The following is a 57,671-nucleotide window of genomic DNA, read 5'->3' on the forward strand; positions in this document are numbered from 1 at the left end:
TTGTAGAGCTTGAACTTTTAGATTTTGTTAGACCTGAATTAAAGTTTAATAGTCTAGAAGAATTATTTAAACAAATTGCAAAAGATGTTTTAGTTACAAGAAATAGATAACTTTACATTTGTTGCATTTCGTGGTAATATATAAAAGGTTAAATAGCTATTCACAGTTGGTCGCTCCTCGACGCCTACTTTGATTAGCTGTATTAAAAATTTAGGAGGAAAATATGTTAGAACCAAATATTAAAAAAATTATTATTGACGAATTTAAAACTCACGAAGGTGACACAGGTTCACCAGAAGTACAAATTGCAATTCTTACTAGAAGAATTAACGATTTAAACGAACACTTAAGAATTCACAAGAAAGACCACCACTCAAGAAGAGGACTTCTTAAAATGGTTGGTAAGAGAAGAAACTTATTAAGATATTTAAAAAATAGTGATATAGAAAGATATCGTACACTTATTAAAAAACTACAAATAAGAGGATAATAGGAGCGGTAATTCCGCTCTTTCTTATTAGAAGGAGGAAATAATGGAAAAAACTTATACTATGGATCTTGCAGGTTCCCAGTTAAAAGTTACAATTGGAAAAGTTGCAGAACAAGCTAATGGAGCTTGTTTAGTACAATATGGAGATACTGTTGTCCTAGTAACAGCTACAGCTTCATCTAAACCAAGAGAGGGAATCGACTTTTTTCCTCTAAGTGTTGATTACGAAGAAAAGATGTATGCTGTTGGAAAAATTCCTGGTGGATTTATTAAAAGGGAAGGTAGACCAAGCGAAAAAGCTACACTTTCTGCTAGATTAATCGACAGACCTCTTAGACCTCTTTTCCCTGAAGGATATAGAAATGATGTGCAAATAGTTGCAACTGTTTTATGTGTTGACCAAGATCATTCACCAGAAATTGTTGCCATGATTGGTTCTTCTATTGCTCTTTCTATTTCTGATATTCCTTTTGATGGACCTACTGGTTCAGTTGAAGTAGGATTTATTGATGGAAAATATATTATAAATCCTAATGAAGAAGAGAGAAACAATTCTAGAATTAATTTATCACTTGCTGGAACTGAATCTGCCATTATGATGGTTGAAGCAGGAGCACAAGAAGTAAGTGAAAAAGAAATGCTTGAAGCAATTTTACAAGGACATGAAGTTATCAAAGAAATTTGTAAATTTATCAATGAAATAACTTCAGAAGTTGGAAAAGAAAAGGCAGCTTATGAAGTATTCAAAGCTGACGAAGAAATTGTTTCTAAAGTTAAAGAATATGGCAAAGACTTATTAGTTGATGCAATTAGACAAAAAGATAAAATTGTAAGAGTTGAAAAAACAGAAGCAGCAAAAGAAGAAATTAGAGAACATTTTAAAGACCTAATGGAAGAAAACGCAAAAGACGTTGAAGCTGCCTTAGAAGAAATAGAAGTAACTGAAGTTAGACGTGGCATTCTTGAAGATGAAAGAAGACCCGACGATAGAAAACTTACTGAAATTAGACCTCTTTCTTCTGAAGTAGGAGTTCTTCCAAGAACTCATGGTTCAGGACTATTCACTAGAGGACAAACTCAAGTACTTTCTATTGCAACTCTTGGAGCAATTTCAGAAGAACAAGTAATTGATGGACTTGGAGATGACAAGCCAAAGAGATATATTCACCACTACAATTTCCCGGGATTTTGTGTAGGAGATACTAAACCTTCAAGATCACCAGGAAGACGTGAAATAGGCCATGGTGCTTTAGCTGAAAGAGCACTTATTCCAGTAATACCTGATAGTGAAACTTTCCCATACACAATTAGAGTTGTATCTGAAGTATTATCCTCTAATGGATCATCTTCACAAGCATCTATTTGTGGATCTACTCTTGCATTAATGGATGCAGGTGTTCCAATTAAGGCACCAGTAGCTGGTATTGCTATGGGTCTTATTGAAGAAAATGGTGTTATAAAAATTTTAACTGACATTCAAGGTCTTGAAGACCACTTTGGTGATATGGACTTTAAAGTAGCTGGTACTCGTGAGGGCATCACTGCTATTCAAATGGATATTAAAGTAGAAGGAATAAAAAAAGAAATCCTTGAAGTTGCTCTTGAAAGAGCGAAGGTTGCAAGATTTGAAATACTTGACCACCTAGCAACAACTATTGAAAAACCAAGAGCAGAACTTTCTAAGTACGCTCCAATAATCCATATGATTTCTATTGACCCTGAAAGAATTGGTGAAGTAATTGGTGCTGGCGGAAAGATAATTAATAAAATTATTGAACAAACTGGCGTTAAGATCGACATCGATGATGACGGAAGAATTTCTATTCTTTCAGAAAGTGATGAAAGAGCTAAAGAAGCAATTGCTATTATCGAAGATATAGTAAAAGAAATCGAAGTTGGAGAAGTTTACACTGGTAAAGTTAAGAAAATTGTTAAATTTGGTGCCTTTGTTGAACTTAAAAAGGGAACTGAAGGACTTCTTCATATTTCAGAAATTGCTCACGAAAGAACAAATAGCGTTGATGATGTTCTAAAAGTTGGCGATGCAGTAGAAGTTAAAGTTATTGATATTTCAGATGATACTGGTAAAATTTCACTTTCAAGAAAAGCTCTATTAAAGAGAGAAGATAATAAGAAAGAACAAGATAAGTAAATAAAATTTTAGTCGCATTAAGATTTATTTTAATGCGATTTTTTAAAGGGGAATTTATGAAATTAAAAATTATTAATAAAAGCAAGCATCAACTTCCTAAATATGAAACAGAAGGATCATCAGGAATGGATCTTAGAGCTAATCTTGATGAAGATTTAGTTTTAAAATCACTTGATAGAGTGTTAGTTCCAACTGGATTATTTTTAGAATTTGACAAGGGCTATGAAGCGCAAGTTAGAGCTAGATCTGGTCTTGCATTAAAAAAAGGTCTAGGTCTACCTAATGGAATAGGAACAATTGATTCTGATTATAGGGGAGAGTTAAAAGTAATTCTTATAAACATGAGCAAGGATGAAGTTGTCATTAAAGATGGAGAAAGAATTGCGCAAATTGTTTTTATGAAAATAGAAACTCCAGAAATTGTTGAAGTTGAAGAGATTAGTGAAACTGAAAGAAGCGATGGAGGCTTTGGTCACACTGGTCTTTAAGACAACAAATTGTTATAATATTATTGAGGTGCTATCTCTTGATAAAAAATAAAAAAAACAATAAAAAAAATTCAAATAAAAAAAATGTTAGCAAAAGAAGAAGGACAAGTTCTGAAACATCTTCTGGCAAAGAAATAATTGGTCTATTTTTAATTGTAATAGGCATAGTCTTTTTTATTTCTCTTTACAGTCAGAGAATGGGAATAATTGGCACATTAATTTATAAATTATTTTCTGTTATTTCAGGCTCAGGTAACTTTATAATTCCACTTCTACTTATTTTTTGGGGAATTCTATATAATATTCAAGCTACGAAATTTCACATGAGAAGATATATAATCTGCTCTCTTGTAATATTTTTCTGTATTTTAGTTTTCCTTGATGGATCTAAGGAAATGGACATGACTTTAATCGAAAGAATTATTAAGTCAACAGAGTATATGGATATCACAAGAAGTGGTGGTATAATTGGTGCAATCTTTGGATTTTTCTCTTATAAACTTTTAGGCTCTCTTGGAACTTACTTAGTTCTTGGACTAATAATACTGGCATCAATTTATTTCATGCTTAAAGTTAATATTGACCAAATAATTATGTTTTCTGAAGATCTTGGCGAATATTTTGAAGACAAAAAGAAGACCTATGAAGTAAAGAAAGCTGAAAGAAAACTAAAGCAAGATGAGAAAGAAAAGAAGAAAATTGAAAGAGAAAATCTAAAGAAAGAAAAATTAGAGTTAAAAAGAGCTAAAGAAGAAAAGCCAGATTCAATTGAAACTGAAGATTTTGGAGAAAATTTAGTTATAAAAGATTATTCTTGTGATAATACTTTTGAAAACCTTGAAGAAGAAAAGTCTGAAGAAATTAATCTTATTGAAAACAATGATAAGGCAGTAGATAAAAACGTTGAAGATTTTGAAGTAGAAAATGATGACGATGTTCTTAATACAATAAAAGATGATATTGAAAACAAAAATAGAGAAGAATTCATCTACACTTATCCAGATATTGCTCTTTTAGATAGACTTAAATCAAAGAGAGGCTTTTCCAAAGATGAAGTAATAGAAAAGGGAAGAATCATAGAAAACACTATGAGAAACTTTGGAATTGAGTCTAAAGTTGTTGCCATAAATCGCGGACCTGTTATTACTTCCTATGAGCTAAAACCAGCTCCTGGCATAAAATTATCCAGAATTGTTGGACTTAGTGACAATATTGCCATGGCTCTAGCCAGTTCGGATCTTCGTATTGAAGCTCCGATACCTGGCAAAACTGTTGTGGGAATTGAAGTTCCAAACAGTGAAAAAGATGCAGTTGGACTTAAAGAGTTAATTGATTCCAATGAATTTAAAACTATTAATTCTGATATTCCGTTAGCTCTTGGCAAAGATGTTGAGGGAAATATTTTAATTTCTGGCATGGAGGATATGCCTCATCTACTTATAGCAGGAGCAACGGGCTCTGGTAAATCAGTTTGCATTAATTCAATAATTACTAGTGTAATTTATAAGTCCTCACCAAAGGATGTAAAGTTAATGTTAATTGATCCTAAGGTAGTTGAGCTTAGCGTTTATAATGGCATACCACACCTTTTAATTGATGTAGTAACAAATCCTAAGAAGGCAGCTTTTGCACTTAATTGGGCTGTTGATGAAATGGAAAAAAGATACCTTGCCTTTGCTGAAAATCATGTTAGAGATCTTAAGGGCTACAATAAAAAGATGGTAGAAGAGGGAAGGGAAGATGAAAAACTTCCTAAGATTTTAATTATTGTTGATGAGCTTGCAGACCTTATGATGGTTGCATCAAAGGAAATCGAAGAATATATTGCAAGACTTGCACAAAAGGCAAGAGCAGCTGGAATGCACTTAATCCTAGCAACGCAAAGGCCTTCTGTTGATGTTATTACTGGAACTATTAAGGCCAACATACCTTCAAGAATTGCTTTCGCTGTAGCATCCTCTGTGGACTCAAGGACGATTCTTGACATGGGTGGAGCGGAAAAACTTCTTGGCAAGGGCGACATGTTATTTTATCCAAGCAAATATCCAAAACCAAAGAGGATACAAGGTGCACTAATTAGTGACGGCGAAGTGGAAAGAGTAGTTGACTTTGTAAAAAATAATAACGAAATAAAAACTAGCCTTGAATCAAAAATAGAAAAGGCTATAGAAGACAAAAAAATAAAAGTTGATGACGAAAAGGATCCGCTTTTTAAAGAAGCAGTTGAACTTGTAGTTAATGATGAACAAGCTTCAATTTCTTATATTCAGAGAAAATTAAAGGTTGGTTATTCAAGAGCTGGAAGAATCGTAGATCAAATGGAAGAAATGGGCATCATTGGACCTCATGAAGGGTCTAAGCCTAGAAAACTTTTAAAGACCAAGGAAGAAATAGATATAATTTTAGGTGATGAAGATGAATAATGTGCATATAGTTACCTTGGGTTGCTCAAAAAATGAAGTCGACTCATCTATGATGTACTCACTTTTAAATAAAGATAGATACAAAATGGTTGAGGATGCAAGTGATGCCGATATTTTAATTGTAAACACTTGTGGATTTATTGATGCAGCCAAGGAAGAGTCGATTGACACAATTTTAGAGTCAGTTGAATATAAGAATGAGGGAAGATGCAAAAAAGTTCTTCTATCAGGATGCCTAGCCCAAAGATATCCTGAAGAACTTCTAAAGGAAATCCCAGAAATTGATGGGATTATTGGCACAGGAAATATAAATTATATAAACGAGCTCTTAGACAGAAGTATGGCTGGAGATTTATTTGTAAAGACTGACAATTTAAACTCAGCTTATATTGAAGGTATAAAAAAGGAAGAGGTTAAAAAAACTGAATTTGTGAAAATTTCAGAAGGCTGTAATAACAACTGCTCTTACTGCATTATTCCATCACTTCGTGGCAAAAACAGATCTAGAAAAATTGAAGATATATATTCTGAAGTCCAATACCTAGTAAGTAAAGGTGCAAGAGAAATTATTTTAATAGCACAAAATACTACTGATTATGGAATAGATTTATACTCAAAATATTCTTTGGCAAAGTTAATTAAAGAAATCTCCAAAATAGAAGATTTAAAGTGGATTCGCGTTTTATATTTATATCCTGACCATTTTACTGATGAATTAATAGAAGAATTTAGAGATAATGATAAACTAGTAAAATATGTTGATATGCCTCTTCAACACATTTCTGACAATGTTTTAAAAAGTATGAACAGAAAAACCAGCAAAGACCATATTATAAAGACTCTTAGAAATTTACGCAAAGCCATTCCAGAAATTGTAATTAGAACAACTTTTATAGTTGGTTTTCCTGGAGAAAATGATGAAGACTTTAAAGATCTTGTGGACTTTATAGAAGATATTAAATTCGACAAGCTTGGAGTTTTCGAGTACTCTAGAGAAGAGGGAACAAAGGCAAATCTTTTAGATAATCAAATAGCTGATGAAGTTAAGAAGAGACGAAAAGATGAAATTATGGAAATTCAAAGCGATATTTCTAATGAAATCCTTTCAAAAAATTTAGATAAAACTTTAGAAGTGTTAATAGAAGAAAAAATTGACGAAAATAATTATGTGGGAAGAACTTACATGGATGCTCCTGAAATTGATGGAGTGACCTATGTTGAGTCCAATAAAAATTTAGAAGTAGGAGATTTTGTTAAAGTTAAAGTCATTGATACTTTAGATTATGATTTAGTAGGTGAAGCTATATGAATACTCCAAATAAATTGACTCTTATGAGAACTTTAATGGTTCCCATCTTTGTCCTATGCATGTATTTAGATTTTAATAATTCAAGAATAATTGCAACTATTATATTTGCCATTGCTTCTTTTACAGATTTTTTAGACGGTTATCTTGCAAGAAGAGATAATTTAGTTACTAATTTTGGAAAATTTGCTGATCCTCTTGCTGATAAAATTTTAGTATGCTCAGCTATGATTATGCTAGTTAGCACTGGAGAAATGCCAGCTTGGGCTGTAATTATTATAATTGCAAGAGAATTTACTATTACTGGATTTAGAATTATTGCAGCTTCTGAAAATATCACAATTGCAGCTAGTCCTCTTGGAAAATTTAAAACTGTTACACAGTTAATATCAAATATTTTACTTTTAACAGGAATAGGAAGTCTTAGACCTATTGGCATGGGAATATTTTATTTAGCTGTAGTGTTCACTGTAATTTCAGGGGCAGATTATTTAATTAAAAATAAAAAAGTTCTTGATTTAGAAAATATTTAAGGAGAAATATGAAAGCTAGCATTTTGACAGTTGGAAAAGAAATCTTAATTGGCTCAATTACTAATACAAATTCGAAATACATTTCTGAAAAGTTAACTGACATGGGAATTGAAGTAAATAGGCAAGTTTCTGTAGACGATGACTTAGATGAAATAGTTAAGGAATTAGAATACTCTACAAAGTTCTCTGATTTAATTATTATAAGTGGTGGGCTTGGACCCACTAATGATGACATAACAAGAGATGCTGTGGCTAAGTTTTTAAACAGAAAAATTTATCTTGACCAAGCTGAAAAGGAAAAGATGATTGATAGGTTTACAAGACTTGGTAGGACCATGACTAACAATAATTTAAAGCAGGTTATGTTAATAGAAGGCTCAGAAAAGATTGAAAATAAGTGGGGAGTAGCCCTTGGCGAATCAATTGAATTTAAGGGAAAGAGAATAATTCTTCTTCCAGGGCCACCAAATGAGATGGAGCCTATGCTTGATTATTATTTTGCCAATAAATCCTTTACCGAGGAAAATATTATGGTAAAATCCATTGACATTATTGGTCTTGGAGAATCAGTAATTGAAGATAGAATTAGAAAGATGTCCTTTGACGATGATTCTGTGAGCATAAATACTTTTGCTCATGGAACTTATACTGAAGTAAAAATTATTGGTAAGAATACTAAAAAAGATGAACTACAATTTTCAATAGAAAAAGTTGTAAAGTCCTTATATGCCGAATTTAACACTCATGTCTATTCAGAAAATAATGATGATGTGGCTGAAGAAATTGTGAGAATTTTAAAAAAGAATAATTTAAAAATTTCCTTTGCCGAATCCATTACTGGTGGAATGCTTAGCTCTGCCATTACAGATATCAGTGGAGCATCAAAGGTCATGGAAACTTCCTTAGTCACTTACTCTAACGATTCAAAAAATAAAAATTTAAAGGTTTCTAAGAATACTTTAGATGAGTTTGGAGCAATTAGTGAAAATACAGCTTTTGAGATGGCAAAAGGCGTTAAGGAAAGATCTAATGCCAATATTGGAGTTTCTACAACTGGGGAAGCAGGACCTAATTCATCTGAAACTGAAGTGGGAAATGTCTTCACTTGTATTTATTTTTCAGATGAGAATTATTATAATAAGCATTATTTCTTTACAGGAGATAGAAATAAAATAAGAAGAAGCACTGTTAATAGAGTATTGTCTCAAATACTTTTTGTACTTAGAAAAAATTTTAAGGAGTAATTATGAAAGATAGTAAATTAAGCAAAGAAAAACAAGAAGCCCTTCACAATGTTTTGTCAAAAATTGAAAAACAATATGGAGAAGGCTCAGTAATGGTTTTAGGAGACGATGTTAAACTTGATATTGATTCAATTCCTACAGGCTCTCTTGCACTAGATATTGCTCTTGGAATTGGTGGAATACCTAAGGGTAGAATTATTGAAATTTATGGGCCTGAATCTTCAGGAAAGACTACATTAGCTCTTCATATGTTAGCTGAAGCTCAAAAAATTGGCGGCACAGGTGCCTTTGTAGACGCAGAACACGCTCTTGATCCGGGATATGCAAAAAATCTTGGCGTTGACATAGAAAACTTAATTATTTCTCAACCTGACACTGGTGAACAAGCTCTTGAAATAACAGAGGCTTTAGTTAGGTCTAATGCTGTGGATTTAATTATAATTGACTCAGTAGCAGCTCTTGTTCCAAAGGCAGAAATCGATGGGGAAATGGGTGCAGCTCAAATTGGTCTTCAAGCAAGACTAATGTCACAAGCTCTTAGAAAACTTACTGGTGCTATAAATAAATCTAAGTGTACCGTTGTTTTTATAAACCAACTTAGAGAAAAAGTTGGAATTATGTTTGGAAATCCTGAAACAACTACTGGCGGTAGAGCTCTTAAATTTTATTCTTCAGTAAGACTTGATATTAGAAGGTCAGAAATCATTAAAAAGGGCGACGAAATGATAGGCAATAGAGTTAGAGTTAAAGTTGTTAAAAATAAAATTGCTCCACCTTTTAAACAAGCTGAATTTGACATTATGTATGGAAAGGGAATTTCTAGCGTAGGAAATATTCTCGATGTAGCATCTGAAGCAGACATTGTAAAAAAATCAGGTGCTTGGTATTCCTATGGTGAAGAAAAACTAGGACAAGGTAGAGAAAATGCTAAGGAATTTTTAGAAGGAAATCCTGAACTTTTAAAGGAAATTGAACATAAAGTTAGACTTCACTATAATTTAATCCCAGAAGATGAAATTGAAGCTGAAAATACAGATGCTAAATCAGAAAACTTTTTAGAAGATAAATAGGTTGTGATTCTTTGAAATTACTCTATTTAACAGACACTCACATTAGAGGTACAAGCCCACAAAATAGACTTGATGATTACCAGGAGACTTTAAAGGAAAAATTAAGAGAGATAGCAAGTATTATTAAAGAAGAAAAAATTGACTATGTCCTTCACGGAGGAGACCTCTTTGATAGGCCGGATGTTTCTGTAAGCATAGTCTCTGATTTTGCAAAAATTTTCCAAAGCTTTGGAGTACCAATTTATATTATTAGTGGTAATCATGATATTTTTGGTCACAATCCTGATACTCTTGATAGAACTATGCTTGGTCTTCTTTGTAATTTAGGTGTCATGAACTTAGTCAATTACAAAAAAATCATTTTAGAAAAGGATATTAGGGTACAGCTTACTGGTTCTCCCTATGTATATTCCATGGATGAAGCTTCCAATAGGGAGAATTATATATTAGATGAAGTGGATAATACTTGCAAGTATTCAATCCACATGACTCATGGTTTTTTAATTGACAAGCCCTTTTTAAAAGAGGTTTCACATACTTTAATTGAGGACATAAGAAGTACTAAGGCTGATATAACTCTTGCAGGGCACTATCATTTTGGCTTTAAAACAGTTGAGCTTGACAATAAATACTTTGTAAATCCCGGTGCTTTAATAAGAATTTCAAATTCAAAAGCTGAAATCAATAGAAGGCCAAAGGTAAACATCATAACATTAGCTGATGAAATAAAAATTGAAGACAGATTTTTAAAATGCGCTAAGCCAGGTGAGGAAGTTTTAGATAGGTCTGAAATGGAAAGACATCAATTTAAAGGAATAAAGCTTGCTGAATTTAAGGAAAGTATTGATGCAACCACTAATTATAATAGTTTAGACATTTTTGATTTACTTTTAAAAATTTCTAAAAGTGAAAATATTTCTGAAGAAGTAAAAAAAGAAGCTTTAAAGAGAGTTGAAGAAGCTCAAATTAATGGAGCTAGTTATTTATGATTTATATAAAAAAAGTTGAACTTCATAATTTTCAATCTCATGAATACACAGAGATGGAATTTGACCGAGGACTAAATGTAATCCTTGGCAATTCTGATGTGGGAAAAACTGCAATTTTAAGGGCAATAAAGTGGGCTCTTTATAATGAACCTAAGGGAGATTATTTCATTAGACAAGGGGAGAAGGATGTCTCAGTAAAGGTAACTTTCTCCAATGGAGTTGTAGTTGAGAGAGCAAAAACTCCATCAAAAAATTCATACTTTCTTGTAGATTCTTCAGGAAATGAAATGAGATTTGAAGGCTTTGGCATAGATGTGCCAAAGGAAATCACCGATGTCACTAATATGTATAAGGTTTCCTTAGACAATTCAAACAACAAAACTATTTTAAATATAGCTGAACAATTAGATGGCCCTTTTCTATTAAATGAGCAGGCATCACTTAGGGCTTCTGCTATTGGAAGATTAATTGGCGTTAATTATGTAGATGATGCCCTTAGAAATGTAGTTAGAGATAATAAAAGAACTAACCAAGAAATTGTTGAATTGAGAAAAAATAAGGAGGATCTTAAAGAGCAATTAGATGAATTTTCTTATATCAAAGATTATAAAGAAAAGTACGAAAAAATTACAAAAATAAGAAATAAAATAAAAAATTTACAAGATAGGCTTGAATTATCTTCAAAACTAAAAGAAAATCTCGATAAAAATAAAATTGAGCTAGAAGAAACTTCTAATTTAGTTGAAAAATTTAAAAGTTTAAATAAACTAGAGATATTAATTCCAAATTTAGAAAATTTTATTCTAAAGAAAAATAATTTTGAAAATTATTTAAATAAAGTCGTAAAAACTGATAGTGAGATTGATTTAATTAATAATAATTTGAATAAACTTAAATCTTTAGATAACTTGTCTTTAAGGGTTTCAAAAATTAGTGAAAATAAAAATTCTTTATCTATTTACGAAAATTTATACGATAAATACAAGAAAAATATTAGAGAACTTTCAGAAGTCAATAATGCTTTAAAAAATTATAAAAATAATGATGAAATTCAAAAAATTTCTGAAATTTTAAAAAATAAAATGGATTTTTATTCAAAAATTTATGGATACAGAGCTGATTTAAATAATATCAATTCTAAGCTTATTTTAGGTAATAATTACATAAAAAATTTTGACAATAATGAAAAAATTGATTTTATTTCAAAAAATATTGAAGATAAATCAAATTATCTAATAAAACTAAAGGATATTAAGGAAAATTTTAAGGATTTATCTCTTAAAATTCTTGAAACAAATAATGAATTAAAAAATTTAGATGAAAATATGAGGGATTGCACGTCATCTTATGAAAGGACAATTATCGATATGGGTGTATGTCCTTTCTGTTACAGTAAAATCGACGACGAGTCAATTGAACACATTAAGTACCACTTGAGGAATGATTAAATGAATTACGAAGAAAATTTAAAAAATTTAAAGGATCAATTAGACAGATTAAAAAGTATGAAATATAAATCTGAAGCAAGACTAGAACAGTTAAACTCGCAAAAAAAAGAAATTCTTGCTGAAATTGAAAAGCTTGGCATTAAGCCAGAAGACCTTGAAAGTGAAATTTCTAATTTAAAAAATGAAATTGACAAACTTTTTGACGAAGCCAACAATTTAATGCCTAGGTTGTGATATTTTTGGATTTAAAAGAACTTGATTTCAAATTAAATCAACTTAATAACAAAATCTTAAGCGATGAGGGAAAAATAGAAATATTATCAGAGCAATTCGAAAAAACAGAAAAAGTTTTAAGGGAGAGGAAAAACTACAGCGATATTCTCACACAAGTTTCTCTCTTATTTCAAAAGACTTCTGAATTTGCTAGAGAGCAATCAAAAAGGCAAATTGAGGATACTGTGACAAAATGTCTGCAATTTATTTTTGAAACTGATATCGAATTTTTAATTGAACTTTCAGAAGCAAGATCTGTTCCTATAGCTGAATTTTTTGTGCAAAGCAATTACCCTGAAGGATATAGCGTAAAAACTAAGCCTGAAATCTCAAGAGGTGGTGGGGTAGTTGATATTATTTCCCTTGCACTTCGCATTGCCTTTTTGCAGTTAAATCAGCCAAAATTATCTGGACCACTAATACTGGATGAACCAGGAAAACATGTAAGCAACGATTATGTTTTTAATTTGGGAGAATTTCTTAAAAGATCCTCAAACTTATTTGACAGGCAGATAATTATGGTCACTCACAATCCTTATCTATCTCAAATTTGTGACAAAGCTTTCCAAGTGAAAAATAAGAGGGGAATAAGCGAAGTAAGTGTATACAATCAGTAATTTTTTCTTGACTTTAGCAAGCAAAATTGTTAATATATTAGTGAAAATATGAATTGTTCATATATTACACTACATTACTTGAAAGTCAGGAGGATAAAATGATTTACGACTCAAAAATAAAGAGCAAAGAAGTAGATGGTTTATTTGAAGCTATTTTGCTTTTGGAAAATTTAGAGGAATGTTATAGATTCTTTGAAGATATTTGCACAGTAAAGGAATTGCAAGCAATAGCTCAAAGATTACAAGTTGTTAAATTACTTGTAAAAAATAAAACTTATCATCAAATTGAAGGTGAAACTGGAGCTTCAACAGCAACTATATCAAGAATTAATAGATCTCTAAATTACGGAGCTGATGGCTATAAATTAGTTTTAACTAGATTAAATATTATAGATGAAGACGAAGAAAAAGAATAAGGGAAACCTTATTCTTTTTTAAATGTTTATATTTATTGTTTTGTAATTAGTGTAAGTCACTAGTCCTGGCTTCTTTGCAGGATGCCTCTTTACATACATTTTAAAGGTATAGTCAACTGGGATGTTTTGTGACTTTGAAAGAGAGCTATATTTAGCAGCAAGTTTTGCAGCCGTTATAAGAGAATTATTTGTAAAATCTCGGTTGTCATTTTTTAAGATTACATGAGATCCTGGTGCGTCCTTAACATGAAACCAGAGGTCATTTTTTTTCGCCTTTTTATGCGTCAAGTAGTCGTTTTGTTTATTATTTTTACCCACAAAAATATCAAAGCCATCTTCAGTTTTTACTGTAATATAATTTTCATCAGAATCTTTTTTCTTTTTATTATTTTTCTTTTTCTTCTTTAAGTATCCTTCTTTTTCCAATTCTTCATAGATTTCATCAATTTCATCTGGCCTTTCAGCAAAGTCTATATTAAGTAAAATTGATTCTAAATAAGAAATTTCTGATTTGCCAATTTCAATTTGTTCAGTCAAAAATGTTGCCGCATTTTTTAGTTTGGAGTACTTTTTATAATATTTAGCAGCATTAGATGGTCCATCTAAAGTTGAATCTAGTGGAATTTTTATTTCCTCCATATTATTATAGAAATTTTCAACAGTAACTGAATCAGCACCTTTTTCAATTATATAAAAGTTAGAAGATATTAAATCTGCATAAACCTTAAATTTCTCTCTATTTAAAGCTACATTTAATTCATTTGCTTGGTTTGAAAGTTTTCTGTTTAGTTTTTCTATATTTTTCTTTACAAGTTTTTTTAAATCTTTACTCTTTGAACCAAGACTATCTCTTAAAAATTTAGAATTATAGAACTCTTCAAGTAGGGAAGAGATGCTTTCAACCTTTATTTTTTCCTTATCATTTAAGCTTTCCAAATCAATAGAATAGAAGTCTTTAAATAAATCTTCTCTATAAATTTTTATTGGACTAAAATTATTTTCTTTAACAATTTCAAAAATTTCAAAAAATATTTTATCAAGCTCTATAATCTCTTCGTCACTTAAGGATGATAGGTTTCTCTTAAAGTCAATATTAGACCTATATTCAATTTCGCTACACATCTGCGGACTTATGCCAGTAAAATTTTTTAAGAAAAAAGATTTTATATTTAAATTTTCCTTTGAATTTTTAATCAAATCACAAATAGAATCAACTTTACAAGGATCAAATCCTTCTGAAATATCTTCAGGATTATAAGTTAAGCCTGGCAAAATTTCTCTCACGCTTGATAAATTAAAATTAATTCTCTTTAATGAGTCAATAATTTTCTTTGAATCATCGTCAATAAGTATTACATTAGAATGTTTGCCCATAAGCTCAATTATAAGAGCCTTCTTGCTATATTCGCCAAGCTCATCGCGAGATTTAACAAGAATTTTTATAATCCTATCCATTTTGTATTGACTTACTTCAAGAATCTGATTGTTCTCAAGATGTTTTCTTAAAAGCATGCAAAATGCTGGAGGATTTTGCGGGCTGTCGAAGATTTCATCACTAAAATACATTCTAGGGCTTCCAGAAATGGATATAAAGAGTCTTTCTCTTTGACCTTTAGCTCTTATATTAATCAAAAGATCATTGTTATTTTGGTAAATTTTGTCTATTCTACCATCAATAACGCGATTATTTATTTCATAAACTAAGTTTTTTACTACTGTTCCGTCTAATGACATTTTATCACCTGAAAATAATTATAACATATTTTATGATATTATATGAGGGAGGATAATTGTAGATTTTTTATGTTAAGTAAATATTTGTTCAGAACATTTGTATGGTTTAATTTGATGTGAATTTTAAAAAATTAATTAAAAATTTGAAAGAAATAAGAATTATTGGAAATATTGGACAGTATATAGAACTAAAAAAACAATTAAATATAAAAATTAAAATTATTAATATAAGTTAAGATTTTAGCTTGAAGTAATTAATTAGTCTAATAAGGATAATATAAGATAAATTTAATATTAAAAGATATTTAAAATAATAACATTCTGTGTGAATAATTAAATTAAAAATAATTGGAGCAATATAAACATTAAAATAATTATGAAAAAAATAATAAAACTTAAAATAAAAAATAATGAGTAAAAAAATATTTTTTGTTTTAAGCTTAATTTAAATAGTTTAACAATTATTGATTTATTGCCAGAAAGTGACTATTTATAAAATAACTTATTTTAAGCTAATTTAAATTATAAGCATAAAAATAGTCACAAAATTATTATTTTGTGACTATTTTTGTTCCTCTTAATTAAGATATTTTCCAATACCCTATCATCCTAATAAAATTTTTAATAGAGGAAATTGAAATTATAAAGATTTAAACAAATTAACTTTGCCTTTAAATTTAAAGTATCAAATAAATCAACTAAAAATTATTGAAATATAGAATTAGATTCTCTTCCTTCTTGAATTTTTTCAGCTGGGTTTCTTAATTCATCAATATTTTTATCGGCAGCCTTATCTTTTTTAATTTCTGCTTCCTTATTATCTTCTTCATAATTATATCTCTTACCCTTAGTTTTAAAATTACCTGAAATATAAACTGAATCATTTTTCCAATCAACATTAAGACCCAAAGTTTCAGAAATAAATCTTATAGGCACATAAGTCCTTCCATCATATAAAATTGCTGGAGAATCCAAGTTTACAACTGAATCCTCTCCTGCCAAGTTTAACTTAGCTTTAGTTGAGTTGATATCAAGTTCTACAAGGACATCTATAGCTCCAATTAAAATTCCACTAGTATTAGTTTCCTTTCTTTGATAAAAATTGATTTGAGCGCCTAAATTTTCAGATATATATCTAATAGGCACCATTACCCTATTAGTATTTTTATCAAGATATGCCCTTCCCATATTTTCTGGTATGCTTTGAAGATTATTGTTAATATAAATATTTACATTTTTATCAAGAGCATCCTTTGGCAATTTTCCAGCTGCAAAAACAGATGTACTTAAAACCATAGACATTATTCCTACAATTGCAAGTTTTTTAAATTTTTTCATAATTTCTCCTTTATATAAGTATTTTAAATATTAATCCTCTTCTTTTATTTTTGCAAGAGGATTTGATTCTACCATCTTTTTTAGAGATTTTTTATTTACGTGAGTATAAATTTCTGTAGTATTGACAGATTCATGCCCTAATATCTCTTGTAAAGACCTTATGTCAGCATTTCCATATTGATAAAGCAGTGTTGCTGCTGTATGTCTAAGTTTATGAACAGAGTATTTGTTTGTATCAAGTCCAGAGTTTTTCATGTGTTTTTCAATCATGTGTTGAATTGACCTGTTGCTCATTCTCTGCTCTCTCATGGACAAGAATAAGGCGTCATCTTTTATTTGAGGGCGAAGCTTTAAATATTCATTGACAGCATATACAGAAGCCTCGTTTAGATAGATAGTTCTCTCTTTATTGCCCTTGCCAATTACCTTTAGTGTATTGTCATCTTGTAAATGAGAAATGTTTATACCAGCAAGCTCTGAAAGCCTCATGCCACAGTTTAAAAATAAGGTTACAATAGCATAATCTCTTTTTTTATAAACTGGTTTCATTTTTGCCTTCTCAATTGTCTTTAAAAGGTTTAAACTTTGGTCCAAAGTTAGATATACAGGAAGAGTTTTTTCAACTTTAGGCATATCTATATCAATAATTGGGTTTTTCTTAATTACTTCAATTTTAGCATATAAATAATTATAAAAGCTCCTAACTGATGAAATTTTTCTAAATTTAGATCTATTGGAAATCTTTCTTTCTCTCTCTAAAAAAGCATTATAGGCATATATATCTTGTTTAGTAACATTTTCTAGCACTTCTGGACTTATATCTTCAATGGCAATGTCATTAAAATCAATGGAATCATCCACAAAGTTTTTTCTTCTTTTTATAAATCTAACAAAGACTCTTAAATCGTAGTAATATTCTTTAACTGTATTATCAGAAGATCCCTTAGTAGACTTCATATAATCTAAAAAATCATCAACTAAATTTGAACTTATCAATCTATCACCTCCATAAAAATAAAAACCTGACACAAGTCAGGTTCTTAATTATTTAGCGTATTCAACTGCTCTAGTTTCTCTTATAACATTAACTTTAATTTGTCCAGGGAAATCTAGTTCAGCCTCTATTCTCTTAACAATATCTCTAGCAGTAATAGTAATTTCTGCTTCAGATATTTTTTCGGGTTTTACTATTATACGAATTTCACGACCAGCTTGAACAGCGTAAGACTTTTCAATACCATCAAATTCATTGGCAATTTCTTCAAGTTTTTCAAGCCTTTGAATATAAGATTCAACAGTTTCGCGTCTTGCTCCAGGTCTTGCTGCGGAAATAGCATCAGCTGCTTGAACTAAAACTGATTCAACACAATTAGGTTCAACATCGCCATGATGTGATTGGATTGCGTTAATTACAAATTCGGATTCATGATATTTTCTTGCAATTTCAACTCCAATGTCAACATGTGGAGCATCAAGGTTTCTATCTACAGATTTTCCTATATCGTGTAGAAGTCCGCCTCTCTTTGCAAGCTTAACATCTGCACCAATTTCTCCTGCTAATATTCCAGCAATTTCAGCAACTTCAACTGAATGTTTAAGGTTATTTTGACCATAACTAGTTCTATATTTAAGTCTACCTAAATATTTAATAATTTCTGGATGAAGTCCGTGAACTCCAGCATCGTAGGCTGCTTGTTCACCTGATTCTTTAATAATAGTTTCAACTTCATTTTTTGCCTTTTCAACTGTTTCTTCAATCTTAGTCGGATGAATTCTGCCGTCATTTACAAGTTTTTCTAAAGCTACTCTTGCTATTTCCCTTCTGATAGGGTCAAAACAGGATAATACAACAGCTTCAGGAGTATCGTCGATAATTAAATCTACTCCAGTTATTGATTCAATAGCCCTAATATTTCTACCTTCCCTGCCTATAATTCTTCCCTTCATTTCATCATTTGGAAGATTAACAACAGCAACAGTAGATTCTGCAACTTGGTCAGCGGCACATCTTTGAATAGCTTGTGCAATTACATTTCTTGCATATTTCCCGGATTCTTCTTTAATTCTATTTTCATTTTCTTTTATAATAAGTGCTGATTCATTAGTAATTTCTTTTTTCAATTCATTGAGCAAAATCTCTTTGGCTTCATCTTTGGTAAGACCAGCAACTTTTTGAAGTTCCTCTTCTCTCTTTTTAATAAGTTCGTCAACTTGATCTTCCTTTTCTCGAAGACCTTCTAATTTCTTAGTAAGTTTTTCGTCCTTATGTTCAACTTGAGCAGACTTTTTATCTAAAAGCTTTTCCTTAGATATAACACGGTCTTCCATTTCTTTGATTTCAGCTCTTCTAATTTTTGCTTCCTTTTCATGCTCAGATCTTAGTTTTTGAATCTCTTCTTTAGCTTCAACAAGTAAGACTTTCTTTTGAGTTTGAGCTTGATTTTCAGCATCGTAAATCATCTTTTGTGATAATTCTTCAGCATTTTTGAGTTTACCTTCAGAAATATATTTTCGAATAGCATAGCCAACAGCCAGGCCAATAATTCCGATAATAACGACAATAATTAAAGTATTAAAATCCATTCATACACACCTCCTATTTAGTTTTCATGTTTCAAATTTTAAAATCATTTTTAGGCATAAGCCTTAGAATAATTGTATATCTTTTAAAAGCATAAGTCAAATAAAAGCGTGTGCATGAACTTTATCTATTTCCTTTCATATACTGGTATAGCTAGTTTATAACCTGGTTTAATCTCATAAGGTGAAATCTTATTTAACTTTTCCACATCATAAATAAATTTCATTTTATTCTTATATTCATAATTATTTGAAATCGTCCACAAAGTATCACCTTTTTTTACAGTATAAACATCTATTATAGCATCATCTTCCTTCAAAAAATTAATATCGTCAACTTCCTTAATAATTAATCCCGAATTAAAAATAAAAATTATAAATAAAAATAAAAATACTTTTGGTTTGTTAATAATAATTCTCTTCATAAAATCACCTCATATAATTTTGTTCGAATTAAGTTTAAACACTTGTAGTAAACAACTGTATCAAATATAAGTTCTAAACATATGTTACAACGAAAGTTCTACTATGTCAAGGAAATAATACAATTATTTAAACTATCGTTTGAAATACTTGTTTAAGTGTGATATTATTAGTGTAGAAAAATTAGGAGGTAAACCCATGTACGAAGATCTAAACCAAAGAGAGCTTGAAATATTATTTTTTATTAAGAGATTTATTGAATCTAAGTCCTACCCACCTACTGTTCGTGAAATTTGTGCTGGTTGTAATATTAAGTCAACTTCAACTGTTTATTACGCCCTTGAAAAATTAGAATCTACAAATTATATTAGAAAAGATGCTTCCAAAACTAGAGCCCTTGAAATTGTTCCCCAAGATGATGACATACTTATGCTAAAAAAGAAAACTGTGGATGTGCCAATTGTTGGCAGAGTTACAGCTGGTGCTCCTATTTTAGCCGTTCAGAATATTGAAGATACTATGCCCCTTCCTGTTGATTTTGTTTCAAATAAAGAACTTTTTATTTTAAAGGTTAAGGGAGAAAGTATGATCAATGCTGGAATTTGTGATGGAGATTATGTAATTATTGAAAAGACAAATTCTGCAAGAAATGGAGAAAAAGTTTTAGCCTTAATAGAAGATGAAGCAACTATAAAGACTTTTTACAAAGAAAAGGATAGGTATAGACTTCAACCTGAAAATGATAATATGGAACCTTTCTACTTTGACAAAGTTGATATATTGGGAAAAATTGTTGGACTTTACAGAAAAATGAACTAAAAAATAACCTTACTGTCTATGAACAGTAAGGTTATTTATATTATACTTTATTTAAAAAAATAGTGAGACTTTTATAGGGATGTGTATATGCGTCTCTTTTTTTTTTAGATTAATTTGATTTCAAATTTTAGTAAATATGTTTATAAGATTTTATGAGTTTGTTTTTTACAAAAGACATTTTAGTCTTCTTGGATTGTAACTAAATTTTCCTTATCAAGTGCATTTAATAGATGTATCAATGCGAATTTAATATGATAGTAAGAAAGTCCTCCTTGAAAATATACATAATAAGGCTCTCTCATTGGTCCATCTGCTGAAAGTTCTATGGATGAGCCTTCTATAAAGTCCCCTGCTGCCATTATTACCTTGTCATCATATCCTGGCATGTCCCAAGGCATAGGAGTAAATTCTGAGTCAACTGGAGAAGAAAATTGAATGTATTTGCAAAATGTTTCTAAAATTTCAGGTTTTTTTAGTTCAATTGCAGTTACAATATCGCTTCTTGGGTCATCACTTGATGGAATAGTTTTAAAGCCCAATTCTTCAAAACATTTTGAAAAAAGCATAGCTCCCTTTATTGCATCTTCAACAATTTTTGGTGACATAAAAAGTCCTTGAAGGATTTGTCTTGTCATGCCAAAGGTAAGTCCGCAGTCCTTTCCTATTCCAGGCGCTGTTAATATATTTGCTGCTCTTTCTACAAGTTCAGACTTCCCAACTACATAGCCACCAGTGTAGGAAATTCCTCCTCCTGGATTTTTTATAAGTGAACCTGCCATAATGTCTATTCCAAGCTCACTTGGCTCAATAAGTTCTGTAAATTCTCCATAGCAATTGTCCACAAAAATTTTTATATTTTTATTTATCCTCTTCACTTCATCAATTGCTTCTTTTAGTTCAGAAATTGTGAAGGCCCTTCGATTTGAATAGCCCGTTGACCTTTGCATTATTACAAGAGAAGTGTTATTTCTAATATAATTTTTTATGCTCTTTACATCAATTTTATTATCTATAAGAGGCACTTCAGAGTATTCATATCCAGTTTTTATTAAAGAGTCAGGGCTGTCTCCTCTTAAGCCAATTACCTTTTGAAGCGTGTCATAGGGCGTAGAAGTAACAGATAAGAAGTGATCTTTTGGCTTTAAGACAGATTTAATTGCAAGTGTTATTGCATGAGTTCCTGAAACAATGTTTGACCTAACGAGACTATCCTCTGTCTTAAAAATTCTAGTGTAAATACTTTCTACCTTGTCTCTTCCAATATCTCCATATCCATAGCCTGTAGTCCAGTTAAAATCTGTAGATTTTAAACCTTCTTCTTGCATAGCCTTTAAAATTTTGACTTGATTATACTGTGCAATGTCACTAAATTCTTGAAATCTATCTTTTAATTTTTCTTCATTTTTATTTACAAAATCAATTATTTTTTTATCAATATTATATTCTTCTTCAAATAATTTGTCGTATATTGTCATCTTTTCTCCTAAACTAATCTACTGTCAATATAATTTTCTATATCAGATAGTATTGTGTCTGATTCTCTATCAAACCACTTAATTCTTTTTTCTCTTCTAAACCAAGTAAGTTGTCTCTTGGCATAGTGCCTTGAATTTTTCTTTATTAAGTCTACCATTTCATCAAAATCTATATTGCAATCTAAATAAGAAATTACTTCTTTGTAGCCAATAGCCTTAAGTGATTGTGAGTTTTTGTCGAGTCCTTCGTCTAAAAGATTTTTCACTTCATCTACAAGACCTAAGTCAATCATTTTATCTACTCTTTGGTTAATCTTTTCATAAAGTTTAGCCCTATCCATATTTAGTCCAATGTAAATTAAATTGTAGTCCTTATTTTCTTCTCGAAAATTGTCTCCCTTTTTATTGCCACTTTTTAAAATCTCAAGAGCTCTTATAATTCTCTGAGCGTTGTTTTTGTGAATTTTTTCTGCCATAGCTCTATCCTGGTCTTGAAGTTTTTCGTATAAAAATTCGCTTCCCTCTTGATCTAAAATCTCTCTAAGTTCATCTCTATAGTCATAATCGGGCTCAGTTTCTGTAAAATCTAAATTATACACAAGAGAGTTGATATAAAGTCCTGTTCCTCCAATTAGAAAAGGAAGTCCGCCTCTATTATTTATGTCAGTAATAATTTTTTTTGCCTGATTTTTAAAATCAGCAACAGTAAAATTATCAGAAGGCTCTATTATATCAATCATATGGTGGGGGATTCTTGTTTTATTTAAATCAATTTTTGCAGTACCAATATTTAATTTTTTATAAATTTGCATGGAATCACTGGAAATTATCTCGCCCTTATATTTTTTTGCAAGTTCAAGGGAAAGTTCTGTCTTCCCTATTCCAGTTGGTCCTGTTATTATAACTAAATTTTCCATTTATTCCCTCAAAAATAATTTTGATATAGTATGCTTTGATACTTCAACAACAGTAGGTCTGCCATGAGGACAAGTGTAGGGATTTTCACAATTTTTCAAGTCCCTAATAAGTGACTCAATTTCCATATCTGATAAGTCATCTCCAGCCTTAACTGATGCCTTGCATGCCTTTTTCATTATTTTATATAAATCAGCCTCATAATTTGAAGAAATATCCTTGTCCAAAGAATCAATAATATCTCTTATAAAATTTACATAGGTTGGCAAGCCGAAAATCATTGGAACTTCTCTTAATACTACAGATTTGTCGCCAAAATCCTCAATTTTAAAGCCAAGCTTTGTAAATAATTCCAAATAGTTTAAAATTTTATCGTATTCCATTTGATTTAGTTCAATTATTTCTGGCTTAAGTAAAATTTGTGAAGTGATTTCACTCTTTAAATACATGTGCAAAAACTTCTCGTAGTTTACTCTTTCGTGGGCAGCATGTTGATCTATTAGAAAAGTAATGCTCTCTTTTTGGTTTTCTAAGAGAATATAAGTCTTAAAGAGAACACCTGCTATTCTTGTATTTAAAAGTTTTTCATCTATATGACTTTTTTCTCTGTTAAATAAAAAGTTGTCTTCTTCATGTTCTTCAGTGAAAAATTTTTCTTCTTCTGAATTTATATCTTCTTTTAAGCTTTCTTTATATAAAACAGCATCTTCATTAAAGGTTTTCTTTAAAGAATCTTCACTTGTCTCATTTTCTATATCCCAAAGGCTTTTTAAATTTGTATCTTTTTCTTGTTTATCAAAGTCATTATTTTCATCATCTTCAAAAATATCAAAGACACTTACATTTTCCTTTTTGTCTTCTATTTCAATTTCTCTAATGCTTCTATTTGGAAAAATCACTTCTTCCACAACTTCAGCCAAAAGAGCACTTAAAATATTTTCATTGGAAATTTTTATTTCATTTTTCTTTGGATGAATATTTACATCAATTAGCTTTGGGTCAATGTCAAGGTATAATACAAAGACAGGATACCTGTTTAATGGAATTAATGAGTGATAATTTTTTTCCACTGCCCTTGATATGTTAATGTTTCTTATAAACCTTCCATTTACAAAAATATACTGGCTATCTCTATTGGATCTAAAAAGTTTATTGTCAGAGAAAAATCCCTTAATCTTATAATTTTCTGATTCAAAAGACCCTTCATTTAAAGAAGATGCAATTTCTGAACCTAAAATACTAAAAATTCTGTTAATGGGCTCCTTGTCGCTTCCTGTATTTAAAATAATTTTTCCATCTCTAATTAAGGTAAATTTAACATTATTGTTGCTAAGGGCAATTTTTTGTACAATGTCAATTATATTATTTATCTCAGTTAAATCCTTTCGCAAAAATTTTTTTCTAACTGGAGTGTTATAAAAGACATCACTTATGACAAAGGTTGTGCCCTTAGGCATTCCAACTTTATTTTTCTTTATAATTTTTCCATTTTCAATTAAGAGAGAGTTACCTGCAAGGTCCTCTTCCCTCTTAGTCATAAGTTTTATTTTTGAAATATTTGAAATACTTGCAAGAGCTTCTCCACGAAAGCCTAGTGTCCTTATTTTTTCTAGGTCTTCAATTTTTTCTAGCTTTGATGTGGAGTGGCGAAGGAAGGCTACTTCAAGGTCATCTTCAGAAAAGCCTGAGCCATTATCTGACACCTTTATATAGTCAGTGCTCTCCCCTCTTATTTCCACTATAATGTCATCTGCTCCTGCATCAATAGAATTTTCCACTAATTCCTTAACTATTGAGGCAGAGTTTTCAATTATTTCTCCTGCAGCTATTTTTGAAATAGTTGCTTCATCTAAAAGCCTAATCATTGTAACTCCTTAGATTTATTTACAATTTCATTTAACAAATTAAAAGCTTCCATAGGACTTATTTCGAGAATATTTATTTCCTTTAACTTGTCTATAAAGTTCATTATTTCTGGATTGTTGTTTTCTTCTCTAATATATTCCTTATTTAAGTCAATGCTTATATCTTCGTTTTCTTTTTCAATTACATATAATACTTCTTTAGCTCTATTAATTATAGTTTCATCAATGCCTGCAAGCTTTGCAACATCTATTCCATAGGAATTATTTGTAAAACCCTTTATTATTTTTCTTAAGAAAATTATTTCATCATCTTGTCTATCAACTGCAATAGTTAAATTTTCTACTGAATCATACTTATCTTCAAGGTGGACAAGTTCGTGATAATGGGTTGCAAAAAGGGTCTTGGCTTTAATATTTTCTGCAATGTATTCGATAATTGCATTTGCAATGGCAAGTCCATCAAAGGTGCTAGTTCCCCTTCCAACTTCATCTAAAATAAGTAAGGATTTTGGCGTTGCGTTGTCAATAATATCGGCAACTTCTTGCATCTCAACCATAAAGGTAGATTGTCCCTTGGAAAGATTGTCGCTTGCACCAATTCTTGTAAATATTCTATCTACAAGTGAAATATTTGCACTATCACAAGGCACGAAGGATCCTATATGAGCCATAATAGTTATTAGGGCAACCTGTCTCATATAGGTGGACTTACCTGCCATGTTTGGTCCAGTGATTATGTGAATCATATGCTTATCAGTGTCAATAAAAGTATCATTTGGAACGAAAAATTCATCTCTTATATAAGATTCTACTATTGGATGTCGACCATTTTTTATTTTAATAAAGCCTTCCTGGTTAAAGTCTGGTCTTACATAATTGTTTAAATTAGAAACTTTTGCGAGAGATAAAATTGAGTCTAAATTTGAAAGCTTATCAGCTAATATTTGGATTCTATAAATTTCACCTGCTATATAGTCTTTTAGGCCATTATATAATTCAGCTTGTAGGCTTAAAGCTCTGTCCTTGGAGCCAAGGAGCTTTCCCTCCATATCCTTTAATTCAACAGAGAAAAATCTTTCTGAGCCAACTAGAGTTTGCTTTCTAATGTAATCATCTGGCACTTCATCTAAAAAAGATTTGGTAACTTCAATAAAATAACCGAGAATTTTATTGTGTTTAACCTTTAATTTTTTTATTCCAGTTCTCTCTCTCTCTTTATTTTCAAAATCCAGTAGCCAGTTTTTTCCTTCAGTAGCAATTTTAAAGAGTTCATCTAAATCCTCAGAATAGCCTTCTTTAATTATTCTATTTTCTTCTATTACCACAGGAGGATTTTCAATTAAAAGGGCATCTATTTTTTCATAAATATCATTTAAATCTATAAATTCACTTGCCAAAGAATTTAAATAATCATTCTTGTAATTTTCTAAAATTTCTTTTATTTTCTTAGAATTTATAATTGTATTCTTAAGAGAATAAACTTCTCGAGGATTTACACTTCCATTGGAAATTTTAACAACAAGCCTCTCAATGTCATAAACTTCCTTTAAGATTTTTTCTAATTTGTCTTGAAGAAGTAAGTCTTTAGTAAAGGATTCTATTAAATTTTGTCTCTCATAAATTTTATTTAAATTTACCAGTGGACTTTCCACCCATTTTTTTAACTTACGAGAACCCATAGAAGTGCAACACTTGTCAAGCACATCTAATAGGGAACCCTTTTTGGTAAAAGTATTAAGGCCTTTAACAACTTCAAGTGTTCTCTTTGAGCTTTCGTCTAAGATTAAATAATCAAAATTATTATAAAGTTTAATATTATTTATGTGCTTTAAATTTATTTTTTGAGTTACTACCAAGTACTGTAAAATCTTTTTTAATGATGTGTAATCAGAAATATTATTTGTTGATAAGAAATTTTTTAAATTTTCTTTGAAATTTTCACTAAAGTATTCCCCAAGATCTTTAAATAAATTGATTTCCTTTAAATTATCTGAAAGATAGGGATTTACAAAAATATTATCTCTTTTTATTTTCTCTTTAAACTTTGAAGTAACTTCATCATTTAATAAAATTTCATTGGGACTAATTCTGTCGATTTCATCTTGCAAGAAATTATACAATTCGGACTTGGACAAAAAAGTTTTTTCTGTAAAATAAATTTCTCCCGTTGAATAATCTGAATATGTTAAATTTAAAGAATAGCCGTGAATAAAAATTGAAAGAAGATAGTTGTTTAAATCACTCTTTAAATATTCAGTGTCCGTAAAAGTTCCCGGAGTAATAATTTGAGTTACTTCTCTTTTAACTATGCCTTTGGCGAATTTTGGGTCTTCCATTTGGTCGCAAATAGCAACCTTATAACCCTTATTTATTAATTTTGAAATATATCCCGATGCCACATGATATGGAACTCCACACATAGGAGCCTTTTCTTCAAGGCCTGCGTCTCTTTTTGTAAGAGTAATTTCAAGTTCTCTTGATGCAAGAAGGGCATCATCAAAAAACATTTCATAGAAATCGCCAAGCCTAAAAAATAAAATTGCATCAGGATTCTCATCCTTTACAGCAAGATATTGCTGCATCATAGGAGTTAATTTTTCACGATTCAATTTTTTCACCTACTAGAGAAAAACTATTTGCATCTGTTACCTTAACCTTTAAAATTTTTCCAATATCGCTTTTATTTCCCTTGAAATTTATTAGTTTAAATTCATCAGTTCTTCCACTGACATTGGTATCGTCTTTTTTTGAGAAATCTTCAACAAGTACATCTACATCTCTTCCAATAAAAGCTTTATTTTTCTTTTCTTGAATTGGATATAAAATATCCAAAAGTCTCTCAAACCTTTCATGTTTAACTTTATCAGGAACTTGCTCCATTCTTGCAGCAGGAGTATTTTCCCTCATGGAATAAATAAAAGTAAAGGCTGTGTCGTACTCAACTTTTTTAACTAAATCTAAGGTGTCAAGAAAATCTTCTTCACTTTCACCTGGAAAACCTACCATTATGTCTGTGGAAAGGGCAATGTTTGGATTAACACTTTTTACCTTATCTATCTTTCTTAGATAATCTTCCTTTGTGTATTTTCTGTTCATCCTCTTAAGAACTCTTGATGAACCAGCTTGAACTGGGAGGTGTAAGAAATTGCAAAGTTTATCTAAGTTTTTAAAGGAATAAATTAATTCATCGGATATATCCTTTGGATGTGATGTCATAAACCTAATTCTTTCTATTCCCTTTATGTCATTAATTTCTTCAAGAAGATTTGCAAAAGAATATTTATCGTCAAAAGTTTTTCCATAAGAATTTACATTTTGACCAAGGAGAGTTACTTCCTTAGTTCCATTTTTTGCAAGCTCCTCAATTTCTTTAATTATATCATGAGGTCTTCTGCTAGTTTCTCTTCCCCTTGTGTAAGGAACTATGCAATAGGAACAAAAATTGTTGCAACCATACATAATATTCACATAAGACTTAAAATTGTAAAGTCTATTTGCGCCGAGAGAATTATCTATGCTAAGTGGATTTTCTTCTATATCAATGGCAAGCTTTTTGCCATCATAAGATGCCTTTAATAGCTCTGGCAGTTTCCAAATATTATTTGTTCCAAAGATAATGTCCACATTTGGAAATTTTTCTATAACATAATTTCTTGACTCTTCTCTTTGCATCATGCAACCACAAACTGCAACTTTTATATTTTTTTTCTTAGACTTTAAATTTTTTAAATTTCCAAGTTGACCGTAGACCTTATCTTCTGCAGAATGTCTTACTGAGCAAGTATTTAAAATTATTAAATCAGCATCTTCAACTTCGTTAACAAAGCTGTAGCCCATTTTTTCAAGTAGCCAAGTTATTTTTTCAGAATCGTGTTCATTCATCTGGCAGCCATGAGTAATGACAAGGGCTTTCTTTTCATCAATATTTTCTTTTATATCTCTAATGTACTCATTTACATTGTTATTTATATCATTAATTAGTTCTTTATTTTCCATATACATCCTCACTTCATATCTTTATATTATAACTGAAAAACAGCCTATTTATCAAGAAAAGAGTATGCATACACATACTCTTAAGACATAATACTATTTAAATATCTAGCCACATACACTCCGCAGGCAGAGGCTTGTGAAAGTGAATGAGTGGCACCTCCACCATCGCCAACTACAAAGAGACCGTCCACTGAAGTTTCAAAATTCGAATCAGTTTCAACTCTTGAATTATAAAATTTAACTTCAACTCCATATAAAAGTGTATCGTCATTTGCAGTTCCTGGTGCAATTTTATCTAAGGCGTAAATCATCTCTATAATTGAGTCAAGTTGTCTCTTAGGAATTACAAGAGACAAATCACCTGGAGTCGCCTTTAAGGTTGGCTCAGTAAAGCATTTAAGCATTCTTCTCTTATCAGATCTTCTTCCTTTGACTAAATCTCCAAATCTTTGCAAGAGGACTCCCCCTCCAAGCATATTGCTAAGTTTTGCTATTGATTCCCCATATTCGTTGGAATCTTTAAAGGGTTCTGTAAAAGTATTGCTAACTAAAAGAGCAAAGTTTGTGTTGTCAGATTGAAGTTTAGGGTCAGCATAAGAATGCCCATTTACAGTTATAATGCCGTTGGTGTTTTCAGCTACTACTTGTCCATAAGGATTCATACAAAAAGTCCTTACAAGGTCATTGTAGCCCTTAGTTTGATAAACTATCTTTGACTCATAGACTGCATCTGTTATGTGTTTAAAAACCTCTGCTGGTAGTTCAACCCTAACACCAATATCTACTTGGTTTGAAAATAAATTTATATTAAATTTTTTGCAAACTTCTGAAATCCATTTAGAACCACTTCTTCCTGAAGCAAGAACTAATTTGTCACAATAAAAAGTTTCTCCCTTGTCAGTAGTAAGTTTAAAGTCTTCATTTTTTTCAACATCAACTATTGTTGTGTTAAAAATAATTTCAACCTTGTCCTTGGTCCACTCATAAATTTTTTCTAGGATTTTCACATTTCTATCTGTGCCAAAATGTCTAACCTTGGCATCCAGCAAGTGTAGGTCATGTTTTAAGGCAAGAGTTTTTAAATTTGATGCACTTGTTTCATAAAGTTTTGAATTTCCACCGTCAAATTTGCATAGAACGGAGTCAACATATTCCATTAGTTCAATTGACTCTTCTTTGCCAATGTAGTCATGCATTTGTCCGCCAAAATTTGTTGTAATATTATATTTTCCATCAGATAAAGTACCTGCTCCACCATAACCATTCATGATATTGCAAGGTTTACAGCCAATACAGCTTTCAACTTGTCCTGTTTTTATCGGACACTGTCTTTTATAAATTATATTGCCCTTGTCTATTACCAGTACCTTTAAATCTGAATTTAACTTTTTAAATTCGTAAGAGGCAAAGACTCCACTTGCGCCTGAACCAACTATTATTACATCATATTTATTCAAATTATTTCTCCTTGCTAAAGATAGCCATAAAATCAGTGAACCTCTTTGGAAATTCATCAACAATCTCAAGTTCTTCACCTGTAATTGGGTGAATAAATTTAAGTTTATAAGCGTGTAAAAGCTGCTTATTAATCTTATATTTGTTTTTTATGCCATAGGTTTCATCGCCAACAACTGGATGATTTACATAGGATAAATGCACTCTAATTTGGTGAGTTCTACCAGTATGTAGTGTGACATCTAAAAGAGTAAATTTATCAAAGTTTTTTAAAACATGAAAACTTGTAAAGGCATTCTTAGAATTTTCTTCAACAACTTTCATCTTAACTCGATTATTGGGATCTCTTCCTATGGGTGCATCTACATCAAAGTCCTCATAGATATTACCATGGACTATTGCCAAATAATGTTTCTCGATTTCTCGATTTTTAAACATCTCTACCAGTTTATAATAAGCCTCATCTTTTTTTGCAATAATCATAAGACCAGATGTATCCTTATCAAGCCTATGTACAATGCCAGGTCTATCCTCATCTATTGGGTTAGATAGATTTTTAAATTTATAAAGTAAAGCATTAACAAGAGTTCCACTTTTATTTCCTGCACCTGGATGGACTACTAAGTCCTGGGGCTTCGATATTACAGCAAGATATTCGTCCTCATAAATTGTGTTAAAATCAATATTTTCTGGAAGAAGTTTTTCCTCATCTTCAAAAGAAACTGTAATAGTATCCCCTTTCCTTAAACTATATCCTGCCTTTACAATTTTTCCATTTAATAAAATATTTCCAGATTCAATATGGTTTTTTATTTGCGACCTATTTATTTCAAGTTTTTGATCTAAAAATTTATCAAGTCTAGAATCAACATCAAGAGTACTTACTACAAAAGTATTTTTATACATAAATCACCTTTTATTGTCGTGAAGAACTATTCCAATGGAAATTAAAATTGTTCCAAGAACAATAAACATATCGGCAAAATTAAAAATTGCAAAATCATGACCAAAGAACCTCATACTTATAAAGTCAACAACATAGTGAAGTCTAATTCTGTCTATGAAGTTTCCAATAGTTCCTCCAATAAGAAGACTGAAACTAACTAAATAAATAAAGGGAACTTTATTGTAATTTTTAATTAAAAATACAATTAAAAATAGTAAAACTAGGACAGTTATAACTGTAAATAGAGATCTAAATCCTTGTAAAATTCCAAAGGCTGCACCTCTATTCTCTATGTAATAGAGTTTCAAAAAGTTGTCAATTAGTACAATTGGATTTTCATTTGCAATATTTGCAACCACCAAATATTTTGTAAACTGATCTATAATTATTAAAATAATGCTAAAAATAGCAACAAACATAATATCTCCTTATTTATTTAATCTCACTAAAACTACAAAATTGCCTTTTTTTGTGTTTCCTTCAACATCAAAAATTCTAAATCTTCCATACTTTCTTAGAGAAACCAAGTCACCTTCCTCTAGCTCAAAATGAGATCTTGTCTCTTTGGCAAAATTCACTTTTACAAGTTCTCCATCTATCATCTTTTTAACCTTTGACCTAGACAGATTAAATACCTTAGAAATTAAATTATCTAGCCTAAAGGAAGAGACAACAATTTTTTTGTAGTCATAATCCTTTTTTGGAAGATTAGAAATTTTATCTTCACGACTGAGGACAATATTGTATTTAGAAATTTTTGTTAAGTTTATTTCTATAAAGTTTGCAATTTCTCTTTTAACAAAAAAATAAGTGAATTTTTCTCCAATTAAAATATCACCTATTTTTTGCCTGTCTATACTAAGACCTAAAATAGATCCCAGCACATCGCCATGTTTAATTTTTTCATTAGATTCAAATTTAAATAAGACAATATCATCTGCATCATTTTCAATTTTATAACTAGGATAAATATAAATGATGCAAGATTCACTGTCATTGTAACCCCCATGGATTTCATAGGAGATTTCATCTTTAAACCTATTTAAAATGGAAATAGACAAATTAATCTCATGAGGATTTAAAAAATCTGTAGACTCAGTAATATGACTCTTCATTACAGATTCTATTTTGTCAATAACTTTCCTTATAGTAGTCCTTTCCTCAGACCTATTAATATGATTAATTAAATCTATTCTGTTTAAATTTACCAAGGAAACATTCCGTTGTTTTTAAGTTGCTCTTTTAATCCATCGATTTCAACATTATTTGGTGCCAAGATAAAAATATCTTTGTTAACTTTTTGCATCTTTCCATCAAGGGCATAAAGAGCTCCACTTACGAAATCAAATATTTGTCTCTTAACATCAACATCAAGTTGTTCGAAGTTAAGAACTACTGCTTTGAAATCTCTTAAATCATCAACTATAAGTGGTGATTCATCATAAGAAAGTGGTTCATGAACGGTAATTATCATATTACTTGTTGATACTCTTGGTTTAGCCTTAGTATGAGTGATGTTTTTTGGTGCATAAGTAGGTTCAACAACCTCTGCTTCCTTTGCATCATCTTCAAAATCTTCGTCAAAATCTTCGTACTCATATTCATCTGCAAAGCCAAAGATTTTCTTTAGTTTGTCCATAGTTTTTTCTGCCATAATATCCTCCTAATTATAATTTCTATTTCCAAATAATTTAGAACCAACTCTGATCATATTGGATCCTTCTTCGATTGCCAATTTAAAATCATGGCTCATCCCCATTGATAAATATTTCATCTCAACACCATCATAGTTTTTTGATGCAATATTTTCAAACATTATATTCATCTTCTCAAATAATTTTCTCAGCAAAGTTTCATCAGGATTATTTGGAGCAATAGCCATAAGCCCCTTAATATTAATATTTTTATAATCTAAAAGTTCATAAATAAAATCTTCAGTATCTTCATATTTTATTCCTGATTTACTCTCTTCATTGCCAATATTTATTTGCACAAGACAATTTACTTTGATGTCATCTTTTTCTGCTCTCTTATTAATTTCTTGGGCTAATTTTATTCTATCCAGAGATTGAATTAATTCTACTTTGTCATAAATATATTTTACTTTATTAGTCTGTAAATTGCCAATCAAATGAAAATTTATTTTATTATTTTTTAACTTTTCTTCAATTTCTTTATCTTCTATCTTTGAAAGGAGTTCTTGAACCTTATTTTCACCAAAATCTACGACACCAATGTTGTTAAAAACCTTTATCATTTCCACTGGATGCGTCTTTGAAACGGCGATAAGTTTTACATCTCTTTTAAAATTAGAATTATTCTTTGCTATTTCTATATCTTCATAAAGTTTTTTTAAATTGTCTTCCAAATTCAAAATATCACCTCAATTTAAGATTCTTGACTCATCTACAGTTTTTGGATTTATTACTATTGCGTCGTTAACAGTCACAGTTTTATAACTTTTATCTCCAATGTTAATAACTGACTCTTTATTTCCTTTGTTGATAAAGACATAATCATTACTTTCACTTACTATCTCCACGGGCACAAATACTACAAGTCCCTTTATCTCTTGAACATATACTCCAGTGAGATTATCTCTTTCTATTAAAGTTGACTTTGGTATTTCATAGCCTTTAGTTTTATTTACAATAATTTTTCCATCATGAATCCTATTGGAATACATATTTTCAAAATATCTATCTAAGCTAACAATAATTACGGCATGATTATTATCCTTATTTATTTTTTCCACTACACCATAAATATCTTCAATTTCTGGAATTTGTATTTTAACAGAATCTCCAACATTGTAATTTGAAATTTGTGAAACATTGTTTATAGTGCAGGCAACTTTCCAATTTAAGTTATTTACTATTTTAAAAAGCGGATCTCCATTTTTTACCTTTGTTTCCATTTCCAAGCTTTTAAAATTGTAACTTTTATTTAAGTATTTATAAGTAAACTTGTCTAAATTATCGATTTTAAAATAATCTTCATTGCCATCAATTTTATAAGTAACAATACCACTAAATTCTGCAAGATATGAAAAATTAAATTTAGAAATTTTGTCTTCTAAATCTTTTTCTTTAAGTATAAGAGCATTCTCTGATAATTCAAGATATTCCTTTAATTCCGCTTCATTTATATTTTCCATAGAAGCTTCATCTGATGAATTAATATCAAAATAAACCCCAGAATAATTTTTATTTTTTATTTGTTCTTGAAGATTTTTTGTAAAACTCAAAGAATTTTCTTTTTGTACAGGTTCAATACCCTTTTTTATCTTTATTGCTGCCTTGACTTTATTTAGTTCATCCTTTAAAGAGGATACATCTTCCATTAAATTCAAATTTGCAACTTCATAGCCTACAGGCACTTTTTGACCCTCACTGGCATGAAATACTACAATCCCATCTCCTTTAGAAAAATAAGCTTTTTCATCAAAGAGATTGTAAATTTTTGTGTCAATATCCTTTTCAAAAGTGGTCAAAGTTGGAAAAATTGTTTTATAATTATTTACTCTACTTCCTCTTATTAATTTTGCAAAAAATATAATTAAAATCAAAAAAATTAAAAGAGCGAGAATCCTTCTCTTGAAAAATTTATTTTTTTTTAAAAAACTGTTCAAAAAACCACCTATTCATCAAATAATTATATCACAAACTCCTGCAATATGTTATTATTCGAAGAAGATTTGCTCTATTTCGTCTTTATTTTTTCTAGTCATTAAATCATACACAGCTTTATTTGGGTCGTAACCCTCATATAAAACCTGGTAAAGTGCGTTAGTTATTGGCATTTCAATGTTCTTTAGCTTAGAAAGTTTATAAGCAGACTTAACAGTCTTTACTCCTTCCACTACTTGACCAACTTCCTTACAAGCTTCCTCCATAGATTTACCTTCGCCAATTAATATTCCAGCTCTTCTATTTCTTGAGTGCATACTTGTACAAGTTACTATTAAGTCACCAATACCAGAAAGACCATTAAAGGTATGTGGGTTTGCTCCCATGGCAATGCCCAGTTTACTCATTTCATAAATTCCACGAGTCATTAGTGCTGCCTTTGAATTATCTCCATAGCCAAGACCATCATTCATTCCAGCAGCAAGAGCAATAATATTTTTTAAGGCTCCACCCATTTCTACACCTATTAAGTCGGGGTTAGTGTAAATCCTAAAAATTGAAGTTGAAAATTCGTGCTGAATAGTCACTGCAGCCTTTAAGTCTAGAGAAGAGGCAACAACTGTAGTTGGAATGTCACTACCCACTTCTTCAGCATGAGATGGTCCAGAAAGAGCCACAAAGGGATTGTCTTTTAAAATTTCTGATGAAATTTCTGAAATTCTATCTAAAGTTTCAAGTTCAATGCCCTTTGATAAATTGACAATGATTGTATCCTTTGAAATCTTGTCCTTAATTTTATCTAAAATTTCTCTAATGCTAGATGTTGGCACTGCAATTACAAATACATCAATATTTTTAAGGACGCTATCTAAATCATTAGAAAGGTTAATATCATTTTTAAATTTTGCTCCTGGAAGATATTTTGAATTTTCTTTATTTTTCTTTATATCATCAATTACGTCTTTATTTCTAATGTAAAAATTTACCTTATGTCCCTTATTTGATAGAAGCCTAGCAATGGCGGTACCCCAGCTTCCACCACCACATAGTGTAATGTTCATTTTCTACCTCCTATTTTATTTTCATTTCCTGCTAATATTCTTTTTATGTTATCCTTATGTCTTATAATTCCAATTAAAGCAATAATATCAATTAAAATAATATTATAGGTAGTTAGGTCTGACATAAAAGTGTAGACAATAATAATTGAAATGAAAAATAAAATTGAACCTACTGAAACCATTTTTGTGAGAAAAGTTCCAAGGACCCATACAATATAGCAAATTAAAGTAAGTGGAAAATTAAAAAGAGCTAAAGCTCCTAAAGTTGTAGCAACTCCCTTTCCCCCTCTAAAATTCATGTAAAAGGGAAAGTCGTGACCAATTACAGCTGCAAGTATTCCCAATGGAACTAAGTTTAGTCCAAAAAGCTTTCCAATTATAAAAGTTACTGCTACTCCCTTTAAAAAATCAATTATAAAGGTTATTACCCCTGCTTTTTTCCCAAGAACTCTAATGGCATTAGTTGTGCCAGCGTTACCTGATCCATATTTTCTAATATCTTTATCTAAAAATAATTTTCCAATAATATAAGATCCAGAAATAGTTCCTATGAAATAAGATATTACTAAAACTAAGAGATATTTCATCTTCTAGGACCCTTGTCAGCTCTAGGACTAACTCTATTCTTAAGCTCTAAAATTATTGGAGTTCCGGTAAAGGAATAAGTATCTCTAATTTGATTTTCAATATATCTAAGATAAGAAAAATGGAATAATTCTTTATCATTTACTGACAAAAGAAATTTAGGTGGTCTAACACTTACTTGAGAACCGTAATATAATTTTCCTCTCTTGCCCTTGTCAGATGGTGGTTGGTTCATAAGAACCGCTTTATTTAAAATATCGTTTAGTACGCCAGTTTGAATTCTGTGGTTGTAATTGTTATTTACAACTTCAATTAAATCTAAAAACTCATTTACTCTTTGACCAGTTTTGGCTGAAATAAAAATTATTGGAGCATATAAGACGAAGGGAAGCTCATTTCTTATTTCCTTCTCAAAGTTTTTCATAGTATTTGTCTCTTTTTCAAGAGCATCCCATTTATTTACAGCAATAATAATAGCCTTATTATTGTCGTGAGCATAACCAACAATTTTAGAATCCTGTTCAGTTACGCCTTCAAGGGCATCAATCATAAGAACACATACATTTGATCTTTCAATTGCAGTAAGAGTTCTTATAACAGAATATCTCTCAACACCTGGAACAATTTTTTTCTTTTTTCTAAGTCCAGCAGTGTCTACAAAAATATATTCATTGTCTTTATATTTAATTAGAGAGTCAATTGAATCCCTAGTAGTGCCAGGGATATCTGTAACTATAGACCTATTTTCTCCAGTTAAATAATTTAGAAGAGAAGATTTTCCAACATTAGGTTTACCAATTAAAGTAACTCTTATTTGGTCATCATCTTCAAGACTATCAACTGGCGTCAAGTCATTTACAACCTCATCAAGCAAGTCCCCTACACCAGTGCCTTGTTCTGCACTTATGCCAATTGGTTCGCCTAAACCCAATTCATAAAAATCAAACATATTATCCTTTGTAATTTTTGAATCGTATTTATTAACAGCTAGGACAACCTTAGTCTTAGTTTTCCTTAAAAATTGCGAAATTTCCTCATCTGTTGGATTTAAACCCTCAGCACCATCTACTAAAAATATTACAACATCGGAAGTTTCCAGTGCCATATCAATTTGTGCCTTGATGCTAGACATAAAAATATCTTCATCCTTTAAATCAAGTCCACCTGTATCTACAAGTAAAAATTTATAATTAAGCCAAGATGCAGGTTGATAAATTCTATCTCTAGTTACACCTGGAGTATCTTCAGTTATTGAAACTTTTCTTCCTACAATTTTGTTAAATAAAGTAGATTTGCCTACATTTGGTCTGCCAATTATTGAAACTATGGGCATTTCCATATAATCACCCCTATCTTAGTAATTATAACAAATTAAATTATTAGATTCAATTTACTATTAACAATTGAGAATAAAAAAACTCCATAGTATAATTAATTTGGTGATAAAATGGCGAAAGTTTTAAATAATATAAAAGATGCTAAAGATTTAATGAATCTATCATTATTCACTGGCGCATTATTAATTCAAAATGGAGCAGAATCTTATAGAGCAGAAGACACAATTGAAAGAATTTGTAAGTCTGTCTCTAATATTTCAAATGTTTCTGCCTATGCCCTACCTTCTGCAATATTTATTTCAATGGAATTTGAGGGCGAAACTCTTAGCAATTTTAGAAAAATTACAATTTCAGATACAAATTTATATAAAATTGACTGTGTGAATTCTTTTTCAAGAGAATTTGTCTCACGAGATCTTTCAATTAAAGAAGGCTATGAAAAACTTTTTGAAATTGATGGGACTGAAGAAAATCCAAAGAAAATATATTTTTCTGGAGGAATTGCTTCTTCCTTTTTTACAGTTTTATTTGGAGGAGACTTAAAGGACTTTTTCGCAAGTTTTTTTATTGGTATTTTAATTCCCATAGTTCTTGAAAAACTAAGCTACTTTAAACTTTCTTTTTTCATAAATAATATTATCTGCGCCTTTATTACATCAGTTCTAGCAATTATTTGTGTTCGTTTTGGCTTTGGCTCAAATATTGATAACATTATAATAGGAGTAATAATGCTTTTGGTTCCTGGCGTTGCCATTACAAACTCTGTGAGAGATATTATGAGTGGCGAATTTATAACAGGTGCCATTACTATGATTAAAGCCTTCTTTATAGCCCTTGCTATAGCCTTTGGCGTCGGCGTTGGCTTAAAAATTATGAGGTTTATAATATGAAGACACTCTCACAATTTTTCTTATCAGCCTTTGCTACCTATGGCTTTACAATATATTTTAAACTTCCAAAAAAAGTCAGACTTATTACATCAGCTTTAAGTGGTTTTATATGGATTATCTACGAATTGTTATTTGACTTTAGTGAGAATTATATGATTTCTTATTTGATTTCATCTTTTCTTATTGGAATTTTTTCTGAAACTTTTGCTATTAAATTTAAAAAACCAGCCACAGTCTTTACGCTCCCTTGCCTAGTACCACTTGTACCAGGGGCTGGAATGTATTATATAATGTATTATTTTATCGAATCAAATTATTTTTTAATGCGAGAGCAAGTAATTAAAACAACTTTAACCACATCTGCACTTGCCCTGGGCATAGTTTTATCTCAAGGTTTAGTTAGAATTATAAAAGAATCTTCAAGAAAAATTAAGGCAAATAAAAAAGGTAATGGATAATTTCTCCATTACCTTAATTTTTTTGTAAGTTTTTAAAATAAACTTTGAATTATTTTACTCCCTGCAATAATTGTTCCTATTGATGAACCAATATTTGCCAGTATTACTACTAAAAGGGCCTTCAAAAATTTATTGTGAATCCAAGCTTTTATACTAAAAATATCATCAGGTATATTATTTACATCTTCAACTGTAGGTTTTTTTAAGCTTGCTTCTACAAGACCTGCAAACCAACCACAAGCAAGCATTGGATTAATAGATGTAAAAGGGGCTGCAACAAAAGCTGTCAAAACACTTAGTGGATGAGGAAGACATAATGTTGTTAAAAGAGCTGCGAGAACAGAATTAAATAAAAACCAGGATTTTATTTGAGTCATTCCTGTATTCATGCTTTGCTTAAAGCCAAGTCCAATTAAAAAAACAATTAAAATTGGAATTAACCAAGGAAGTACCTTGCCAGTAAAGGATTTTGGCGGAATTTTATTTAATTCATCAATATTTTGCTCTTTAAAAACTTCTTCTTCAACTCCTGGAGTATGAGCCGCGCCAAGAATGGCAATTACTTTATCTCCTGGAGCATTTTTAATATTATATGCTAGATACTTATCTCTTTCATGTAAAAGTGTTGCCGCTATTTGAGGATAATCCTTGCCCATGTCTTCAATTGCAAGTTCAAGGTTATCTCTTTCAATTAGTTTTTGTAGGTCCTCTTCTGAAACATCTTCATCATCGTCTATAGACATTAAAGAAAAAAATAATTTTATTTTTTCAAAAAATCCCATCTTTCTCCAAATTCGCATAAATGTTGTTTGGATACTTCTATCGGCTAAAACTAAATTAATTCCAAACTCTTCTGAAGCTTTCATTCCCTCAATCATTTCTTGACCAGGTTTTGTTTTTAGCTTTTTTGCAATATTTTTTTGGTAAGAAGAAAGAATTAAATTTGCAATTAAAAGTGTAACTTTTTTTTGTTTTATTATGTCTATAATATTTGTGTTCTTCCAGGCATCAGGATTTTTTAAATTTTCGTACCTTTGTTTATCAAGTTCAATACAAATTGAATCAGGTTTTTCCTCTTCAATAGTTTCTCTAACTAATTTTGCACTTTCTTGCGAAACATGAGCAGTTGGAATCAAAATTATTTCCTTGCCATGATAATCTATTCTAATTAATTTATTCTTCATTTTTCTCCTAAATAGAAGAGTTACTCTTTCTCTTCCGTCAAAGTATAAGTATCTCCACTTACTCTGTTGTAATAATTTACTGTAAGTTTGTTGTTTTCATTTTTTTCCATCATTAGGGTATCATCTAAAACATTTAATTTATTTACACCCTTTTCTGTCACAATATTAAAATTTTTTAAATAATCTACAGATGAATTTAAAATATCAATACAAAGGGCATTTAACAACCTAAAATTACTATTGTAGTCATCCTTTTCATTAGATGTTTGGCTTTTTAAATTTATATTTTTATCTGGACCCAATATTTTAATATTTTCCTTGTCGCCATAAATATTTTCGTAAACAGAAAAGAATTCTTCCTCTTCCTTTAAAATAGTTTCCTTTTCTTCTTTTAACTTTGAAACTTTTGAAGTGTCATTTAATAAAATGGACTTTAGCATGTAATTATCTCCATTAATTAAATAATCTATAATTCCAAGATTTTCATAGGCCTTTAAGTTATGCTTACTTATATTTCTATTTAAATCAAAATTATAGTAGGAATTTAAGAGAAACTCTATCATTAGAAGATTTGATTTAACATCATCTTCTGTTAAATTATCCTCAATAAAATTTCCCTTTAATGGCTTATAATCTTTTAGCTTTCCATTTTCTATATTGTAAAATTCATTAAAATTATTTTTGCGAAAGGAAATTAATGATTCACTAATCTCCGTATTCATGCTATCTATTTCGGGAGTCTTATCTTTAATAATGTGAAATTTATTTATTTCGCTATTTATTACATCTAATTTTGACTTTTTGCTGTTATTTTCTTGGCTCAAAGTTTTAAACTTATCTTCAGCCTTCTTCTTACTCTCTAAAAGAGCAGAATTTTCTCTTGATAAATTAAAATAAGAAGATCCCACAGTTCTTAAGTTAGAAAAGCCAAGAAAAGATAAAACAAAAGCAAGGGCAATAAAAATAATTGATATTGTAATTTTTTTATTTTTATTCATTTTTATCACTCTTTTCTAAAGCTTTTAAAATACCAAGATTTTTGTAGTAGGTTGAAATCTTTTCTTCCATAAATTTGTTCAAATAAATTAAATTTTCTGACTTTAAATTTCCAGTTTTATAGCCCTTTCTCTCAATTTCTTTATAAATATACAAAAGATTATTTACATCTGCATAAATTTCCGTAAGAGATGATTTCTCATTATTAATATAAGAATAAATATTTGAGCTGTAAATTGAAGCATAAAAAATTAAGGCATTGAGTTCTTTGGAATTTTTATTTAATTTTAAAATATTTTTGACAAATCCATTTGATTCTTCAACATAAGCCTTAATATTTAACTCATTATAAATATTTTTATGTTTGTCTAAATTTTCATCACTATAAAGATCTAGAAAATCATTAACAGATTTGTCATAGCCATCTTTTCCATAAATATCAGACTCGAAATAAGCTCCATAAGCCTTTAATCTTTCCTTAATTTCCGATACTATAGCTTTATTTTGATTTGTATAAACCTCTTTCAGCCTTTTTATTTCATCAGATTTATTTGATTCAAATTGATATCCATATTTTTCATAAAATTCTTGAGACTTTAAATTAAATTCAATTTCTAAGGAATCAATATCTTCTGTTATTGCCTTTGTCTTAATTTCAATTAAATTTATTTCTTCTCTAATTTTTTTATTCTCAGAAATAAGTTCTGATGAGTATTTTTTATTTGCAAGAGAGTAGATGAAAAAAATCAAAGACAAAATAAATAAGATAACTGAAAAAATATATAAGGCTTTATACCAGTTTTTACTAAACATTTCTCACCTACATTTTTTCGAGAAAAATAGCACCTTTATTTGTTTTATTAAATTTGTGATCTATTTCTTTTAATATAAAATGGGAGATAAGTAAAGAAAACACACCAATAATTAGTGATATTAAATCAATATTTCCCAGGGAAGTTTTACTCATAATAATATAGGAAATTGTAATTGTAGACATAAATAAAATTAAAGGAAGACCATATACTAAAAATTTATAAGAAAGTACAGACTTGTCCCTTGTTTTAATTTTTACAAGATCGCCAACATTGGCAGACACAGTATTTGGAAACTCGAAAAGCTCTCTCTCTGATTCAGCACATTTTGCACTACAAGATTCACAACTTTCTCCGCAAGCACTTTCTCTTGTAAATTCCACAAAGATTTTATTTTTATCCTTTGATCTAACAATTCCAATGTTTTCCATAATATCACCTTAATCTTTTTTTTTTTATTTTTTTTATTTTTCTTCTTCTTTTACTTTTTCTATAACTTTTACATGAACTTCTTCCAATTGTTTTTCTGAAAGTCTTGTTGGCGCACCAGTTAATAGACAAGTTGCTGCTTGAGTTTTTGGAAAAGCTATTACATCTCTAATGCTCTTGGCATTAGTAAATAGCATTACAAGTCTATCTAATCCATAAGCAAGTCCTCCATGTGGTGGTGCTCCATATTTAAAGGCTTCTAATAGGAATCCAAATTTTTCCTTAGCTTCTTCTTCAGAAAGTCCCAAAGCTTCAAACATCTTTTCTTGAATTTCTGGGTCATTAATTCTAATACTTCCTCCACCCATCTCATCGCCATTAATTACAATGTCATAGGCCTTTGCTCTTGCCTTTTCTTTATCAGTAGTAAGCTTATCTACATCTTCGTCTAGTGGGCTTGTGAAAGGATGGTGCATAGCCACATATCTTCCTTCTTCTTCGTCATATTCAAATAGAGGAAATTCAGTAATCCATGTAAGTTTATAATCACTTTCATCAATTAAATCCATGTCTTTTGCTATTTTGTTACGAAGATTTCCAAGACCACTGTAAACAACTGAGTTTTTATCGGCTAGAATCAAAATTAGATCGCCTTTCTTTGCATCAAAGGCCTTAATAATTTCATTCATTTTATCTTCAGACAAGAACTTTGCAATTGGAGAGTCAATTTCTTCGTCAACTCTTATCCAAGATAAGCCCATTGCCTTAAAATCTTTGACAAAGGATTCTAATTTTTTAACTTGCTTCTTTGAGTAAAATTCGCTTCCGCCGTCAACTTTAATTCCTCTGACACTTTTGCCCTTTTCTGTATTTCCTTCAAATACTTTAAATCCGCAGTCCTTGACAAGATGAGATATGTCGTGAAGTTCAATTCCAAATCTTAAATCCGGCTTATCTACTCCAAATCTATCCATTGCTTCAGCATATTTCATTCTCTTTATAGGAAGCTCAATATCTTTATTTAAAATTTCTTTAAATAGCCTTTGTAAGAATCTTTCATTTATTTCCATTACATCTTCTTCAGTTACAAAGCTAAGTTCCATATCTATTTGTGTAAATTCAGGTTGTCTATTTGCCCTTAAGTCTTCATCTCTAAAGCATTTTGTAATTTGGATGTACCTGTCAAGACCTGCAACCATTAAAAGTTGTTTCATAAGTTGTGGTGATTGAGGAAGGGCGTAAAATTCGCCAGGATTAACTCTACTTGGCACTAAATAGTCCCTCGCTCCTTCAGGAGTTGGCTTAGTTAACATTGGAGTTTCAACTTCAATAAATCCATTTTCATAGAAGAAGTCACGAGTGATTTTATAAATCTTTGAACGAATCATGAGATTTTTTTGCATACTTGGCTTTCTTAAATCTAAAGTTCTATATTTTAATCTCATGTTCTCAGAAACATTGTCATTGTCCTTTACATAAATTGGTGGTACTTCAGATTCGCTTAAAATTTTAAGTTCGCTAGCAAGAACTTCAACCCGTCCTGTTTCAAGTTCTTCATTTATTGAAGATCTCATGCGGACTTTTCCCCTTACAGCAATTACAAATTCTCCACGAAGATGTGATGCCTTTTCTAAAAGTTCATCAGAAGATGTGTCATCAAATACAATTTGTGCAATTCCACTTCTATCTCTAAGGTCAACGAAAATTATTGAGCCAAGGGATCTTTGTTTAGCAACCCAGCCCATTAATGTAACTTCTTTTGAAATCATTTCTTCTGAAATCTCATTACAATAATTACTTCTCTTGAGATTTCCCATTTTTTCAGCCATATTTCCTCCTAAAAATTAAACTCCAAGCCTCAAATGGTTTGGAGCTTATTCGTCAAAATATAAATAAACGATTAGCGATTTATTTTATTATTTATTTCCATAAAAACCTATTTTAATTATAAAACAAGGTTTCGTAAAATTCAACTTTAACAGATTCTACTGTCTATTCTGTGAGAAAATCCTTGGATATCTTTAACTTTATTTTCTCTTAAAAGTTTTCCCTTCACAAATTTTGCGCCCTTATCCATTCCCTGACAGCCTGCAAGTAAAAGTACATCTCCACTATTTAATAAATCAATGGAATTATTTACAGCTTCTTCTAAAGTGTCGAAAATTTTACATTCAATATTATTTTCACTTAAAATTTTCTTAAAAACCTTTAATTCATCTTCTGTGACTTTGTCTTTTTCCTTAACTATTTCCTTTGACAAAGTTGCAGACAAAGTTTTTGGTTTTAAAATTTTTATCCACTTTACAAGTCTTTCTGTAATCTCTCTATTGACTTCCACTCCTCTATGTCCTCTTATGGCATATAAAATATTTAAGTTTTTGTATTTCATCATCTTGAGAGTTTCCATTGTTGCATCAATATTTTTTTCATTGGCAAAATGGTCGTCTAAAATTTTAAAATCTTCATCAAAAATAAGTTCAAATCTTCTCTCTACACCATTGAAATTTTTTAAAGCCCTTGTAATAACATCTTTTTCAATATTAAGACATAAGGCAACAATAATAGCAACTACAGAATTCATAACTGAGGAATAACCTACAGAGCCAAGCTCAACTTTGAAGTTAGACTTTTTTATTGTAAAATCTTTTAATTTTACATCTCTATTTATATTAAAAATAAATTTTCCCTTGCCCGTAGCTAAATCTAAATTAGAAATCCCAAAATCTGCTTCATCATTTTCCAATGAGAAAGATAAAACTTTAGCCTCTGTTTTTTCTTTTAGAGAATAAATCATCTCATCATCGGCATTTAAAATTGCAAGAGCTTCTTTTTTGGCATGCCTTATAAGTCTTGATTTGTAGTGAAAATATTTTTCAAAACTTCCATGTTGGTCGATGTGTTCTCTGCCAAGATTGTTAAAGGTAACAATATCAAAATCAATATTTTTGTCTCTAAAAAGTTCTTGGGCTGAAGAAGAGACTTCCATAGTAACATCTGTAATATTATTATCTGCCATATCCCTAAAATATGACTGCAAAGTAAGAGACTCTGGTGTAGTAAGTTCTGATGGAATCTTTACATCCTTATACCTAGTTAGAACTGTGCCTATTATACCAGTTTCCCTTTTGTCTTCTCTTAAAATTGAATCAACCATAAAGGCAGTAGTTGTCTTTCCATTTGTAGCTGTAATTCCAATTACATTCATTTCCCTTGATGGATTTTTATAAAAATTTGCAGCCATATCAGCAAGTGCAATTCTAGAATTAGGAACTTTTATTTGTTTTATTTCTACATCCACAAAATCTTCCACAACAGCAAGTTCTGCTCCAAGCTCACTAGCTTTTTTTATAAACTTATGTCCATCAGTTACATAACCTTTTATTGCAACAAAAATAGCGCCTTCTACTACATCCCTAGTGTGGAAGGCGATTTTTTTTATTTCTTTATTTTCATCAATGTTAAAGTTTGTTTGGATAATATTTATATTTTTTAAAATTTCACTTAATTTCAAAATTATCTCCTCTTTATAAAATCTTCAAGATTTTTAGAATTAATATTTCTCTTAAATTTCCCCTGTGAATCTAAAATTTTTGTGCTTGCTCCAAGGCCAAATCCAATAATATTTTCAAGCTCTTCCATCATGACAATATTATAAATAGAAGAATATCCTTTTTTTGCATAGCCAATATTTTCTGAACTTATAACAGATTTTTTCTGCCTATAAAGGTAATAGGGCTCATAATTTGAACCAAGCATTAATTCTTTGGATTCTTCAATGAGATCACTATAATCTTCTTCGTTAAAATAAGAATTTTCAAATAGTTTTGAGCCATTTTTTAGTGCCAAAGTGTGTAGGGTAATATTTTCAGGCGAGAACTCAAGAGCTTTTTTTATTGAATTTAAAATACTTTCTTTACTTTCACCAGGAAGCCCCATTATTAAATCCATATTTATTATATCAAAACCAATTTCTCTCGCTTTATAAAACCAATAGCTAAAATTTTCATTTGATACCCTATTTAACTTACTTATGACGTCTTCATTAAAGCTCTGTGGATTTAAACTAATTCTATTTACTCCCCTAGTCTTTAGCATTTTTAAAATCTCTATACTAAGGCTATCTATCCTTCCACATTCAACAGTAAATTCCCTTGCGCTACTAAATTTTTCTAAGACAGCATCAATAATTTTCTCTAAATTTTCTTTTCCTATTGCTGTTGGCGTCCCCCCGCCAATATAAATTGAATTTGGCTTTTTAGAAAAATTTAACTCATAAGATTTTATGTCATCAATTAAATTTTTAGTGTAAGCATCCATTTTTTCTTTATTTTCAATTGTTGTATCAAAGGAGCAATAAAGGCATCTACTTGGACAGAAAGGAATGTGTACATAGACATTGTAATTATTTATATTTGAACTTTTACGAAGACTTTCTTGATTTTTATAAATTCTATATAAAAAATCTGCGTCACATTTATTTATCCTGTATTTATCAAATAATATTTTAAATGAATCTTCGTAGGTATTAAATTCAAAAACTTTTGAGAGAAGCTTTAAGGGTCTAACTCCTGTTAATATTCCAAAGCTAGAATCAAAATTTTTGTGATTTGAAAATAAATCAAAGAGGTATCTGTTTATAACAAAGTGAGGCTTGTCATTTTTTATATCAAGCCTTGCACTTTTATTTATTTTCTCTCCAAAAATTTCAAGAAAAATAAATTCATCAAGAACTTTGATTTTTATGTTAAAAGCTAACTTTTTATAATCTTTAGGAAGTTTCATCCTAAAAAATTCAAAGATAGATTTTTTTAAGGCTTCATTTTCACATTCAATTACTATCATAATCTTCTTAAATATGGGTTTGACATCTTTTCGTAGCTCATTTGTGATTCTGGACCATGACCTGATAAAACATAAATATCATCATCAAGTTCTTTTAATCTCTTAAGTGATTCCATCATAAGTGTGTTATCTGATTCAGGAAAGTCAGTTCTTCCAATAGAGCCGTTAAATAAGGTATCGCCTGCAAATAAATAATCTTTGAATAAATAACAAACTGAACCTATAGTATGTCCTGGACTTGCTATTACCTTAATTTTATCATCTGAGAAAGGAATTTCGTCTCCATCTTTTACAAAAACATCTACCTTGGCAGCTTCAATTTGTAGACCAAAGGCTGATTCTCTGACTTCTCTTGGATTTTCCAAGAACTCTCTGTCATTTTTATGAAGATATACCGGAGCCTTAAATTTTTTCTTTAAAGCAGCAACTGCACCAACATGATCAAAGTGACCATGAGTTAAGAGAATATATTTAACATTCAAATTATTTCTTTCAATTGCTTCAATAATATTTTCACTTGAACCACCTGGGTCAACTACAAAGGCATCTTTATTTTCGTCAAAGAGAATAAAACAATTTTCTTGTAATTCTCCCACAACTAGTTTCATAATTTTATATTGCATAATTCACCTAAAATTCCTTACTTGAATCCAATAAAATTGTAACAGGTCCGTCATTAATAAGTTCCACATCCATGTCAGCACCATATTCGCCGTGAGAAACTTTTACATTAAGTTTTTCAAGTTCTTCTATAAACTTTTCATATAAAAGAATTCCTTGGTCAAATTTTGCAGAACGAATATAAGAAGGTCTGTTACCCTTTCTTGCATCTCCATATAGAGTAAATTGACTGACAACAAGGACTTCTAAACCGTAGTCAAGAAGTGATTTATTCATTACTCCCTTTTCGTCGTCAAAAATTCTAAGTTTTGTTACTTTATTTAAGATGTAATCTAAATCACTTTCATCATCATTTACTTCAACTCCAAGGAGCACCATTAATCCCTTATCTATCTTTGAAATAACTTTTCCATCAACAGATACGCTGGACCTCTTAACTCTTTGAACTACTGCTCGCATTTTATCACGCCTTTACTCTATATACCTCGAGAACATTGTTAATTCTCTTTAGTTTTTCCATTAATCTTTCAAGTTCTTCACTATTAGTGATTTCTACAGTTATATCAATTACAGCATCTCCATTTTTTACAACTTTGGCATTTAAATAGGAAATACTTAACCTTGAATCATTTACTCTATTTGCAATGTCTCCGATAACATTCGGTTTATCAAAAGCTCTAATTTCAATTGATGCGCTATAACTTGTTGCATAACTACTTTGCCATTTAACTTCCACAAGTCTTGAAGGGTCCACATTGTTTTGCATATTTTTGCAGTCTTTTCTGTGAACAGATATACCTCTTCCTATAGTGATATATCCCACAATGTCGTCACCTGGAACCGGTGTACAGCATTTTGCAATTCTTACATTGACTCCATCAACGCCCTTAACTTCTATACCTTGATTGTTAAATCTTTTCCTTGATTGAACAATTTCTTCAATATCTTTTTCGTCTTTTTTATAAAATTTATTATAAATATCAACTAATTTGACAGTAACCTGTGCTGTTGTTATTGTTCCAAAGCCAACTGCAGCATACATTTCATCTAGTGTCTGCATATTTAGTTTATTCTTAACTTCTTCTAGCCAATCATCGCGCAAAATTTTATGGACTTCATATCCCAATTTTTTAACTTCTTTTTCAATGGCATCTCTTCCTCTTTCAATATTTTTTTCTTTATCTTTAACCTTAAAATATTGAGAGATCTTCTTGCGGGCTTGAGGGCTTTTTACGATTTTAAGCCAATCAAGAGATGGACTAGTATTTGGATTTGTTATTACATCGACTATATTTCCACTTTGAAGAGTGTAATTAAGGGGCACAATTCTTCCATTTACCTTTGCACCTACACAAGTATTACCAACTTGAGAGTGAATTCTATAGGCAAAGTCAATTGGTGTTGAGCCTTCAGGTAGATTTATAACATCTCCCCTTGGTGTAAAGACAAAAACTTCATCGGCAAAAAAGTCAATCTTTAGTGTATCCATAAAGTCGCCAGGATCATTTAAATCTTTTTGCCATTCCAAAAGTTGTCTTAGCCAAGTTAAATTTTCATCAAAGGCAGTTTCCTTTGTTACACCAGCCTTATATTTCCAGTGAGCGGCAATACCATATTCAGCAGTTTGATGCATTTCATAAGTTCTAATTTGAACTTCAAAAGTTTCTCCATTGTTGTCAATAACAGTGGTGTGCAGAGATTGATACTTATTAGGCTTAGGCATTGCTATATAATCTTTAAATCTACCTGGAATAGGTTTAAAAAGTGTATGAACTACACCAAGTGCACCGTAACAATCCTTTACAGAATGAGTTAAAATTCTTACAGCAGATAAATCGTAAATTTCATCAAAGACCTTTCCCTTTTTCTTCATTTTTTTATAAATGGAATAAAAATTCTTTGGTCTTCCCTTGATTTCACATTCGATGCCAACTTTTTTTAAGTTTTCTTCAAGCTCAGCAATAATGTGGTTGATGAGGTCTTCTCTTTCATTTCTTCTCTTATTTACCATTTCAACGAGTTCATAATAGCCTTCTTCATCTAGGTATCTAAGAGACAAGTCTTCTAGCTCCCACTTAACTCTACTCATACCAAGTCTATCAGCAATTGGGGCGTAGATTTCAACTGTTTCTGTTGCTTTTTCAATTTTTTTAGCATCAGTCATGTACTCAAGAGTTCTCATATTGTGAAGTCTATCGGCAAGTTTAACTATTATTACTCTAATGTCCTTTGCCATGGCAAGAACCATTTTTCTAATATTTTCAGCTTGCTTTTCTTCTTTGTTTTTATAATTTAATTTTTTTAACTTAGTTACACCATTAACTAAATCGGCAATTTCTTGACCAAATAAATTTTTTATGTCCTCTAGAGTTACATCTGTATCTTCTACTACATCGTGAAGAAGTCCTGCTACAATGGTAGCAGTATCCATATTCATTTCAGCAAGAATTAAACTTACATTTAAAGGATGGATTATATAATCTTCTCCTGAATTTCTCTTTTGACCCTTATGATGCTCTTCAGCAAATTTATAAGCTCGATTTATCATGTCAAAATCTGCATTTTCATTATAAGATTTTACTTTTTCAATTAATTTATCTATTAACATTTTTCTCACCTGAAATTCTATAGGATTTAATCTTTAATTGGATGGAGACATTTCCATTAAATTTATTAAGCTCCAAATTAAAAATTATATCTATAAAAATATTTGATGGCCTACCTTGAAGTAGTGCCATTACCTCTTCTCTTCCATAATATTCTGCAAGCTTATTTAAAAATATTTCAGAATCTTCAAATAAGGTTGCTGTGTAATTTAACTTATCTTGAGATAAAGTCATTTTTAAAAAGTTTTTATTTTTTCCCAAGATATTTAATGTATTTATTTTTAAATTTTTAGCACCAAATTTGGGAGCAGAATTTCCATTGCCAAAGGGCGCAAGATTTTCAAGTTCCTTAACTAAATTCATGCTAATATACTTTAGTTCTAAATTTCCATCTATATAAATTTTTCTAATTAAATCTTCTTCTGTCAAATTTTCCTTTTCATCAACATCTTTAATGAAATCCTTTAAATTTTCAAGAGAAAGTGAAAGCCCACAAGCCATTTTATGTCCGCCAAAGGCATCTAAATATATTTTTGACTTTGAAAATTCTTTAAACATATTATATTCTTCAATGCTTCTTCCTGAGCCTTTAATTAAGTCTTTTGAATCGCTTAATACAACTGTTGGTCTGTAATATTTTTCCTTAATCTTTCCTGCAACTATGCCAAGAATAGATTCATTAAGTCCTTCTTCATAAATTATTAAAACCTTATGCTTTTCTAAAAGATTTTCACGATTAATTTTCTCATCTATGATATTAAAGGCATCTTGTGTCAGCTTTTGCCTTTCATAGTTAAGCTCTCTTAGCTTTTTAGCTTTATCAAGAGCCTCATTATAATCTTTTTCTAGTAATAATTCCAATGCGTACTTAGCTGATTCAAGCCTTCCACTGGAGTTTATTGTAGGCCCAATAATAAATCCTAAATGATATACATCTATTTCAGCTTTTTTGATGTCAGATGCTTCAAAAAGTGCATTAAGTCCAAGGTGCTTTGTCTCTCTTAAATATTTTAAACCTTGTGAGACTATAATTCTATTTTCATTTTTAAGTGGCATTACATCACAAACTGTGGCAATGGCTGCAAAGGGCAAAAAGTTTTCGTAGAACTCATCTTTATCCACGCCCTTAATTAAAAATAAATATTCAATCAATTTGAAAGCAACTACTGCACCACAAATTTCTTCAAAGGGATAAGAGCAGGAACTTTGTTTTGGGTCAATAACAGCATTTGCATGAGGTATTAATTCCATTTCTTTGTCATTTTGGGTTATCTTAGGCACCTCGTGGTGGTCAGTTATAATAATATCTATTCCCTTAGATTTTGCATATAGGACAGCATCTCTTGCAGCAATTCCGTTGTCGCAAGTAATAATTAGATTTACTCCATCATCTTTTGCCCTAGCAATTAAATTATTATTTATTCCATAGCCATCTTCTACCCTATGAGGAATGTCGTAGGATACGTTAGCTCCAATTCTTAGAAGACCAGAATACAAAATATAAGTAGAAGTTACTCCGTCGACATCATAGTCCCCTATAATTCTAATTTTATTTTTCTTAGCCAGATGACTTAAAATTAAATTTGAAGCCTTTACCATGTCCTTCAAAAGTATTGGTGAATTTAAATTTGAAAGCTCAGGTTTCAAAAAACTTTTTATTTCCTCTTCGCTATTAACTTCTCTATTAAGTAAAATTTTATATATAACATTATTAATGCCCAGTTTTTTGTATTCAATTCCTGGGTCACTCTTATTTTTAATAAACCATCTTTCCATTTAATCACCACTTCATATAAAGTTTATTATATCAAAAATTGTCATTAAGGTAAAACTATTATGTATTTATAAAATATACAAAAAAAGAACCCCGAAGGGTTCATAAACTTTAAAATTATTCTTCATTTGCAAGAACTGAAATAGCGCATTCAATTCTTTTCTTTTCCATGGCACAGCCAACTTTGTAAGGTTTATTGATGTCCTTATTGCTGTAATAGGCATTGGCATGACATCCACCTGAGCAATAGTATCTTGCCCAGCAGGATGGACAATCTTCATTAGTGTAGACATTGGAATTTTTAAATTTGTCTCTAAGAGTAGTGTTTAAAATTCCATCATCAACATTTCCAAGTAAAAATTCTTCTTCGCCAACAAATTGGTGACAAGGATAAATTTCCCCTTGTGGAGTGATAGCTACATATTCAGAGCCTGCACCACAGCCCACAGTTCTCTTAACTATGCAAGGTCCTTGTGACAAGTCGATTATAAAGTGGAAGAAAGAAAAGTCCTTGTCCTTTTTTCTAATTTCGATGTAGTCTTTACTCATCTTTTCGTATTCACTTAAAATTTTATCTAAATGTTCTTCTCTAATGGCATAAGGCTCTCTTTCATCAGTTACAACTGGTTCAATAGAAGTCTTTTTAAATCCATGAGAATAGAAATCCTTTAAGTCTTCAGAGAAATCTAAATTTTCATTTGTAAAAGTTCCTCTAATAAAGTAATCCTTGTCTCCTCTTTTGTCGATAAGTTCCTTAAATTTTGGAACTATTACATCATAGGATCCCTTGCCATTTATTGTTGGGCGCATCTCATTGTTGATTTCTTTTCTTCCATCAATTGAAAGAACAACATTGTCCATGTTTTCGTTGATAAAATCTTCAATTTCTTTATTTAAAAGCATTCCATTTGTTGTAATTGTAAATCTAAAGTGCTTATCATATTTCTTTTCTTCTTCTCTTCCATAGGCAACGAGTTTCTTTACAAGGTCAAAATTCATTAGAGGCTCGCCACCAAAGAAGTCAACTTCAAGATTTTTTCTATTGCCAGAATTTTTTAAAATAAAGTCTAAGGCTTTCTTTCCAGTTTCAAAGGACATTAAACTTCTGTCGCCCTTGAAGTCTCCTTGAGAAGCAAAACAATACTTACATCTCAAATTACAATCGTGAGCTACATGAAGGCAAAGAGCTTTAACAACATTTTCTGGATTATACTTTGGAAGTTTAAAATGTTCATCTTCAGAAAATAATAAACCTTCCTTAGTTAAATAGTCTATTTCCTCATAAGCTTCAATAGCATCTTCTTTATTATAAAGTTTTGAAAATTTATCTATAATTTCTTCCTTTGATAATTTTTCATAAAAATCAATCATTTCATAAACAATTTTTTCAACAACATGAACTGATCCGCTGGCAATATCAAGGACAATGTATCTGTTGTTTAAATAAAATTTGTGAATTCTTTCTACCATCTTTACTCCTTTACATCCCTTAACAAAAATAAAAGCAAGGTTTCCCTTGCCTTAGTTTTCAGAATTTTCGCATTTTTGATTTCCAACTGTGCAGCTAGTCTTGCAAGCTGATTGACAAGATGTTTGGCATTCACCACATCCGCCTTTTTCATAAGTTTTCTTTAGGTTTTTCTTTGTAAGTGTCTTAATGTGTTTCATAGTATTCTCCTATTCTTCTTCTGTTTCTTTAAGTTCAGTATTCTTTTTATAAGTACCGTTAATTCCCCACTTCATGATTTCAATTTTTGAATTGTCAGATGAAGTTTCAATAACTAAGTAATCTTCCTTTACAAGGACAATTTTTCCAATTATCCCGCCGATTGTTATTATTTTATCGCCCACTTTTAAGTTTTCGCGCATTTCATTTACTTCATTTGCTTTTTTCTTTTGTGGTCTTATTATTAAAAAATAAAAAACAACAAACATCAATATTAAAGGAACAAAATTTATTAGTGCATTTTTATCCATTATTAACCCCTTTCTTCTAAATTATTAATAATTATATTATACATTTAATCCCATAACTTAACAAGAAATTATTTGTATCCATATTTTTTGTAAAAATCATTTTTATATTCTAAGAAATAATCGCCCTTAATGGATTCTCTTATGTTTTTCATCATATCTAATAAAAAATATAAATTGTGAATAGTTGCAAGTCTCATTCCAAGGATTTCATCAACATTAAATAAGTGTCTAATATAGGCCTTAGAAAAATTTCTACAAGTGTAGCAATGGCAGTCTTCATCAAGTGATGAAAAGTCATCTTTATATACTGCATTCTTAATGGCAATTCTTCCCTTGTGAGTTAAGACAGTTCCATTTCTCGCAATTCTAGTTGGAAGAACGCAATCAGCCATGTCAACGCCTCTTTCAACAGCTTCAAATAAATAGTCAGGACTACCAACTCCCATTAAATATCTCGGTTTATTTTCTGGCATAAAGTCTGTTGTATAATCCAAAATATCATTCATTAAATCAATTGGCTCGCCAACTGACAGACCTCCAATAGAATAACCCTTAAAGTCCATATCAACCATTTCTTTAGCTGAAATTTCTCTTAAATCTTTATACATTCCACCTTGAATTATTCCAAAAAGTGTTTGATTATCTATATTTTTGTGATGATCTTTACATCTTTCTGCCCATCTAAGAGTTCTTCTCATAGAATTATCAATATATTCATGACTTGCAGGATAAGGTGCACATTCATCAAAAGCCATAATTATATCTGAGCCCAAAACATTTTGAATATCAATAGATTTTTCTGGTGATATAAACATTTTGCTGCCATCTATGTGGCTTCTAAAATGAACTCCTTCTTCAGTTATTTTTCTATTATCTGATAGGGAAAAAACTTGAAAGCCGCCTGAATCTGTAAGAATTGGCTTGTCCCAATTCATAAACTTGTGAAGTCCGCCAGCCTTTTCTATGATATCAGTTCCTGGTCTTAAAAATAAATGATAAGTATTTGAAAGAATAATTTGTGAGCCTATTTTTTTTAGCTCATCAGGAGTCATAGTCTTAACTGTTGCCCTTGTGCCAACTGGCATAAATATTGGTGTCTCTATTTCTCCATGATTAGTTGTGATTTTGCCAAGTCTAGCCTTTGAATCCTTAGCAGTTTTTAATAGTTCAAATTTAAACATAAAACCTACCTTATAAACATTGCATCGCCAAAGCTGAAGAATCTGTATCTTTCTTTTACAGCTTCCTTGTATGCCTTTAAAATAATTTCTCTTGTGGAAAGTGAAGACACTAGCATTAAAAGTGTTGATTCTGGCAAGTGAAAATTAGTTATAAGAGCATCTATGCACTTAAACTTGTAGGGTGGATAAATAAATATATTTGTAAATCCACTTTTTTCACACACTCTTCCACTTTCATTTGCAATGGATTCAACAGTTCTTACACTTGTAGTTCCAACAGCAATTACTCTACTTCTTCTATCCTTTGCAGCATTAATTTTATCTGCAACTTCCTTAGTCATGATGTAAAATTCAGAGTGCATTTCATGTTCATCAATATTTTCAACTTTAACTGGTCTAAAAGTTCCAATACCAACATGAAGTGTGATGTAACAAATTTCTACGCCCTTGTCCTTTACTTTTTGAAGAAGTTCCTTAGTAAAGTGAAGACCTGCTGTTGGCGCAGCAGCTGAACCTTCTTCTCTAGCATATACAGTTTGGTATCTATTTTTATCTTCTAACTTTTCTGTAATATATGGTGGAAGTGGCATTTCACCAAGTTCATCTAAGATTTCTTCAAAAATTCCTTCATAATCAAATTTTAGAAATCTGGATCCATCTTCTGAAATATCAACAACTTCAGCTGATAATTTGTCGCTGAAAATTATTTTAGTCCCTATTTGTGCTTTTTTTCCTGGCTTAGATAAACATTCCCAGGTGTCGCCCTTGTGATTTAAAAGAAGAAATTCAATTTTTTCTTCTTTTCCTTCCCTATGTCCAAAAATTCGTGCAGGCATTACCTTGGTATCATTTAATACAAGTACATCCCCTTCTTTGAGATAGTCTACAATATCATAAAAATGTTTATGCTCCATTTCTCCAGTCTTTTTGTCTAGTACAAGAAGTCTTGAGTGGTCTCTTTTTTCTGTTGGATGTTGTGCTATTAATTCCTTAGGTAAGTCGTAATAAAAATCTTTTGTTTTCATTTTTGCCTTTCTGTTATTTTATTTTTTCGATATTTGTGCCTGGGAAATAAAATCCAATTATATCCTTATAATTATTTCCTTTTTTTGCCATTTCAACAGCACCATATTGGCTCATGCCAACGCCATGTCCATAGCCCTTTCCTTTTATAGTTACTTTATTATCTTCACACTCAATATCAAATAGTGTTGATTTAATTATTGTATTTCCAATTTTTTTTCTAAAGTCTTTGGCTTTTAAAGTAACATCACCCTTAGAAGTATTAAAGTTAATATTATTTACTCTTTTTGAAGAATTCAATGTGTCTATATTTACACCAATAATATCACTTATATTTAATTTCTTTAAGTCACTGTCCTTTAAAGTATAATTCCATGGGTGAGTTGAATAAGGATCTTCCTTTGAAATTAAGTATGGAACATCATTTCCTCCCCAAGCTTCTGATGAAGAAACAGTATATCCGCCTGAAGAAGCGCAGAAAATTGTCTCAGCAATTTTCCCATCATACTTAATAACTTCTCCTAAAGTAGTTTCTACAGCTTTATCAGTAGATTTTTCTTCTACATCTTTTCCATAATAAACTTGAGAATTTGTTGTGTCATCAAGGTTGTAACCCTTTTTTATATATTTGTTGAAATTATTTATGGCAAAGGACCTAGAACAAAGAGCTTGTGCCTTTAAAGATTCCATTGGAAATTCTGGACTCATTTCCTTAGGTAAAACACCTCTTAAATAATCGTCTAATTGAACATTATTTATTATGTCTAATTTTCCATTATTAACTCTAAAGGAAATTGAGCCTCTATAATTTCTTTTTATTTTATCAACATAAATTGGAGAATCAGAGCTAATTAAAAAAGCACCATCTTGTGGGAAATTTGCAAGTTTAAAATTCTTACCTTTTACATTGATATTTTTCCCGTCAAACATTACTTCTATTTCTTTGTTATTTGTACTATTTATAACTTCATTATCTGAAGTAATAATATTTAAATTGGTCTTTGATTTTAACTTTAAATTTTCCTTTGAATTTACAGATTTTCCAACTTTAATATCAATTCTGTCGTAACTTTCCTTTGCAAAAATGCTAGTTGGCAATAAGATTAAAAATATGGCTAACAATAAAATTTTTTTCATTTCAATCACCCTTGTATTCGATTCCAAAATGGTCATAAGCTCTTTTGGTAGCAACTCTTCCTCTAGGCGTTCTCATAATAAAACCTATTTGCATTAAATAAGGTTCATATACATCTTCTACTGTTCCCTTGTCT

Annotated in this window: 55 protein-coding genes (1 of these 55 running past the window's edge); 17 read left to right on the forward strand and 38 right to left on the reverse strand. The window is 30.4% G+C overall.

The annotated features are described in order from the left end of the window. The 14 genes from Q0U74_RS03650 to Q0U74_RS03715 form a co-directional block, all read left to right on the forward strand. Positions 1-110: riboflavin kinase (locus tag Q0U74_RS03650; RefSeq protein ID WP_297392803.1), on the forward strand; the 110-nt coding region annotated here is incomplete at its 5' end. A gap of 113 nt (positions 111-223) precedes the next feature. Then, entirely contained in the window at positions 224-490 is a 267-nt protein-coding gene (gene rpsO, locus Q0U74_RS03655) for a 30S ribosomal protein S15 (RefSeq protein ID WP_075658746.1), read from the forward strand. 43 nt (positions 491-533) lie between these two features. Then, positions 534-2,642 (forward strand): polyribonucleotide nucleotidyltransferase, encoded by a 2,109-nt coding sequence (locus Q0U74_RS03660; protein WP_297392745.1) that lies wholly within the window; start codon positions 534-536, stop codon positions 2,640-2,642. Positions 2,643-2,698: 56 nt separating this feature from the next. Continuing rightward, the gene (gene dut / locus Q0U74_RS03665; protein WP_297392746.1) at positions 2,699-3,130 is read left to right on the forward strand and encodes a dUTP diphosphatase; all 432 of its coding nucleotides are present in this window, start codon (positions 2,699-2,701) and stop codon (positions 3,128-3,130) included. A 38-nt stretch (positions 3,131-3,168) separates the two neighbouring features. Then, complete coding sequence (locus Q0U74_RS03670; protein ID WP_297392747.1) at positions 3,169-5,553, forward strand: DNA translocase FtsK; 2,385 nt, start codon at positions 3,169-3,171, stop codon at positions 5,551-5,553. Then, on the forward strand, positions 5,546-6,862 hold the full coding sequence (gene rimO / locus Q0U74_RS03675; RefSeq protein ID WP_297392748.1) for a 30S ribosomal protein S12 methylthiotransferase RimO: 1,317 nt from the start codon (positions 5,546-5,548) through the stop codon (positions 6,860-6,862). The genes Q0U74_RS03670 and rimO overlap by 8 nt, the downstream gene beginning before the upstream one ends. Beyond that, the gene (gene pgsA / locus Q0U74_RS03680; protein WP_297392750.1) at positions 6,859-7,392 is read left to right on the forward strand and encodes a CDP-diacylglycerol--glycerol-3-phosphate 3-phosphatidyltransferase; all 534 of its coding nucleotides are present in this window, start codon (positions 6,859-6,861) and stop codon (positions 7,390-7,392) included. Before rimO ends, pgsA begins: the two co-directional genes overlap by 4 nt. An 8-nt stretch (positions 7,393-7,400) precedes the next feature. Beyond that, positions 7,401-8,636, forward strand: coding sequence for a competence/damage-inducible protein A (locus tag Q0U74_RS03685; protein WP_297392751.1), 1,236 nt, complete (start codon positions 7,401-7,403; stop codon positions 8,634-8,636). Between the two features lie 2 nt (positions 8,637-8,638). Then, complete coding sequence (gene recA, locus Q0U74_RS03690) at positions 8,639-9,706, forward strand: recombinase RecA (protein WP_297392752.1); 1,068 nt, start codon at positions 8,639-8,641, stop codon at positions 9,704-9,706. 11 nt (positions 9,707-9,717) lie between these two features. Next, the gene (locus Q0U74_RS03695; RefSeq protein ID WP_297392754.1) at positions 9,718-10,695 is read left to right on the forward strand and encodes a metallophosphoesterase; all 978 of its coding nucleotides are present in this window, start codon (positions 9,718-9,720) and stop codon (positions 10,693-10,695) included. Continuing rightward, on the forward strand, positions 10,692-12,143 hold the full coding sequence (locus Q0U74_RS03700) for an AAA family ATPase (protein WP_297392755.1): 1,452 nt from the start codon (positions 10,692-10,694) through the stop codon (positions 12,141-12,143). The genes Q0U74_RS03695 and Q0U74_RS03700 overlap by 4 nt, the downstream gene beginning before the upstream one ends. Further along, entirely contained in the window at positions 12,144-12,377 is a 234-nt protein-coding gene (locus Q0U74_RS03705; protein WP_070610795.1) for a hypothetical protein, read from the forward strand. It abuts the gene before it with no gap. Between the two features lie 5 nt (positions 12,378-12,382). Continuing rightward, complete coding sequence (locus Q0U74_RS03710) at positions 12,383-13,033, forward strand: ATPase (RefSeq protein ID WP_297392756.1); 651 nt, start codon at positions 12,383-12,385, stop codon at positions 13,031-13,033. Between the two features lie 98 nt (positions 13,034-13,131). Beyond that, entirely contained in the window at positions 13,132-13,449 is a 318-nt protein-coding gene (locus Q0U74_RS03715; protein WP_019124432.1) for a YerC/YecD family TrpR-related protein, read from the forward strand. 18 nt (positions 13,450-13,467) lie between these two features. On the opposite strand, the gene Q0U74_RS03720 is transcribed toward Q0U74_RS03715, so the two are convergent. From Q0U74_RS03720 to Q0U74_RS03740, 5 genes are all read right to left on the reverse strand, one after another. Then, entirely contained in the window at positions 13,468-15,183 is a 1,716-nt protein-coding gene (locus Q0U74_RS03720) for an NFACT family protein (RefSeq protein WP_297392757.1), read from the reverse strand. Between the two features lie 705 nt (positions 15,184-15,888). Further along, complete coding sequence (locus tag Q0U74_RS03725) at positions 15,889-16,521, reverse strand: copper amine oxidase N-terminal domain-containing protein (RefSeq protein WP_297392758.1); 633 nt, start codon at positions 16,519-16,521, stop codon at positions 15,889-15,891. 30 nt (positions 16,522-16,551) lie between these two features. Further along, a complete protein-coding gene (locus tag Q0U74_RS03730) occupies positions 16,552-17,517 on the reverse strand; it encodes a tyrosine recombinase XerC (protein WP_297392759.1) in 966 nt (321 codons plus the stop codon). Positions 17,518-17,565: 48 nt separating this feature from the next. After that, positions 17,566-19,104, reverse strand: a complete 1,539-nt coding sequence (gene rny / locus Q0U74_RS03735; RefSeq protein WP_297392760.1) for a ribonuclease Y — start codon at positions 19,102-19,104, stop codon at positions 17,566-17,568. 125 nt (positions 19,105-19,229) lie between these two features. Next, entirely contained in the window at positions 19,230-19,526 is a 297-nt protein-coding gene (locus tag Q0U74_RS03740) for a LysM peptidoglycan-binding domain-containing protein (RefSeq protein ID WP_297392761.1), read from the reverse strand. A 196-nt stretch (positions 19,527-19,722) separates the two neighbouring features. On the opposite strand from Q0U74_RS03740, the gene lexA reads away from it, so the two are divergent. Next, the gene (gene lexA, locus Q0U74_RS03745; RefSeq protein WP_297392762.1) at positions 19,723-20,343 is read left to right on the forward strand and encodes a transcriptional repressor LexA; all 621 of its coding nucleotides are present in this window, start codon (positions 19,723-19,725) and stop codon (positions 20,341-20,343) included. Between the two features lie 179 nt (positions 20,344-20,522). Here the strand turns inward: lexA and Q0U74_RS03750 are convergent, their stop codons facing one another. The 15 genes from Q0U74_RS03750 to der form a co-directional block, all read right to left on the reverse strand. Then, positions 20,523-21,818: a methionine gamma-lyase family protein gene (locus tag Q0U74_RS03750; RefSeq protein ID WP_297392763.1), complete on the reverse strand. Its 1,296-nt coding sequence runs from the start codon at positions 21,816-21,818 to the stop codon at positions 20,523-20,525. A gap of 8 nt (positions 21,819-21,826) precedes the next feature. After that, the gene (gene miaA, locus Q0U74_RS03755) at positions 21,827-22,735 is read right to left on the reverse strand and encodes a tRNA (adenosine(37)-N6)-dimethylallyltransferase MiaA (protein ID WP_297392764.1); all 909 of its coding nucleotides are present in this window, start codon (positions 22,733-22,735) and stop codon (positions 21,827-21,829) included. Then, positions 22,736-24,598: a DNA mismatch repair endonuclease MutL gene (mutL, locus tag Q0U74_RS03760; RefSeq protein WP_297392765.1), complete on the reverse strand. Its 1,863-nt coding sequence runs from the start codon at positions 24,596-24,598 to the stop codon at positions 22,736-22,738. Continuing rightward, positions 24,595-27,207 carry a DNA mismatch repair protein MutS gene (mutS, locus tag Q0U74_RS03765; protein ID WP_297392766.1) on the reverse strand — a complete coding sequence of 871 codons (2,613 nt, stop codon included), beginning with the start codon at positions 27,205-27,207 and terminating at the stop codon, positions 24,595-24,597. Before mutS ends, mutL begins: the two co-directional genes overlap by 4 nt. Then, entirely contained in the window at positions 27,197-28,594 is a 1,398-nt protein-coding gene (gene miaB / locus Q0U74_RS03770; protein WP_297392767.1) for a tRNA (N6-isopentenyl adenosine(37)-C2)-methylthiotransferase MiaB, read from the reverse strand. Before miaB ends, mutS begins: the two co-directional genes overlap by 11 nt. Positions 28,595-28,674: 80 nt before the next feature. Next, positions 28,675-30,051, reverse strand: coding sequence for an NAD(P)/FAD-dependent oxidoreductase (locus Q0U74_RS03775; protein ID WP_297392768.1), 1,377 nt, complete (start codon positions 30,049-30,051; stop codon positions 28,675-28,677). Position 30,052: 1 nt separating this feature from the next. After that, entirely contained in the window at positions 30,053-30,955 is a 903-nt protein-coding gene (locus tag Q0U74_RS03780) for an RluA family pseudouridine synthase (RefSeq protein ID WP_297392769.1), read from the reverse strand. A 3-nt stretch (positions 30,956-30,958) separates the two neighbouring features. Next, positions 30,959-31,414, reverse strand: coding sequence for a signal peptidase II (gene lspA, locus Q0U74_RS03785; protein ID WP_297392770.1), 456 nt, complete (start codon positions 31,412-31,414; stop codon positions 30,959-30,961). 9 nt (positions 31,415-31,423) lie between these two features. Beyond that, the gene (locus tag Q0U74_RS03790; RefSeq protein ID WP_297392771.1) at positions 31,424-32,110 is read right to left on the reverse strand and encodes an RNA-binding protein; all 687 of its coding nucleotides are present in this window, start codon (positions 32,108-32,110) and stop codon (positions 31,424-31,426) included. Positions 32,111-32,199: 89 nt separating this feature from the next. Then, positions 32,200-32,649 (reverse strand): cell division protein SepF, encoded by a 450-nt coding sequence (locus Q0U74_RS03795; protein WP_297392772.1) that lies wholly within the window; start codon positions 32,647-32,649, stop codon positions 32,200-32,202. A gap of 9 nt (positions 32,650-32,658) precedes the next feature. After that, entirely contained in the window at positions 32,659-33,369 is a 711-nt protein-coding gene (locus Q0U74_RS03800; RefSeq protein WP_297392773.1) for a YggS family pyridoxal phosphate-dependent enzyme, read from the reverse strand. Between the two features lie 9 nt (positions 33,370-33,378). Then, a complete protein-coding gene (locus Q0U74_RS03805; protein WP_297392774.1) occupies positions 33,379-34,626 on the reverse strand; it encodes an HlyD family efflux transporter periplasmic adaptor subunit in 1,248 nt (415 codons plus the stop codon). 51 nt (positions 34,627-34,677) lie between these two features. Further along, on the reverse strand, positions 34,678-35,685 hold the full coding sequence (locus Q0U74_RS03810; RefSeq protein WP_297392776.1) for an NAD(P)H-dependent glycerol-3-phosphate dehydrogenase: 1,008 nt from the start codon (positions 35,683-35,685) through the stop codon (positions 34,678-34,680). Continuing rightward, entirely contained in the window at positions 35,682-36,272 is a 591-nt protein-coding gene (gene plsY, locus Q0U74_RS03815) for a glycerol-3-phosphate 1-O-acyltransferase PlsY (RefSeq protein ID WP_297392777.1), read from the reverse strand. Before plsY ends, Q0U74_RS03810 begins: the two co-directional genes overlap by 4 nt. Next, positions 36,269-37,609: a ribosome biogenesis GTPase Der gene (gene der, locus Q0U74_RS03820; RefSeq protein WP_297392778.1), complete on the reverse strand. Its 1,341-nt coding sequence runs from the start codon at positions 37,607-37,609 to the stop codon at positions 36,269-36,271. Before der ends, plsY begins: the two co-directional genes overlap by 4 nt. A 108-nt stretch (positions 37,610-37,717) precedes the next feature. Here der and Q0U74_RS03825 point away from each other — a divergent pair, with 108 nt between their 5' ends. Together Q0U74_RS03825 and Q0U74_RS03830 are read left to right on the forward strand one after the other, a co-directional pair. Next, positions 37,718-38,497, forward strand: coding sequence for a threonine/serine exporter ThrE family protein (locus Q0U74_RS03825; protein WP_297392779.1), 780 nt, complete (start codon positions 37,718-37,720; stop codon positions 38,495-38,497). Continuing rightward, positions 38,494-38,955 (forward strand): threonine/serine exporter family protein, encoded by a 462-nt coding sequence (locus Q0U74_RS03830; RefSeq protein WP_297392780.1) that lies wholly within the window; start codon positions 38,494-38,496, stop codon positions 38,953-38,955. The genes Q0U74_RS03825 and Q0U74_RS03830 overlap by 4 nt, the downstream gene beginning before the upstream one ends. 32 nt (positions 38,956-38,987) lie before the next feature. Here the strand turns inward: Q0U74_RS03830 and Q0U74_RS03835 are convergent, their stop codons facing one another. The 18 genes from Q0U74_RS03835 to ruvB form a co-directional block, all read right to left on the reverse strand. Further along, positions 38,988-40,139: a TraB/GumN family protein gene (locus Q0U74_RS03835; RefSeq protein ID WP_297392781.1), complete on the reverse strand. Its 1,152-nt coding sequence runs from the start codon at positions 40,137-40,139 to the stop codon at positions 38,988-38,990. 20 nt (positions 40,140-40,159) lie between these two features. Next, a complete protein-coding gene (locus Q0U74_RS03840; RefSeq protein WP_297392783.1) occupies positions 40,160-41,137 on the reverse strand; it encodes a hypothetical protein in 978 nt (325 codons plus the stop codon). After that, positions 41,130-41,948, reverse strand: coding sequence for a hypothetical protein (locus Q0U74_RS03845; protein ID WP_297392784.1), 819 nt, complete (start codon positions 41,946-41,948; stop codon positions 41,130-41,132). The genes Q0U74_RS03840 and Q0U74_RS03845 overlap by 8 nt, the downstream gene beginning before the upstream one ends. A 7-nt stretch (positions 41,949-41,955) precedes the next feature. Further along, a complete protein-coding gene (locus Q0U74_RS03850) occupies positions 41,956-42,378 on the reverse strand; it encodes a SoxR reducing system RseC family protein (protein WP_297392785.1) in 423 nt (140 codons plus the stop codon). A gap of 33 nt (positions 42,379-42,411) precedes the next feature. Continuing rightward, positions 42,412-44,205 (reverse strand): aspartate--tRNA ligase, encoded by a 1,794-nt coding sequence (aspS, locus tag Q0U74_RS03855; protein ID WP_297392786.1) that lies wholly within the window; start codon positions 44,203-44,205, stop codon positions 42,412-42,414. Between the two features lie 146 nt (positions 44,206-44,351). Further along, positions 44,352-45,887, reverse strand: a complete 1,536-nt coding sequence (locus Q0U74_RS03860; protein ID WP_297392787.1) for a Mur ligase family protein — start codon at positions 45,885-45,887, stop codon at positions 44,352-44,354. A gap of 2 nt (positions 45,888-45,889) precedes the next feature. After that, complete coding sequence (gene hemZ, locus Q0U74_RS03865) at positions 45,890-47,218, reverse strand: coproporphyrinogen dehydrogenase HemZ (RefSeq protein WP_297392788.1); 1,329 nt, start codon at positions 47,216-47,218, stop codon at positions 45,890-45,892. Then, positions 47,215-47,841, reverse strand: coding sequence for an MBL fold metallo-hydrolase (locus Q0U74_RS03870; protein WP_297392789.1), 627 nt, complete (start codon positions 47,839-47,841; stop codon positions 47,215-47,217). Before Q0U74_RS03870 ends, hemZ begins: the two co-directional genes overlap by 4 nt. 7 nt (positions 47,842-47,848) lie before the next feature. Further along, the gene (gene dtd, locus Q0U74_RS03875) at positions 47,849-48,298 is read right to left on the reverse strand and encodes a D-aminoacyl-tRNA deacylase (RefSeq protein ID WP_297392790.1); all 450 of its coding nucleotides are present in this window, start codon (positions 48,296-48,298) and stop codon (positions 47,849-47,851) included. A 4-nt stretch (positions 48,299-48,302) separates the two neighbouring features. Next, positions 48,303-50,447, reverse strand: a complete 2,145-nt coding sequence (locus Q0U74_RS03880; protein ID WP_297392791.1) for a bifunctional (p)ppGpp synthetase/guanosine-3',5'-bis(diphosphate) 3'-pyrophosphohydrolase — start codon at positions 50,445-50,447, stop codon at positions 48,303-48,305. After that, complete coding sequence (gene recJ, locus Q0U74_RS03885; RefSeq protein WP_297392792.1) at positions 50,434-52,221, reverse strand: single-stranded-DNA-specific exonuclease RecJ; 1,788 nt, start codon at positions 52,219-52,221, stop codon at positions 50,434-50,436. The genes Q0U74_RS03880 and recJ overlap by 14 nt, the downstream gene beginning before the upstream one ends. 115 nt (positions 52,222-52,336) lie before the next feature. After that, on the reverse strand, positions 52,337-53,689 hold the full coding sequence (gene scfB / locus Q0U74_RS03890; protein ID WP_297392794.1) for a thioether cross-link-forming SCIFF peptide maturase: 1,353 nt from the start codon (positions 53,687-53,689) through the stop codon (positions 52,337-52,339). Positions 53,690-53,740: 51 nt separating this feature from the next. Beyond that, a complete protein-coding gene (gene scfA, locus Q0U74_RS03895; RefSeq protein WP_019107118.1) occupies positions 53,741-53,887 on the reverse strand; it encodes a six-cysteine ranthipeptide SCIFF in 147 nt (48 codons plus the stop codon). Positions 53,888-53,896: 9 nt separating this feature from the next. After that, a complete protein-coding gene (yajC, locus tag Q0U74_RS03900; protein ID WP_297392795.1) occupies positions 53,897-54,196 on the reverse strand; it encodes a preprotein translocase subunit YajC in 300 nt (99 codons plus the stop codon). Positions 54,197-54,264: 68 nt separating this feature from the next. After that, positions 54,265-55,377, reverse strand: a complete 1,113-nt coding sequence (gene tgt, locus Q0U74_RS03905; protein ID WP_297392796.1) for a tRNA guanosine(34) transglycosylase Tgt — start codon at positions 55,375-55,377, stop codon at positions 54,265-54,267. Positions 55,378-55,382: 5 nt separating this feature from the next. Further along, positions 55,383-56,402: a tRNA preQ1(34) S-adenosylmethionine ribosyltransferase-isomerase QueA gene (gene queA, locus Q0U74_RS03910; RefSeq protein ID WP_297392797.1), complete on the reverse strand. Its 1,020-nt coding sequence runs from the start codon at positions 56,400-56,402 to the stop codon at positions 55,383-55,385. 13 nt (positions 56,403-56,415) lie between these two features. Next, positions 56,416-57,537 (reverse strand): SpoIID/LytB domain-containing protein, encoded by a 1,122-nt coding sequence (locus Q0U74_RS03915; RefSeq protein ID WP_297392799.1) that lies wholly within the window; start codon positions 57,535-57,537, stop codon positions 56,416-56,418. 1 nt (position 57,538) lies between these two features. Next, a protein-coding gene (gene ruvB, locus Q0U74_RS03920) for a Holliday junction branch migration DNA helicase RuvB (RefSeq protein ID WP_297392800.1) crosses the window boundary here: on the reverse strand, positions 57,539-57,671 show its final stretch. Its footprint extends 869 nt past the window's final position; the window shows 133 of its 1,002 coding nt (coding positions 870-1,002); the start codon falls outside the window, past its right edge; it ends in the stop codon at positions 57,539-57,541.

It is taken from the genome of uncultured Peptoniphilus sp. (assembly GCF_946998875.1).
Classification (GTDB): Bacteria; Bacillota; Clostridia; order Tissierellales; family Peptoniphilaceae; genus Peptoniphilus_A.

Excerpts from the sequence above, each read along its gene's own strand:
- rpsO (WP_075658746.1), top strand. The coding sequence starts at position 224 with ATGTTAGAACCAAATATTAAAAAAATTATTATTGACGAATTTAAAACT.
- Q0U74_RS03660 (WP_297392745.1), top strand. The coding sequence starts at position 534 with ATGGAAAAAACTTATACTATGGATCTTGCAGGTTCCCAGTTAAAAGTT.
- dut (WP_297392746.1), top strand. The coding sequence starts at position 2,699 with ATGAAATTAAAAATTATTAATAAAAGCAAGCATCAACTTCCTAAATAT.
- rimO (WP_297392748.1), top strand. The coding sequence starts at position 5,546 with ATGAATAATGTGCATATAGTTACCTTGGGTTGCTCAAAAAATGAAGTC.
- pgsA (WP_297392750.1), top strand. The coding sequence starts at position 6,859 with ATGAATACTCCAAATAAATTGACTCTTATGAGAACTTTAATGGTTCCC.
- Q0U74_RS03685 (WP_297392751.1), top strand. The coding sequence starts at position 7,401 with ATGAAAGCTAGCATTTTGACAGTTGGAAAAGAAATCTTAATTGGCTCA.
- recA (WP_297392752.1), top strand. The coding sequence starts at position 8,639 with ATGAAAGATAGTAAATTAAGCAAAGAAAAACAAGAAGCCCTTCACAAT.
- Q0U74_RS03700 (WP_297392755.1), top strand. The coding sequence starts at position 10,692 with ATGATTTATATAAAAAAAGTTGAACTTCATAATTTTCAATCTCATGAA.
- Q0U74_RS03705 (WP_070610795.1), top strand. The coding sequence starts at position 12,144 with ATGAATTACGAAGAAAATTTAAAAAATTTAAAGGATCAATTAGACAGA.
- Q0U74_RS03715 (WP_019124432.1), top strand. The coding sequence starts at position 13,132 with ATGATTTACGACTCAAAAATAAAGAGCAAAGAAGTAGATGGTTTATTT.
- Q0U74_RS03720 (WP_297392757.1), bottom strand. The coding sequence starts at position 15,183 with ATGTCATTAGACGGAACAGTAGTAAAAAACTTAGTTTATGAAATAAAT.
- Q0U74_RS03725 (WP_297392758.1), bottom strand. The coding sequence starts at position 16,521 with ATGAAAAAATTTAAAAAACTTGCAATTGTAGGAATAATGTCTATGGTT.
- rny (WP_297392760.1), bottom strand. The coding sequence starts at position 19,104 with ATGGATTTTAATACTTTAATTATTGTCGTTATTATCGGAATTATTGGC.
- Q0U74_RS03740 (WP_297392761.1), bottom strand. The coding sequence starts at position 19,526 with ATGAAGAGAATTATTATTAACAAACCAAAAGTATTTTTATTTTTATTT.
- lexA (WP_297392762.1), top strand. The coding sequence starts at position 19,723 with ATGTACGAAGATCTAAACCAAAGAGAGCTTGAAATATTATTTTTTATT.
- Q0U74_RS03750 (WP_297392763.1), bottom strand. The coding sequence starts at position 21,818 with ATGACAATATACGACAAATTATTTGAAGAAGAATATAATATTGATAAA.
- miaA (WP_297392764.1), bottom strand. The coding sequence starts at position 22,735 with ATGGAAAATTTAGTTATAATAACAGGACCAACTGGAATAGGGAAGACA.
- mutL (WP_297392765.1), bottom strand. The coding sequence starts at position 24,598 with ATGATTAGGCTTTTAGATGAAGCAACTATTTCAAAAATAGCTGCAGGA.
- miaB (WP_297392767.1), bottom strand. The coding sequence starts at position 28,594 with ATGGAAAATAAAGAACTAATTAATGATATAAATAACAATGTAAATGAG.
- Q0U74_RS03780 (WP_297392769.1), bottom strand. The coding sequence starts at position 30,955 with ATGTATAAAAATACTTTTGTAGTAAGTACTCTTGATGTTGATTCTAGA.
- lspA (WP_297392770.1), bottom strand. The coding sequence starts at position 31,414 with ATGTTTGTTGCTATTTTTAGCATTATTTTAATAATTATAGATCAGTTT.
- Q0U74_RS03790 (WP_297392771.1), bottom strand. The coding sequence starts at position 32,110 with ATGAAGAGTCATATTACTGAGTCTACAGATTTTTTAAATCCTCATGAG.
- Q0U74_RS03795 (WP_297392772.1), bottom strand. The coding sequence starts at position 32,649 with ATGGCAGAAAAAACTATGGACAAACTAAAGAAAATCTTTGGCTTTGCA.
- Q0U74_RS03810 (WP_297392776.1), bottom strand. The coding sequence starts at position 35,685 with ATGAACATTACACTATGTGGTGGTGGAAGCTGGGGTACCGCCATTGCT.
- plsY (WP_297392777.1), bottom strand. The coding sequence starts at position 36,272 with ATGAAATATCTCTTAGTTTTAGTAATATCTTATTTCATAGGAACTATT.
- der (WP_297392778.1), bottom strand. The coding sequence starts at position 37,609 with ATGGAAATGCCCATAGTTTCAATAATTGGCAGACCAAATGTAGGCAAA.
- Q0U74_RS03825 (WP_297392779.1), top strand. The coding sequence starts at position 37,718 with ATGGCGAAAGTTTTAAATAATATAAAAGATGCTAAAGATTTAATGAAT.
- Q0U74_RS03830 (WP_297392780.1), top strand. The coding sequence starts at position 38,494 with ATGAAGACACTCTCACAATTTTTCTTATCAGCCTTTGCTACCTATGGC.
- Q0U74_RS03835 (WP_297392781.1), bottom strand. The coding sequence starts at position 40,139 with ATGAAGAATAAATTAATTAGAATAGATTATCATGGCAAGGAAATAATT.
- Q0U74_RS03840 (WP_297392783.1), bottom strand. The coding sequence starts at position 41,137 with ATGAATAAAAATAAAAAAATTACAATATCAATTATTTTTATTGCCCTT.
- Q0U74_RS03845 (WP_297392784.1), bottom strand. The coding sequence starts at position 41,948 with ATGTTTAGTAAAAACTGGTATAAAGCCTTATATATTTTTTCAGTTATC.
- Q0U74_RS03850 (WP_297392785.1), bottom strand. The coding sequence starts at position 42,378 with ATGGAAAACATTGGAATTGTTAGATCAAAGGATAAAAATAAAATCTTT.
- aspS (WP_297392786.1), bottom strand. The coding sequence starts at position 44,205 with ATGGCTGAAAAAATGGGAAATCTCAAGAGAAGTAATTATTGTAATGAG.
- hemZ (WP_297392788.1), bottom strand. The coding sequence starts at position 47,218 with ATGATAGTAATTGAATGTGAAAATGAAGCCTTAAAAAAATCTATCTTT.
- Q0U74_RS03870 (WP_297392789.1), bottom strand. The coding sequence starts at position 47,841 with ATGCAATATAAAATTATGAAACTAGTTGTGGGAGAATTACAAGAAAAT.
- dtd (WP_297392790.1), bottom strand. The coding sequence starts at position 48,298 with ATGCGAGCAGTAGTTCAAAGAGTTAAGAGGTCCAGCGTATCTGTTGAT.
- Q0U74_RS03880 (WP_297392791.1), bottom strand. The coding sequence starts at position 50,447 with ATGTTAATAGATAAATTAATTGAAAAAGTAAAATCTTATAATGAAAAT.
- recJ (WP_297392792.1), bottom strand. The coding sequence starts at position 52,221 with ATGGAAAGATGGTTTATTAAAAATAAGAGTGACCCAGGAATTGAATAC.
- scfB (WP_297392794.1), bottom strand. The coding sequence starts at position 53,689 with ATGGTAGAAAGAATTCACAAATTTTATTTAAACAACAGATACATTGTC.
- scfA (WP_019107118.1), bottom strand. The coding sequence starts at position 53,887 with ATGAAACACATTAAGACACTTACAAAGAAAAACCTAAAGAAAACTTAT.
- yajC (WP_297392795.1), bottom strand. The coding sequence starts at position 54,196 with ATGGATAAAAATGCACTAATAAATTTTGTTCCTTTAATATTGATGTTT.
- tgt (WP_297392796.1), bottom strand. The coding sequence starts at position 55,377 with ATGTTTAAATTTGAACTATTAAAAACTGCTAAGGATTCAAAGGCTAGA.
- queA (WP_297392797.1), bottom strand. The coding sequence starts at position 56,402 with ATGAAAACAAAAGATTTTTATTACGACTTACCTAAGGAATTAATAGCA.
- Q0U74_RS03915 (WP_297392799.1), bottom strand. The coding sequence starts at position 57,537 with ATGAAAAAAATTTTATTGTTAGCCATATTTTTAATCTTATTGCCAACT.